Raw genomic sequence first — 55,397 nt, forward strand, 5'->3', positions numbered from 1 at the left:
ACCGCTTGGATGGTCACAGCAGTGATTTCTCCACCGAACATCTCAAGGCGCATGCTGCGGCAAGCCAAGCGGCGCTGGGCTCGGGACTGTCGGCCGCTGCACTGCCGGAAATGTTGGCTGCTTGGGAAGCGGACGGCGCACATTTTGGTGAACGCTTCGCGTCACACGCGGAGGGACATCGCGGGGCTGCGGGCGCATATGAACGCACCGATAGTAGTGGCGCGGCGCGAATCACCGACACAGGGTTGTGATCTGAACTCGTGTCGCTGCAGGTGCTGCGGGAGTGGGTTCCTGAGATCGCAGGGCTGGCCAAAGCTACGCGTGACGCGTCCGTCAACCACGCGAACTCTGCGGAGCTCTACCAACAGTTGGTGAAAACCTCCACGTGGCAAGGTCAGGCTGCGCAGGAGGCGATGATGTCGATGTTGATGAGCGCCGCGGCTCACAACGTCAGGTCAGAGGACTTGTCATCGGCGGCGGCCGCGATGGACCACGCAGAAGAAGATGCCACCGCCCTCGCTACCACTGTGAAAGCGATTCTCGACGATGCGGCCGCAGCACCGGCGGTGGAAGTTGATCAAATAACCAACAAGGTGAGCGTTCCAGCGAACTACGACTATCTCGATGATGAGACCAAACTGAAAGTATCGAAGAAGATCGCCGATTTGGAGGCACGGATCGCTGACGCGCAGGCCGAAGGCGACCGAATCGACGCTGATCTGGCCAAAGCGATTGCGAAGGCGACAGGGTTGCCGGAACCGACGAAGACGCCGACGACACTGGCAGAGCTGCTGGGACTGACCGGTGAGGGGCCGCTCGCACCCGGTGAGGTCCGAAACATGGGGCCGATCGCCGGGACCGACAGCCCCGACGCTATCCCCGGGATTCGCGCAGCGGACTTGGGCGAGGTCATCACGCTGCCGGACGGCACAAAGGTGGCAATTTTCGGGGACTCCTATGCCAACCCTCAGGTCGGTGGACCTGGGAATGAGCACTATCCCTCAGTTGCGGTGCCTGTGACGTTCGACAAGAACGGCAAGCCTCATTTCGGTGCGCCGCTGACCGGGACCAACCTCAACAGCGGGTTGCCAAATGAATCACCGGGACCGCATACCCTCTTCCCGATACCCGATGCGGCTCGTGCAGCGGGAGCCAACAACGCGCTGCCGGCGGGCAGCGTCAAGATCGGCAACGACACCTACATGATGGTTGTGGGCACGAACACGAGCGAGGGCCTCAGTCCGAAGGGCTCGTGGCTGGTAAAGGTCACGAACGATCCGGCCGCCGGCTGGAAGCCGATCGAGGGCAGTTATAGGTCTGTCGCCGACAACCCCACGTTGCCAACTCAATTCAGCGGCTACCAAGGCAGTGACGGCAAGGTGTACATCGCCGCGGATGCGTTCGACCGCAGCCAAGGCGTCTCCATGTATCGGGTTGATCCCGCGCACATCAGCGACCGCGGGGCGTGGGAACCGTACGACCCGGGCAACAACACCTGGGGCGCGGCGGGACAGCCAGCGACCTCGACAATCACACCTGACGGTCAGAACTGGGGAGAACTGAGCTTCCGGGAGGTTGAAGGTAAACCGGTTCTCGCAGGCACGAACCTCCATAGTGGCGACGGTGATACGAACATGCCTACAGTCGAGGTACACGTTGGCGACAATCAAACTAACGTCGTTAGGCCGGGTGGAGTGTCGTCGGTCACGTAATTCCCCAGGGGTTGCTGTCACGTAATTCCCCAGGTGTGGGCCTCGTGTTGGTCTTACCGGTCGGGGCGGGCGTTGTCTAGGTGGTGGTGCGGCCGGGTCGTTTCCGGGGTCGGTAGCTGGGTCCGTCCATGAGGACTTGGTGGCTGGTGTTGATCAGTCGGTCGAGTAGGGATTCGGCCACGACGGGGTTGGGGAACAGCGGGTACCAGTCTTTGGGGGCGCGGTTGCTGGTCAGGATGAGGGGTTTGCCAGCGATGGCCCGGTCGGAGACCAGATCGTAGAGATCGTCGGATTGGGTGGTGGTGTGCTCACGCATCGCGAAGTCATCGACGATCAGTACCAGGGGCCGGGTGTACTCGCGCATGCGCTGGCCGATGGTGCGGTCGGCGTGTCCGCCGGCAAGGTCGGCGAGCATGCGGGCGCATTTGACGAAGCGGATGTCCCCGCCGCGGCGGGCTACGTGATGTCCGAGTGCTTGTGCCACATGGGTTTTGCCGACGCCGACGGGGCCGTAGAGGATGACTGATTCGCCGGCGTCGAGCCAGCGCAGGGCGGCCAGGTCGCGCAGCATCGCGGCGGGCAGTTTCGGGTTGGCGGTGAAGTCGAAGTCTTCGAAGGTGGCCTGTTCTTCGAACTTGGCGCGGCGCAATCGCCGTGTGAGAGCGGCGGATTCGCGGCGGGCGATCTCGTCTTGACAGAGGGCTTGCAGGAATTCGAGGTGGCCGAGGCCGCCGTCGCGGGTTTGGGCGAGCCGGGCATCGAGGGTGTCGAGCATGCCGGACAGTTTCAGGGTGCGCAGCGCGGTGCGTAGCGCCGGATCACAGATAGACATGGTGGGCTTCCTTTGAAGGTTGATTATGTTGCAGCAGTGTGGAATTGGTGACGATCAGGCGATGATGCCGGTATCGGTGCCGAACTGGTCGGGGCCACGCAGAAACGCCCCCGCCGCGCCGGTGCTGGCGGGCGGTTCGTCGCCGGCGTGTTCGGTGCCGGCGGCCAGGATGCCTTTGATGGTGCGGTAGGACGGGTCACCGACGGCGATGGCGCGGGCGCACGCGGCCTCCAACCGGTCGCAGCCGTGTTTGTCGCGCAGCCCGAGCACTCCTTGCGCGGCGCGCAGATGGTGGATGGCGTTGTCGGCCATGAACGCGGCGATCACCGCGACGCAGGCCGGGCCGACCAGTTCGGCGGTGCGCCGGCACCAGGTCGGGGTTTTCATCGCGAACGCGACCTTCTCCGGCGGGTAATGGGCGAAGTCGGTCGAGCGCCCCGATGGGCGGCGCACGTGGATGGCCACCACCGCATCGGCGTGAAAGACCTGTACCACGTCGCCGGCGGTGCGGGCATGCAGGCGTTGCCCGATCAGCCGCCACGGCACCGAGTACAACGCCTTGCCGACCTTGAGGTGCGCGTCGGTGCCGACGGTGCCGATCGACCAGGTGGACAGTTCAAATACTCTGGGCGGCAACCCGATCAACGCGCTGGCTTCGATCGCTTCAAACACCCGCAACGGCGGCGCGCCCTCCAGTGCCCGACACGACCTCGCCCCGGCCACCTCGATGCTCCAGCGCTGGGCGTCGGTTTGCATCGCGGGCAGCCCGTCGAACTGGCGGCCGCGCCAGAACGAATCCCGGATGTATTGCATGGGCCGTTCGACGCGGGGTTTGTCTTTGGGTTTGAACGCCCGCGCCGGGTCGATCAGGGTGCCGTAGTGGGTGGCCAGCTCGGCATAGGCGCGGTTGATCTTCGGGTCATACAGGTCGGGTTTGTCCACCCCGGTCTTGAGGTTGTCACACACCAACCGGGCCGGGACCCCGCCGAAGAACTCGAACGCCGCGACATGGCAAGCGCACCAGGTGGTTTGGTCCATCCGGATCACCGGGCGCACGAACAGGTGCCGCGAACACGCCAACACCATCACGAACGCCCACACCGCCACCCGGCGGCCCACCGCGGGATCGAACCACATGCCCAGGCGACCGTAGTCGATCTGCGCTTCACTGCCCGGCTCGACCGGCCCGCGCGGCACGGTCACCTTCGCTCGTGCCACCTCTTCCGCGAAATGTGTTGCGATCCAACGCCGAACCGAGGACTCCGACACCGCTACCGCATGCTCGTCCCGCAACCGCTGAGCGATCGTGGCGATCGTGACATCGGCATCGAGCCAGGTCTTGATCTGGTCCCGGTGCGGTTCGATCAGCGGCCAGGTCAGCGCCCGCGCCGCAGGATCGGACAGTTCCGGGAACCACCCGCCGATCAGCTCCGACCACTGTGGCGCGGTCAGCGGCTCCGTACCCGGGCCGATACCCGCCGCGACCGCCGGAGCCAAATATTTGCGGACGGTCTTGCGGTCAATGCCCAGCGACTCCGATAACTGGACCTGCGAACGGCCCGCGTGCCAGTGGGTGAACAACTCGACCAAATCGAGCATCACGATACTTCTCCTCGCCATCAGCGCCCTTCCATCCACCATCAGATGGATGCAGAGCGAACCGGTAAACGAGGCCCACACCAGGCAGACACACCGCCCAGGGTGGGGAATTACGTGACAGCCAGGGTGGGGAATTACGTGACGGACAACCCCTCAAACCTGGGGAAATACGTGACCGCTGACAGGTGGAGCCCCGATTGTGGTGATGGACAATACCTCGGGAGCACCGAACCACGTGCCAGCGCCGTACGGCGGCTACATTCTGCCCGGATCGACACTGGATAATCTCGGTTTGTTTGGCAGCCAGTGGTTTCAGCCGGTAGATGCGGACAAGCATCCTATCGGTCCGGTGCATTACGACGTGCAGGATATTCATGTCAATGTCAAGCCCCGCTAGGGGTATCCGCAGCTACCACCATCGAGAGGAACGATCAAGATGATTCGGTTCGCACTTACTCTGGTGCTTCTTGCGTCGATCGTCTTGACTTCCGCTTGCACCGCTTCTGCGGAACCACATGAATCTGGTGGACCAGTGGCATTCCCCGATATGAGCGGCTACACACCCGCAAACCCTGATGACTATGCGCAAGCGCTCGACAACCCGGGCCGCCCCGAAAAACTCATCAAATACGCGTTCGATACTCCTGATGGGGTTCGATGCAGTTTTGGGAAACCTGCCTCAGCGTCCTGCGGAGGTAACAACCTTCCCGCAGTTTCTCCCGCAACATGCGATTCCGCGCAAGGTATCTACCGCTACAACGTAATGAGTACGAGTCGAGGTCTGCAGCAATGGCCTAGAGGTAGCTCGAATTGCTCGGAGGATTCGCCGCCGCACAAAGTTCTTCCTCCATTCCACACACTGACGGTCAACGGTGTGGTTTGCGGTGTGGATGACAAAGGCATGACGGCTTGCAAGGACCCGCAAGATCAAGGTTTCGTATTGTCTCCGTCCTGGTCGGGCTGGATACCAAAGGTGTGAATGAACCGCCCCAGGTTTGATGCCGCTGCTGTTTGAGTCCGGAAGGATGAGCAGCATGCCCAAGAAGATCGATCCTGCGTTGCGTGACCGTGCGGTGCGGTTGGTGACCGAACATCAGCAGGAGTACTCGTCGTTGACCGCGGCCTCCGAGGCGGTCGCGCGCCAACTCGGCGTGGGCAAGGAATCGGTGCGTCGCTGGGTGGTCCAAGCCCAGATTGATGGCGGACAACGCCCGGGTGTAACGAGTGAAGAAAACGACGAAATCAAACGACTGAAAGATGAAAACCGAAGGCTGCGTGAGGATGTCGCGATTCTGAAAGCGGCAACGACTTTCTTCGCGGGGGAGCTGTGCGCCACGAGGCGCTGGGTATATCGAGAGGCGGTGAGAGACCGTCTCCTTCGGGTCGTCGCAGCGGCCTGAGGAAGCATCGGGGCAGCCGATCGCCGGGAACGACGGTGATCGGTGGCAAGCGGTCCCGAGAAGGCAAGCCGTGCCGGCACTGCCAGACGGTGCGGGCTTGTCGAGCAAGGTCAGAAGGTGCAGCGTAAGCGAACCAGTGTCAGACGCTCCGTAACCGCGAAGCCGGCTCCAATCTGGTGGATATGGGCCGGTGTGCAGTGCACGAACCCGAGCGGGTGGGGTTTGACTCCGAAGCCGTTTAGTTCCAGCGGTGGGGAGGCCACGGTGAAGGCCTGCGGCGTAGCCGTGGCGATGCTGCCGGAGTAGAGCTGGGCGCCTCCCTGACCAATCGATGACCTGGTGAACGTGGGAACCACCCTGCGGGACCGCTCATTTCGTTTCCGGCAGCCAGTCGGGGCGGGTGTGACGACTCGGGTTCGGAGTCAAGGAACCGCATTTCAGGGTGGGGCGGAGGCCTCGTAGTAGTCGCGGGCGGTGACGTGCCCGTCGTGGAGACCGAGAAAGGCGGTCACAGGGCGAAGGGGGCCAGCAAGACATGCAGTGCGGAAACTGGAAGGTCAGGAGAGGAAGTTATGTCGCCGGTGAATACCGACGAGCTGGAGTTGGCGCTGATGCTGGCGCGGCAACGGGTACTGAAGATCCAGACCAAGCTGCACCGTTGGGCACGCGATGATCTTGATCGCCGGTTCGACGATCTGTTCAACCTCGTCGCCGATCCCGCGTTCGTGTTGGTGGCGTGGGATCGGGTCAGCGGGAATAAGGGTGCCGCCACGGCCGGGGTGGATCGGCGCACCGCGTCGTCCATCACTGCCGGGCAGGGCATCGAGGTGTTCCTCGATGAACTGCGGTCGCAGTTGAAGGACCGCAGTTTCCGCCCGTTGCCGGTGCGCGAGCGGATGATCCCCAAGACCGGTGGTGCGTTGCGCCGCTTGGGGATTCCCACCGTGGCCGATCGGGTGGTCCAGGCATCGTTGAAGTTGGTGTTGGAGCCGATCTTTGAGGCGGATTTCCTGCCGTGTTCCTACGGTTTCCGTCCGAAGCGCCGCGCTCATGATGCGGTGGCCGAAGTGCGTTATCTCGCAACACGTCCCCGGTGTTATGACTGGGTTGTTGAGGGAGACATCAAGGCCTGTTTCGATGAGATCGACCACACCGCTCTGATGGGGCGGGTGCGTCGACGCGTCGGTGACAACCGTGTCTTGGGGTTGGTGAAGGCGTTCCTCAAGGCGGGCATCCTCACCGAGGACGGCCTGCTGGCGGACAGCACCGCCGGAACTCCGCAGGGTGGGATTCTTTCGCCGCTGTTGGCCAATGTGGCGTTGTCGGTGCTCGATGAACACATTGCCGGGTTGCCGGGTGGTCCGGCTACCGGCTCGGTTGAGCGCGCTCGACGACTTCGTCACGGGCAGCCGAACTTTCGGCTGGTCCGCTATGCCGACGACTGGTGTCTGATGGTGCGGGGCACCAGAGCCCACGCCGAAGCACTACAGGAGGACATCGCCGCCGTGTTGGCGACGATGGGGTTGCGTCTGGCACCGGACAAGACCCTGATCACCCATATCGACGAGGGGCTGGACTTCCTCGGGTGGCGCATCCAGCGTCGCCGCAAGCGGGGCACCAGCTGCAGCTACGTCTATGTTCATCCGTCCACGAAGGCCGTGTTGGCGGTCAAACGGAAGATCAAGACGCTGCGCCGAACAGTTGAACTCAACCAGCCGCTCGATGACCTGCTGCGCCGCATCAACGCGACGCTGCAGGGATGGGCGGGCTATTTCCGGGCCGGGGTGTCCTCGGCGACCTTCTCCTACCTCAGTCACTACACGTGGCAGACGGTGTGGCGCTGGCTCCGACGAAAACACCGCAAGTCGACCTGGAAAGACCTGCGCCGCCAATATTGCGGCGGCGGCTGGTGGCCAGCCACCGAGGACCGTGTGCTGATCGATCTGGAGAAGATCGGCACGACCCGCTACCGCTACCGCGGTGCGGTCATTCCCTCGCCCTGGCCGACCGACGAGGAGGACACCACAGCAGCCTGACCGGGTCTTGTGGAGAGCCCGGTGCATTGAAAGGTGCACGCCGGGTTCGGGAAGCGGCCCGGGAAAACGGAACAGCCCCAACGGTTGTCACCGCGTCCCGGGCCGACTTTCACCGACCCCCGCAACCGTTGATCGCCGCGTTCATCGACGATCAACGCGCCGCCGGGCACGCGGTCGAGTCGATCTGCCGGGTCCTGCACGAGCAGGGCTGTCAGATCGCCGCGCGCACCTACCGGTCCTGGAAGCAACCAGGCCGGGCCGTAGCGGCCCGCACCATCACCGACGCCCAGGTCATCGACGCTGTCCACGAGGTCGCCTGGTCGACTAACGCTGCCGGGCAGAAGGTGCTGGCGCCGGAGGCGTCGACATGGCCGCAGACGCAAAGTGGCTCTTCATGATTGAGGGTGTAGAACGGTCAGCTGCTGTCGGCCTGTGATTGGGGTGTCTGGTTGGCTGGGTGTGTGCCGGAGGAGAAGCGGAAGAGTAAGAGGAAGAGCGCGGTGTCCGGGGGTGGTGTGGACCTGTCGATGCTGCAACAGCTGATGGCCGATGCTGGCCGGGATTTGTTCGCGGGAGTGTTCGATGAACCGACACCCGAGGTGGGAGCTGTTGTTGCTCGTCGCTGAGGGTGCAAAGGATGGCGTCATTCTCGTTGCCGGTGATGTCGAAGTGATGAAGGCCCTGCCCGCGTGAGCGGGCAGGGCCTTGGTCGGATCGGTGACGGCGTCGTCGGGTCGGTGACGTCGCGTGGTTAGTGATTCAGTCGTGGCCGGTTTCGGTGACGGCGATGCGAGCTGATTTCTCGTCGACGATCGCTGTCTTGGCGGCGAAGGCGGCGGTCAGGGCGTGTAGGGCGAGGTTGTTGACTGCGCGTGGGTATCCGCGTGCGGCGTTGTGGATCACGGTGATCGCGTCGTCGGAGAACAGCGGGTCGGTGCGGCCGGCGACCTTGGCGTGATGGCCGATGTAGTCGGCGGTATCGGCAGGTGTCATCCCGGCCAGGGCATAGCGCACGGCGATGCGTTGATCGAGTGCGGCCAGCACGCCCAGGCGTAGTCGTTGACGCAGGGTGGGTTGTCCGACCAGCAACGCGGCGAACGGTGACCCGCTGTCCATGTCGTGGTTGGTGAGCATGCGGATGGCTTCCATTTGCGCGTTGTCGAGCAGGTGAGCTTCATCGATGACCACGACCGGGGTTCGGCCGCGTTCGGCGTGCTCGGCGGCCAGCGCGTCGGCGGCTTGCGGGGCCAGGGTAGCGGTGTAGAAACTGGGCACCCGCCCCAGTGCTGTGACGATGTGGTGCAGCATGCCGCGTACTCCGACTGAGGGGTTGGGTAGGTAGATGATGACGTGGCGCGCCGGATCCAGGGCGGCGGTCGCGGCGCGGATCGCCACAGTCTTGCCGGCGCCGACTTCTCCGGTGATGACTCCGATAGCGTGCTGATCCACACACCAGGAGATCCGGGCGACGGCTTCGGCGTGGCCGGGGTGGCGGTGCAGCATCGCCGGGGCCAAACCCCGCCCGAACGGCATCCGGGTGAAGCCGTAATAGGATTGCAGCCGTTCGATACTCATGCTGATGCCTCGTCCTGGTCGTCGATGCCGGTGATGCTCGGTAGTTCGCAGGCTTTGGGGGTGTGGGCGCCGAAGAGAGCGTCGTAGCCGATGCGCCGATCGGCGCGGATCTGCTCATGATGAATAGCCGCGGTCAACTGCAGATAGTCGATCCCTGTCGCCGGCGGCGCAGCATTCTCGGGAGTTTCGGGCCGGGCCTTGGGATGGACGTGTCGAGTGATGTTGTGGGGCAGGGCTTTGCCGTAACTGGTGTCGTGGTAGCGCACTTCGACGGTTTCTAGGTCAAACGGGGAGAACACCAACTCCACTTTGCGTCCCACCAACCCTTGATCGACCTGGAAGGTGTTGCCGTGCAACGACACTGTCGCGGTCTTGGTCACCACCCGGTATTCCGACCACAGAAACGCCTCGGTCAGATCAGCTGCGGTCGGCATCGCCGGGGTCCGTCCCAGCCGGGACCATCCCTGCTGCCAGCGATCGGCTGGGGACTGCCCGGTCTCGGTATGAATCCGCTGGTGGTACTCGGTTTCTACCCACGCGGTCAGCAACCGGTTGAGCTCGATGAGCGCGGTGCGGGCCTCGAGGCCGGCCGCGGCCAGGTCCTCGGCGCTACTGTCGGTGATTTCGACGAGGAACTGCTCACGCACGGTGCGGAAGAACCGCTCGATCTTGCCCCGTCCTTGGGGCCGGTGCGGGGTGGAATGCACCAGCCGAATCCCCAGTTTCGCGCACGCCCGCAGCAGCCAGGTATCCACGAACGCCGAGCCGTTGTCGACATAGACACTGCCCGGGACTCCGCGGCTGGCCAGCGCCGGCTCGAGTGCAGCGCCGAGCCGCACAGCGTCTTCGGCGAACCCGAACCGATACCCACACAGCAGTCGGGAATGATCGTCGATGAAAGCGAACAGATACGTCTTGCGCCCGCCGATACGGGGGCCGTGCAGGGCGTCCCCGGTCCAGCGGTCATTGGGGTTTTCGGCTTCGAACCGGCCGAACACCGCCGGCTGTTCATCGAGGTTCGGGCCGATCAGCTCGCAGCGGCGGAAATGGCGTAGCAGCGTCGATTCCGAGGGCGCCCAACCCGCGCTGATCCGCAGGATCCGCGCGACTTGGGCGGCGGTGCGGGACGGGTTCTCCCGCTTGAGTGCAGCCGCCAACTCCAGGGTCGCGGCATCGGTACGCGGGGCCACCGACCGGGGCGAGGGAATCAACTCATCGAATCCGCCGGCCCGGTAGCGGCGAATCCAACGGTCCAGAGTGTCACGCGAGTAGCGCACCCGGGCCCCGAACGGATCGGTGTGCGCCCGCGCGGCGATCTGGCGGACCAGCCGACCCCGAGCCTTGGTCGATAGTCCGGGATCGAGCGCCGGGCAGATCAACTGATACCGGAACAACCCCACTGCCTGGGCACGTTCACGTCGCTTGGCCTCTTCGCTTGTCAATCCAACATCTCCTCAACAAGTGATGCCGCCCAAACCCGTTGCCGGGCAGCCATCCCCGCGACGATGAACCATTCCCACCGCGCGCGGCAGAGGCAGCTGGTGTTGCATCACCACGCCACCGACGCCGGTGGCCACCCCCGACAGAGCAGCCGAGCACCGCTACCAGCCACAGCCACCGCAGCAGCCGTCACCGCGCCGAGCAGCATCCCCGGCCCGAACCGTGTAGTGATCGCCTCGGTCGCCGTGCTGATCGCGGCCAACACATCCCCGCACCCTGAGCCGGTCGACTTCGGGATCGACACATCCACCCCCGCAGTGAGCGCGATCGTCACGAACCAGTGCCGCACCGCCTCGGCCCGAGCCGCGATGACCCGCAGCCACCCCCGCACCGTGCACGCCGGGACACCGAGTTTTGCCGCGATCCCGCGGTGCCCCACACCGGCAGCCTTGGCAGCCAACGCCTCCCAGATCACCTCCGCGGCATAAGCCCTACGCAGCAACAACGTCACCGGCAACAACACATGAGTCACCGCACACGTACGGCATCGAGACCGCCGCGGCCGCACCGACCCGGCCGTCCCGACCACCCGACGAGAACGGGCATAGCCCCACCCGGCCAGAACCCCGCCCACACACGACGGACACCGCAACTCCCCAGCGGCCAACCGTGACTCGACGCGCGCAGAATCGACCTCTACCGTGACCATCAGTGCCTTTCGCACTACGCACGGCGCCGCCGGAGAGATCTGCCAAGAATTCAGCGGTGGCGCCGTGCACCCATCAGTTCCTCGTCACACTGACGGTGCAGACCACCAAGATCAAACCCACCCCAAAGCCCGTCCCCGCATCGGCAGAATCAACGACGACTCCAAGCCTCATGGTCGTCACGCCCAGAGACGCTCAACAGCTGTGCCGGAGCGTGTGCGGGGTTTCCGGGTGCGGGTCGACCTGATGTACGCCAAGCCGCCGATCTGGCGTCGTCTGGTCCTGCCGGGTGACCTCGTGCTCGATGAGCTGCATGACGTGCTGCAGGTTGCGATGGGCTGGCAGGACGGTCATCTGCATAAGTTCGGTGTCGGGGCGGACCGGCGTACCCGTGCCTACTTCGTCACCAGATTTGATCTCAGCGAAGGCGACGACGGTCTCGTCGAGGACGGTGTGCGCCTGGATCAGGTGGTCTCCGGTAAGGGCGACCGGTTGTTCTATGACTACGACTTCGGCGACGGATGGGAGCACGTGCTGGTGGTCGAAGACGTTCTCGATGATCCACCTTCGGCTCCGGTGTGCCTGGCGGGCAAGATGGCCTGCCCGCCGGAGGATTGTGGTGGCTTGGGCGGCTATGAGGAATTGGCTGCGTGGGTTCGTGGCGGGTACGACCCGCGGGCAACACCGATGGGGCTGGGTGCGCAGGAGATGCGCGACTGGCTGCCCCGAGGCTGGCACCCCGATCGTTTCTCGGTGACCGAGACCAATGACGCTCTGGCCGCGTCGAATATGCGTTGAGGACTCTTCACTGCCGAGGTGCAAGGAGCTGAGTTCGGAAGCCTCCGGTCTCGAGCAGTGACCGGGCGATGTAGTTGGTGAGGTTGCGGAAGCCCAGCGCGGATCCGCGCAGGTGTTCGAGGCGGCCGTTGATCGCTTCGGTGGGCCCGTTGGAGGTGCCGGGGCGGTCGAAGTAGGCCAGCACGTCGGCGGCACGCTTCTTCAGGGTCCGTCCCAGGGTGATCAGTTCGGTCAGCGGCTTGGGAACGCCGGTGCTCAGCGTGGTGATCAGCGCCGCCATCATCGTGCGGCCTTTCGTGCGGTCGGGTTCACGATACGCGGCCACGGTGCGCTGATACATCTGCCAGGTGGCCTCGACTTCTGCGTGGGCGTCGGCGGCGAACAAGGCGGCCAGCCGGGTGCGCTGGCGGTCGGTGAGCAGATCGGCACCGGTGTGCAGGGTGCGTCGGCAGGTGTAGAGCGGGTCGGACTTGCGGCCGCGGTGCCCACATGTCGCCAGCTGCACCCGGCGGCGGCACTCATCGAGGGCGTTGCCAGCCAGGCGCACCACGTGGAAAGGGTCCATCACCGTCGCCGCCTCGGGCAGTTCCTCGGCGGTAGCGGTCTTGAACCCGGAGAAGCCATCCATAGCAACAACGTCCACGCCGTCACGCCAGTCCTGCGGCCGCTCGGCCAACCAGTCCTGAAACGCCTTTTTTGAGCGACCCTCGACCATGTCGAGCAGCCGAGCCGGACCGGTCCCGTCACGCACAGGGGTGAGATCGATGATGACGGTGACGTACCTGTCACCGCGACGGGTGTGCCGCCAGACGTGCTCATCGACGCCGATCACCGCCACGCCGTCGAAACGGGCCGGATCGGCGATCAGCACCCGTCGGCCTTCTGCCAGCACCGCGTTGTTGGCGGTGTTCCACGACACCGCGAGCGCTTCGGCGATGCGAGCCACGGATAGATGCTGGCAGACAATGGCTTCCAGCGCCCACCGCAGAGCACGCCGCGACAGCTTGGCACGTGGTTCGGCCATCCTGGTGGTGTCTTGTCGCCACACGTGGGCGCAGCCGGCGCACCGGTAGCGACGGATGGTCACCAGCAGTGTGGTGGGGCGCCACCCGAACGGCTCATGGGCCAGAGTACGGGTGAGGCTGTCGCGTGGGATGCCTTCTTCGCCGCAGCGACGACACCACCGGTCCTCGTCGGTCACCCGGCACGCCAGCACAGCACGGCCGGGCTCAAGGCGTTGTCCGGTCACCTGCAGCCCAAGTTCGTCGAGGCGGCAGAAAGTCGTCAGGTCAGCGCAGGCGAAGCCCGCCCGACCGGTAGCGTCAGGCACGTCGAGGTCTTTCGGATGAGGAGTGTAGGAACCCTCATTTTCGAGAGACCTCGACCTCTATCCCGGCAACGACGCGCCAACCACCTCTACACCCTCATCTGTGAAGAGCCCCCAAACCCGCTGTGTCGCGTGCACTTTGGGGCCGCTCGCGGCGGTCGCGGTAACGCATTCGACCGAGACTGACCGCGCGGCCGTTATTGGCTCGATTTTCCGCCACCAGGTCAGGCTCGCGGTCGACGTGCGCCTAGGCGACGCCGCCCTGGGGCGCGGCATTGGCCCGGACAGTGTTGAGGATCGACACGATGTTGTCGACGTCGGCCTCTGGGAACACCTCTTCGGGGCCGGTCGGCGCCTTGTCGGTATAGGGGGAGTCATAGAGTCGCGCGACGGCGACGACGCCCGTCGCCGTCAGTTCGGTGACGATGAGATTGATGAACCTGATCTGGTCCGCAGTGAATCGCGATCCGTCGAGGTAGGCCCCGAACGCCTCTGTCGCTGCGGCACGATCCAGACCCACGAGCGACCGGACGAAGAGCCCGAGCCCATCGACCTTCGCCAAGTCGATGTCGGCGGGTTCACCCACGCCGCTGTCGATCAGCATCCGCTCCAGTGCGACCAGGTCGTCGGGCGTCAGCGGCTTGTTGCGGTACAGACGTTGCAGCGTGATGTGGTCCAGGTGGGACCTGAGGTACGCCCTGGCTTTCGCCTTGAACCGGTCCCAGTTGGTCCCCGGAGTGACGTTGGGTAGATCGACCAAGGTTGCTTCACCGAGTTCGTCCTGAAAGTCGGTGTATACAACGGTCTTCTGGGCGGGGTCCAGGAAGCGGACCAGTGCACGCACCCGCAGCCGGACGAGTTCGAGCATGGGCAGGGTGACGTCGACCCACCACTCGTCGGCGCAGATGTCGTCAAGGAGGGCCTGTTGCGCCGCGACCGACGGAATCGAGGTCTTGGTGAGCAGTCCTTCGGCGATTCCCTGAATTTTCGTCCGGATCCGTTCAGCCGCTACGGCATCGCCCTCGAGCTGTGCCAGTTGGCGGCGCAGGATCAACAGGTCGAACCGCTTGGCCTGTTCGTCGGTGTCCAGCTCCGAGGAAGGCAGGCCGGCGAGTTGGAGGGCGACGTCGCTCGCGGCCTCGTGCGTCAACGACGACCATGCCGGCCACTGCGCGTACTGTTCGACGAGTCGGCGGTGGGGCCGGACCAGCACGTTGTCGAGGTTCATGCCGACGACGATCTTGTGCAGGCTCCATGCGGTGTCGACGCGGAGCCCACGTTCGGATTCGGTGCCATGACGGGACTTGACCCCGTGTGTTGGACACGCTGAATCCCGCAAGGTTGGCGGGGGAAGCGAGATGATCCACCACGATGGCAAGGAAAAATTACCCTGACGAGTTCAAACGGGACGCGGTAGCGCTGTACCGAGACACCGAGGGCGCCACGATCACGCAGATCGCCGACGAACTCGGCATCTCCGGTGTGACGCTCTCAGCGTGGTGCAAAGCCGCCGGGGTGCCGATCAGGCACCGCAACCCCACCGCAGCAGCACAGCCGAGCCCCGGCGTTGAGACCCCAGAGCAGGAGCTGGCCCGGCTACGGGCCGAGAACAAGGCGTTACGCGCCACGGAGGCTCGGTTGTCTACCGAGCGTGACATTCTGCGGTCGGCGGCCAAGTATTTCGCCGGGGAGACGAACTGGTGAGCCGCTTCCAGTTCGTCGCCGACCACCTGCACACCTTCGAGGTGAAGTGGCTGTGCGCAGTCGTCGAGGTTGCGCGTTCATCGTTCTACGCCTGGTTGGCCGCTGCCGACGGACGCGCCGCCCGCCAGGCCGCTGACAAGGCGCTGGCCGCGCGTATCCGCACCGTGCACGATGAGGACAACACCTACGGGGCGCCGCGGATCACCGCTGAACTCAACGACGGTGCACCCGACGGTGAGCGGGTCAACCACAAGCGGGTGGCCCGGGTCATGCGCAGTGCCGGGATCGCCGGCTACCGCCGCCGGCGACGGGTGAAGACCACCACGCCGGATCCGGCCAAACAGAAAGTCCCGGACCTGCTCAACCGGGACTTCACCGCCGCGGCACCCAACGTCAAGTACGTCGGCGACATCACCTACCTGCCATTGGCAAGCGGTTCGAATCTGTATCTGGCGACCGTGATCGACTGCTTCTCCGGACGGGTGGCGGGGTGGGCGATCGCCGAGCACATGCGCACCGAACTGGTCGAAGATGCCCTCAAAGCCGCTGCGGCGCTGCGCGGCTCCCTGACCGGTGCAGTGTTCCACACAGATCACGGAAGTCAGTACACCTCAAGGGATTTCGCGAACCTCTGCCGTGACTTGGAGGTCACCCAGTCTATGGGTGGCGTCGGGTCAAGTGCCGATAACGCGCTGGCCGAATCGTTCAACGCCGCCCTCAAACGCGAGATCCTGCAGGACCGCAGCCACTGGCCCGACGCTGCTACCTGCCGCCGCGAAGTGTTCCGCTGGCTGGCTCGCTACAACACCAAACGACGGCACTCCCGGTGCCGCTATTCCAGCCCTGCGACCTACGAAAGGACCCTAACACCGGCTACGCTGCCAGTAGCCGCGTAACCACAAATCCCGTGTCCACTACATGGGGGCAAGGCCCGACCTTCCGGCGGATTGGTTCCTGGCACAGCGGAATCCAGCGCGGTGACCAGCCCGACGCGAGTTTCGAACAGGCGCTGATTCAAGGACTTTTGCAGTGAGCCCTGCGTACCCGGCAGATCCTGGCTGAAGAATTCCAGGTTTCCACAGCAATCGAAGACGTAGAAGTTCTCTTTGTCCTGTCCGAGTCCGAACAGGTTGGGGCGCAACCGGGTACCTCGGCCGATCATCTGCCAGAACTTGCTCTTGGACCGAACTTCTTTGAAAAAGACCAGGTTCACTACATCCGGCACATCGACACCGGTGTCCAGCATGTCGACGGAAATGGCGATGTGCGGTGCCTTGTCGGTGACGGAGAAGTCGTCGATGAGGCTCTGAGCGCGCTCGGTGCTGTGGGTGATGACGCGCGCGAATGTACCGGCGTACTCGGGGTATTGGATGTTGAACCGCTCGGCGATGAACTGTGCATGGGCTTGGTTCTTGGCGAAGATGATCGTCTTGCCGAGTCGGTCGCCGCCGGCGACCTTGTGCCCCTGCGACATCAGCTGCGCCAAGATCTTGTCGACGGTGTCGGCGTTGAACCAGAAGCGTCCCAGCTCTTCTGCCGACATGGCGTCGGGGGTGTCATCATCACCCCAGTCCAGGGAGTCCCATTCGTCCTTCTGGGCCTCGGTCAACTCGTCGTAGCGAATACCTTGGCGCAGGAACTTGGTGCCAACCGAAATTCCCACGGCGGGAACAAGAAAGCCTTCCTTGACAGCGTCGTCCAAACCGTAGGCGTCGGTTGGCATGCCGTCTTCGAGGTTGAACAGCCGGTAGGTGTTGTGGTCAACCTCGTCTTTGGGCGTCGCGGTGAGCCCTACGAGCAGTGAGTCGAACCAGTCGAAGATGGTGCGGTACTTGTGATACACCGAACGGTGTGCCTCGTCGATCACGACGAGGTCGAAATAGCCTGGACCGAAAGGCCGTAGCCCGTCGTCGACGGAGTTGATGAGGTTCATCATCGTGGGGTAGGTGCTCACGTAGACCCGGCCATCGGTGATCTTCTCGGTCACCAGGTTTACCGTTGTGGCGTTGGGCAGGTGCTGCTTGAATGCGCCGACGGCCTGATTGACCAGGGCGGTCCGGTCGGCCAGGAACAGCACTCGCTTGACCCAGCCGGCTTCCATAAGCTGCTTGACCAGTGCGATGACGGTGCGAGTTTTGCCTGATCCCGTCGCCATCACCAGAAGCGCCTCGCGCTTGTGCGCGGTGAATTCCTCACCAACTCGGCGGATTGCGTGAATCTGGTAGTGCCGCTCGACTATCGCCGAGTCGATCTCTGCGTCCGCCAACGACCTGCGGGTTGTGCGCCGCGAAATCGCCAGGGCCAGTTCGTCGGCGGTGAAGAAACCTTGGACCTGGCGGGGCGGATACCCGCCGGCGTCGTCCCACATCCAGTGGTCGTAGCCGTTGGTGTAGAAGATGATTGGCCGTCGGCCGGTCATCTGCTCCAGGCAGTCGGCGTATTGCTTGGCCTGTTCCTGGCCGACGTGCGGGCTCTTGCTGGTTCGTTTGGCTTCGACGACCGCGAGTGGCAGGCCGTCTGCGCCCCACAGCACATAGTCGACGTAACCCTTGCCTCCGTCGGGCATCCCGGTGACTTCGAACTCGCGGTCCCGCGGTTGGTCGAGGGCCCAACCGGCCTCGGCGAGATCGAGGTCGATGTACTCGGTACGAGTTTGTGCTTCGTTGTAGTCGCGGTCGTCGGGCTGCTGCTTCGCGGCCTGGGCTGCTTTGATCTGCTCACGCAGCGCGGCGATCTCGGCGTCTTTGGCCGCGGCAAGCTCGTCTTTCTGCGCCAGCGCCTTGGCGTGTGCTTCGTCCTGCGCCTTGAACTTCGTGGCCAGCTGGGCGACCTCGTCACGGCTCAGGGGCGCGGCCTTCGCCGCCAGCTTGGGATCGAACGGCAGCTTGAGTGGCGCGGCCTTGGGATAGGCCGAGTGGTGGTAGACGGCCCACACCGTGACGTGGTGAAGTTCCCGCAGGACCGCGAGCGCGATGTTCGGCGCGATGGCGCGCCGTTCGTGCACCGCCGCGTTGCCGGCTTTGCGAATCAGGTTGAGCTTGTGAACGATTGCCGGCGGCACTTGGGTACTGAACGGACGTTCGTTGATCCGGGCGGCCAGGTCGTCTTTGTATGGCAGCGGGAGATCCATCACGTCGTAAAGCAGGCCGACGAGTTGTTCGATGGCGCGCCGGCCGTAGATGCAGGCCGAGCGCGGATCGGAGGCCAGGTAGCTCTCGGCGCGGGCACAGTCGGATTGGATGTCGGGCCATTCAGCGGCACCGATGAATGCGAAATTGCTCATCCGCGCTCAGCCGGAATGTTCATTCACGAACGAGGAATTGTCAATACCTGTGGATCGGCTTGTTTCAGGCGACCTCCGTTCCAGTTGATTCGGTCGGTGCCGAGTCCGCCGACGGGGTGATGTCGGTGGGTCGCTCGAGCAGTTTGCCTTTGTGGAAGATCGCGCCGGCCCGGACCAGAGCGACCAGGTGCGGTGCGTTGACGGCTCGCCAGCGGGCTTGCGCGGCGTCGATCAGCTTGTAAGCCATGGCCATTCCGGCGACGCGTGAACCCGGCCCCTTGGTCACCTTGGTCCTCAAACGTACCGTGGCAAACGTTGATTCGATCGGGTTGGTAGTGCGCAGATGGACCCAGTGCTCGGCCGGGTACTTATAGAACTCCAGCAGCACATCGGCGTCATCGACGATCTTGGCGACCGCCTTGGGGTACTTGGCGCCGTAGTCCACCTCGAACGCCTTGATCGCCACCTGCGCGTGGTCGATATCCTCGGCGTTGTAGATCTCCCGCATCGCCGCGATCGCCCCCGGATGAGCCGACTTTGGCAGGCAGGCAAGAACATTGGCCTGCTTGTGAAACCAGCACCGCTGCTCGCCGGTGGCCGGGAACACCTCACGCACGGCCTTCCAGAACCCCAGGGCCCCATCGCCGACGGCCAGCACCGGTGCGGTCATCCCGCGACGTCGGCACGACCGCAACAGATCAGCCCACGACTCGGCCGACTCCCGGTACCCGTCGGTGAGCGCGACCAGCTCCTTGCGGCCGTCAGCGCGCACACCGATCATCACCAGCAAACAGAGCTTCTCCTGCTCCAGGCGCACCTTGAGATGGATGCCGTCGACCCACAGGTAGACGTAGTCGGTGCCCGACAGATCACGGGCCTCGAAGGCCTTGGCCTCGTCCTGCCACTGCGTGGTGAGTCGGGTGATCGTCGTGGCCGACAAGCCGGCACCCGAGCCCAGGAACTGCTCCAACGCCGGACCGAAATCACTGGTCGACAAGCCATGCAGATACAGCAACGGCAACACCTCGGTCATCTGCGGCGACTTGCGCACCCACGCCGGCAGGATCGCCGAGGAAAACCGTTGCCGCTCACCAGTGTCCGGGTCAACACGTTTGTCATTGACCCGCGGCGCGGTCACACTCACCGCGCCCGCCGCGGTGAGCACCTCGCGCTCGCGGTGATAGCCATTGCGCACCACCAGCCGGTGCCCGTTCTCATCAAGCTCACCGGCATGAGCCTCGATGTAGGCGGCGACCTCAGCCCGCAACGCTGCGGCCAGCATCTGGCGGGCACCGTCGCGGACAATCTCATCGAGCAACGACCGCGACGAGCCAGCATCCTCGTTGGATGAATCCGCATCGTGAACTACCGTGAGCATGGGCGTACCTTCCCGAACCAGCGCGCCAACGCCGGCTCTTGATCAGACCTTCGACATTCAGATCATCCTCGGGAAGGTGCGCCCTTTCCTACGCCGCCTCGCCGAGGCTCATCCACAGGTTCTGATCATTGCTCTTCACGAACATAGTCGGACTCACAGGGTCACTGTACTGGTAGTGAGCAACATGATCGTCAATTTCTGTCGGCCAATGGTCGAGGTGTTGTCACGAGTTGTCACGATGCGAATTCCTTTGCTGACGGGCGAACCGAGCAGTGTTGCATGTCGAGCCGACAAGTTGTGACTGATTGGTTGCTCGGTTCAAAAACTAGGACGGCCCGCCTATTCGTCGGCTTCGCGCAGGGTGCCGCGGAAGGTCCGTTCGGGCTTGCCTGCTTCAGTCCACTCGCGATAGCTGCGCACGGCGTGTCCGAAGACCTTCGTCAGGTGTTTCCCGTCGCGTCGGTTGACTGCTCCCTCTACGAGGTCTGTTGGCTTAGTCATGGTTTCGCGCATCGGAAAGTCAATCGCAGGTAGGTATGCGTCGGCCACGGGGAGGGCCACCCATGTCCCTTCACAGGCACGGCGAAATGTTTCGCCAACGTAGTAGACGTACCTCATGGTCGTGTGGACGTTCTCGAGCGAGAAGGCGCTTCGATGGTTGTCGTACAGGTCGAGGAGCTTCTGTTCGACTATCGCCAAGCTCGCTTCGGTGTACATCTGCTCGCGTATCTCGGGGACGTCGTAGTACGGGAATTCGATCTCCATGACGGCTTCCTGCATCTTCAGCCAGCCCAGGAACTGTTCGTTGGACTGTGCATCGCGGAACGCTCGAGTGAGTTGCGTCGGGACGTAGTCGAAGGACTCACCCATGACGATTCTTCAACGTCAGCCACTCATTCCTCGCGCAAGGTGCCGCCAAACTCCCTTGGTGGACGACCCTTTTCAGCCCATTCGTCATAGAGACGCAGAATGTTGTTGTACACGCGCGTGATCTCCAGGCCTGTTCGGCGGGTGAGTGCGAATCGGATCAACAGCAAGGGTTGAACCAACATCTCGTCGAAGAGCACGTCGATGGCCGGGAGCAACGCTCCCGGTTGGCCTTTCTGGCTGGGCGGCGGCAGTGCTACCCAGGTTGCTTCAATGGCGCGTCGGACTGTTTCGCCAACGTAGTACGCGTAGCGCATCGTTCGGTGAACAGCTTCCTCATTTGCATAGGCGCTGGGATCGTCGGGGTACAGCTCCATCAGCTTCTGTTCGACTACCGCAAGACTGTCTTTGGTGAACATGATGTCGCGCACGTCCGGTAGGTCTTCATAGGGAAATTCGATTTCCATCGAGGCTTCCTGCATCTTCAGCCAACCCAAGAACTGTTCGTTGGTTTGCGCTTCGCGGAACGCCTTGGTGAGTTGCACGGGGACGTAGTCGAACGACTTACCCATCCTGATTCTCCCTGTTGGTCACAGTCGATTCACCGTGAACTGGTCTGGATATCTGTCTTGCAGACTCTGGAGCGCAGCGATCTCCGCTGGGCTGTACGGATAGTTTGCGTTGAGGTTGTAGGTGAGCTGATGACCGAGGGCTAGAACGCGTTCGTCTTTGGCCAGCTGGTCCATGTCGAGGCGTCCACTCTTGTTCTCGATGAACTCGTTGAGATCGGGACTCACCCAGTCCCAGCGACGACCGGGGACGATCGTCTGGTCTGAGTATTGCGAATGCCATCCGTCGTCCTTGCTGTAGCCCATCACTTCGGCCGCGTATTTGTCGAACCACCAGCCGTTTGCAGAGTTCTCTTGAAGCTGGTCGTAGTTGGAGCTCCAGCGATTCCAGTCCCACTCCTGGCCGCCGCGGTGCAGATAGTTCTGCCAGGCCAGCCACTTGGACAGAGGAATGCGATGGTGATGGGTCTTGGTGCCGTCGGGATCGTAGATCTCGATGTCAACGAACTTTTGGTTGTCAAGCAGACCTTTTTTGGCCGGGTCGAGTGCAACTGTGAGTGAGTCAATGGCTGTCGCAGCGGTTTCTACCGCGGCGATGTAGCTCCGGATGTTGGTGCCGGCCTGGTTGAGCCTCCAGCGCATGGCCGCGGGCACGGCCCGGAATGACGCGCCGCCAGTGACTTCCGACGACAGCACCACGACTGACGCGGCCCCGCCCATCCACATCGCGGTGCTGTTGACCTCACTGGCGATGTTCGCGCGCATCGCGCTGGTGGCTGCAGAGAAGCTGTGCGTTAGGGCACTCAGTGTGCGGCCGTCGGCGGCGACGGCATCCGCGGGAGCGCTCAGATTGGCGATTGTCTCGTAGAACGCGGTGGCGTCGGGCATGTCGTGGTCCGGTCGTCTGACCTGATTCACCACGTCACTGACAGCTTCAGCGACCGTCGTTGCGAACCGTTGCCACATGTCCGAAGCGGCGTCGAGGCCCTTCGTGTCTGCGTTCGGAGTTTCCTTGCCGACCGCCTCGACCAAGCCGGGAATGATGTCGGTCAGACCGACGCCATTGGCGCCCACGGAACTGGAGATCGTCGACGACGGTTCAGAGATCGCCGGTCGCGGTGGCAGATTGGCCGGGACGGGAATCTTGCGACGGCCGGCGTGGAATTCAGCCCACGCATGGTTGACTCCGGCTTGGTAGACGCGTCCAGCCAGCGAAGACCAGGCTTGTGCCAGCGAATCGGCGCCACCGACAGCATCGCGCGCGGCGCTGTCATACCGCGATCCCCATTTCGTGCCGACCGGGTCGTTGCCGGCCATGTGGCCGGACCCGTGCGATGCGCCTGAGACCACGCCGGCAGCACCAGCCACCTTCGATCCCGCACGGCCGAGTATCGCCGCGGTCAGGAAATACCAGTCTGAATCGACAACCCAAGTACCCATGGATGCTCGCTACTTGCCGGCCATGCGCAGATTCATCGCCATGACGGTCCGGTAGGCGTCTTCGGCCTGGGTGGACCACGCGGTGAAGTCCGCGAGCGCGGTGCGCATGTCGTGCGCTGACCGCACCCAGTTCCGGTGGCGAGCCTCGTATGCTTCGGCGGCTGCACCGTCCCACGACTGTGACACCTGACCGATAAGCGATTCCACCCGGCTCAACGATGTCTCGCAGTGCGCTAGGTAGGCCTGCATTTTCGACCGCAGTTCATTGAGCGCGTCGACGTCGACGGTGTACCCAGTCATTGCGACCTACCGCTCATCCCACGCGCTGCGAACGATCGATCCACCGCGCTCATCCTGTGCTGCGTAGGCCGCCACGCTTTGGACGACCCGGATCGCGATTTCGTCGGCGTCGTCGACGATGTTCGTCGCGGCGGCGCGAAACTCATCCCAGTCGCGGCCGAACATCCGAGCGGCCTCACCGCGCCACGAACCTTCGACGACGTCATCGACCGACGCGACGAGCTGGCGCAGTTCTTCACGCAACTCATCGGCGATGGTCCGAAACTCGTCCGCAGCTGCTTTGACCGGCTCGGTCTCGATGCGCAGCCGTGCGCCCCCCACGTCCGCCATGCGACCCCCTTCGCCGACTTCAAGCGCCAGTCTAGCGAGGCCGACGATCAATGCCGGATGTCCCACAGGTGCACATGCCCGGGCATCTGTTGGTCCGTGAACCATTCCCAGTCTTCGTATCGGTCGGCCGCGGACCGCCAATGGTCGGCCTCGGTGTCGCGGCCGACCGCCCGCAACACCGCGGCGACCCATCGCTGGAGCTCCTGGCTTTTGTCGTGGAAGCAGACACCGTCGAGCATCTCGATTGCCTCCCGCGTGCTGCCGTCGATCGCGGAATCCATATGCTGTGGCGCGATTTCGGCGAAATCCAGCTCTGCCAGCGCGAGCCGGTACGCCGCATCAGCTGCCCGCATCGGGTGGTACATCTCACGGCGTTCGATCAGATTGGACGCCATTTCCTTGGCCAGCGCCACCGATTCCTCGGAAGGCGGCAGGAAGTCGATCAACGCCCAAAAGGTGTGCAGCAACAACTCGGGATCGCGAGCGTCGACCTGCCGGGCGAGCACCACGGCGGATCGATATGCCGACTCGGCCTCGTCCAGGTCGCCAAATTCCTCATACGCCGCGCCGAGTTGGGTGCTGAGGTGGGAGGCGAGATTGAGCCGACCCGATATCAGATGCTCGTCCATCTCGACCCGCAGGTCCGCGATCCGCTCGCTCAGCGTCTTTGGCGGATTCAACTCGTCCACGATCGTGCGGATCTTCTGATTCAACCGGGTGCTATCGGTGCCGTAAGTAGACATCGACTGCGAGTCGAGATCGTTGCCCGCCAACGCCATCGTCAGTGCATCGCAACGCAATCGCCGCGCTTGACTGTAGTGATCCAGAGCCTTCTCGAATTGTCCTGCCCCGGCCGCCTCATCGCCGAGGAATTCGCATTCCTCAGCGGTCGGTTGCTCGCTCATCTCCCGACCTCGGTTCCGTCCACGCCCGCCGCGAGCAGGATGACGTCGTCGAGGGCCTCCGATAGCAGCGCTCGGTCCTCGGGGCCGTCGCATTGGGCGGCCATCCGCGCCTGCACGTAGAGCAACTGGATGAGGCGGTCGAATACCAGATCATCGTTCGTGCGGGTCAGTGCACGGATGACCCGATTGCCCCAATTCACCACCAGATTCACGAGGTTGCCGTACCCGGGCGATGCCGCATCGATCTGCCCGTGTCCGATGAACACCGCGGGCAGGTCCGTGGTGGGAAACTGGCGCACCACAACGCGAGCACCAGATGCTTTGAGCGCCCGGGTCGCTCGCTGTTCGAAAGTCAGAATGTCGCCGACCGCGTCTGTGGGCGGTACGGCGAGTGCGGCGACTTCGGAAGCGGGGTAGGCGCGGGTGACCGTCACTCCGGAAAGGACCTGCGGCAGCATCAGCAGCACCTCCTGGTCCAGTGTGTGGCCAGCGTTGACGACGAGTCGTCCGTCGGGGTTGAAGCTGGCGATGGTGTGAAATTCCTTGACGGACACGGCATAGAGAACGTTCGGACTGTGGGCGACCACGTCGGTCAGGCGCATCTGCCCTGCTGTCGTTTGGACCGTCAGCATCGGTAGGACGACTTCGGCAAGCTCCAGATTCTCGCCGTCTGCGTCACGTGTGGCCGCCGAGCGCAGCTCCAGTTCGTTGTCGGCGACGAAGTCGGAGAACCGCTGCGGGTCGGTATCTGCCAAGGTGCGCAACCACTTCAGCGCTGCCTGCCCGAGCTTGCGTCGGGTCGCGACCAGCGCCGCGTTGTCGACGATGGCCTCACGGCTGGCTGTGGGCTCCAGTGTGGTCGAGTTGGCTACCGCCCAGGCAAAGAACGCCCATGACGGAAGCAGCGTCGCGTCCACGTCGTCAATCAGCATGTCGTTGACGTACACCCGGTTTCGGGCGCTGGACTTCGATTTGCCTACCGCCGTACCGATGTAGGCGACGGCATCCAAACCGAGGCCGGCGTCGTTGATCGCAACGACGTCGAACTGGCGCCCCACTCCGACCCCGCCGTACACGGGTGGAACACCCTGCTGCACGCTGGAGCGGTGGGATCCGAAGTCGTCAGCCCAGGGGTACCGGCGTGAAACTTCCCTGTTTCCTTGACTTCTCAGCACAGTGATGTCGATCGGCAGAAACTCGGCGTAGCGCTGGACCAGGGGAGTCACCTGCTCCGCACGGGCCCACCCGATCATGTCTGGACGGGGCCGAAGCTGGACGGTGGTGCCGACGGCGACGTCGTCGGAGATGGGTCGGACGGTGTAGGTCCCATCGCTGTTGCCGATCCACTCGATCGGCGCGGAGCCGTCGGCGCTGCGCGAGATCACGGTGATCTCGTCGGCGATCAGAAAACAGCTCAGCAGGCCGATGCCGAACTGCCCGATGTAGGTGCGCCTGCTGCGGGCCAACTCGTCACGCTTGGAACTCGCGCCGACGGTGGCCAGGAACTGCTCGACTTGATCGGCGGTGACGCCGATGCCGGCGTCGGTGATCGCGAATTCATTGGCCGGGGAGTCCGGAGAGGTGACGCCGAATGGCGAGATGGTGATGGTCCGCGGGGTCGGCGTGTCGCTGAGTGCGTCGCGGGCGAGGGTGGCGTCGTAGGCGTTCTGAATCAATTCGCGGACGTACACGCCCGGGCTGGAATAGAGGTTCTTGCTGAGCAGCGAGATGACGCCGCCGAGATCCACTCGGAAGTTCTGCTGCTGAGGTGCGGACATGTGCGGTATCTCCTGCATCGGTTCGGTCGAAAGCCGCATAGCGTCGCACGAGCCACCGACAAGTCGGGCTCGATAGCCCGTCGCCTGTCTGAATGACGGAGTCGGCGTGTATGACTGAGTGACGAATTGGGGAGGAGTCGATGATGCGCGTCAAACTGTGGGGTGGCGGACCGACACTGGCACTTGCTGATTACTGGCAACAGAGCGCGCTGCTGCCCGACGATCCGCCCGGAACTCAGGCGTTCGGCTACCTGTTCAGTGACGACGCAACGGGAACCGTGACGACGCGGCCCTACCCGGCCAAGTACGCGATGCCGCTGAACAAGGACCAGATGATCGACGGCATCCTCGAAGCCGACGCCGTCGTTGCCGGACAGGCCGGGCTGATCGAGGTCGACGTCGAGCGGACGTCAAGCGGGGTGCCGTTCGTGTACAGCCTCATGAAGATCAAGCAGGAGTCTGGCGGTGTGCAGTACAACCTGACATTGCACCTACACGCCGAGCATGTGCAACAGGTCCAGGGTTTCTTCATCGAAGGCCACACCACCGGCATGCGCGACGCTGCGGTGTATGAGATTGCGCGGCAGAATGATTGGCTCCAGCAGCCCACTGCCGACGACCCGATGGGCGGCTGGGCCCGCGACCCCTACACCGGACTGAAGACGGGCTTCGTGATGAACATGAGCGAGCTGCCCGATTTCGACGACCAGTTTCCGGCCCATCCGTTGTCGATGGCGCGCGAGGTTGTCACCGCTGTCCGAGAGAGTTGAGGGTCGATCGTGACACCAGCGGACGCCTAGCGCGATTGGCCTGTGCAGGAACCGAACCATGTAGTGGAGTACGTATGAGCGGCAAGAAATACAAGACAGCAACCCGCCGTCAACCGCTGGTCTTCGGGGAAATCGAAGAGCTGAGGCGAAAGGGTTTCAACCAGACCGAGATTGCGGATATTCACGGTGTGTCGCGACAGGCTGTCTCGTGGCACAAAACGACATACGGGGGACAGAAGTCGACCCGTCAGATCGTCAACCAGGCGTGGCCGTGGGAGACCAAAGGCCCACACGGCAAGTCTGCGGCGTATCAACGCCTGCGTGACCACGGCGAGTTTATCGCCACGGGCGGTCGAGACATGTCCGACTTCAAGCGGGGACGCCATGCTGCTTGGTTAAAGATGATGCGCCGGAACGACTATGTACTCGAGTTCGACCCGAACATCCCGCCTACACCTGGTGTGGCACCAACAGGAGGATTCGCCTACCGCAAGCGCAATCCAAGGATCGACGGGTTTGAACTGCTGATCCGGGTGAACGAGTTCACCAATCTGACTCCTGAGGGGCGCCGCCTCTGGAGCTACGCGCCGGGTACGTCTCCACACGCAATTGGGCCCTACGCTGCCCCGTAGTTGTTCCCTAGACGACACATACCGATCGCCCCCGTATCGCCGCCGTCCAGCCAGCTAGGTCGACGGGGACGAAACGGTACCGGTGCCCACTGATCACCATGAACTGGTCGAGATGATTCTCAATGCCATACGACGGGATTGCCTGTGGCTGCCGATGCCGCGAAGAGGCGATGGAGGCGCTTGAGCGTCCACCATGCTTCCGTGAGCATGACCCTGCGCTCACCGACGATCAGAGTCTCGGGATACACCAGAGCAGGTTCAGGCTCATCCCTATCGGCGTTCGCCAGTACTCTGCCGAGTCGGGGTAGCCGTGTCGATACTCCGAACGACCGCACCGTCACCGATTCCTTGGTTTGCAGGTTTGTGAATGTGATGCGCGACGTCGGGCGGCCGTCCGGCGCCGGGCCGAACTCAACAGATTCGGGGTCCCACTTCTGTTCCAAGATTCGGGTGCGCAGCAGTTCATCGGCAGGCTCTTCGCGGCTGCGTACAACGAATTCGTAACCGATAACTCCTAACTCGACAAGGTCGGGCCACGGGGACTCGTAGTATGGCGACGGACCGAGCGAGTGAAATTCGTCCAACATGATTGGCCCCCAGTCCAATTTGTCCTCAACAACGAACCCGTTCAGGGCGCTGATTGTGCGGGTTGACCCCAGATGATCTTCCTGCAGAAGCAATTCCAGTTCGGGGAGGGCTCGGCGTATCTCGCTGGCTGGTGTGTAACTATCCATCAGTCCACTGAGTCGAGACAGGATCCTGGCTAGCTTGCCGAAGCGCTCAGGGTGGAGGCCAGCGGCCACACTTCGCAGCCACGCCACACCAGAAATGTTTCCGACCCACTCGCTGACGAGCACCATGTCCTCGTGCGCGCACGCGTGAATCGTCCAGTCGTAGACGTCGTTTGCCACATCTACGTCGCAGTTCTGCTCGTCGATCAGTTCAACATCGCCGCATTCGTTGATCGTGAGCATGGTTCGGGGAACTGGCGGTTCGGTGCACAGTCCGTCGCGAAAACAGTTGCACGCCACGTGCGCATCGAGTCCCATGTGGGTGACGCTAGACGGCGGGTGATTGCCGGGTGCCGAAAGTCAACGCCAGGTCCCACGGCGCGAGGCCCCACGTCTCGATGGCATCCAGCATGATCAGGGGAGCGACTTCGATGGTGTCTGCATTGGCTGGTGCGGACAACGTGGTGCTCTCATGTCCGGCCACAATGTGCGGTGCCCAAATTTCTGAACCCGATGGCGCAGGGGCGGTTTCGATGATGCTGACGAAGCCATCGCCGTCGGGAATGACAATGAAAAGGCAAAATGGCTCCGGCGGCGCGTCCCATCCGCCGTGCTCGACCAGCAGATATTCGTTGTTGTTCAGCGCATGGCCGATCGCTTGGGTGAGAAGTTCGCGTACATCGTCGTAGGTGGATTCCGACGGTTCATGGGCGGGCTGCAGTTCGATAATGCTGCCCTGGACTTGCAACGTGCCATCGTCGGTTGGTGACGGGAATCGGGATTGGAGCCACAGGGTGAGCAATGATCAATACCTGTGGATGAGGCCCGAGGAGGCGGCCTGAAAGTGGGCGCACCTTCCCGAGGATGATCATCACGGAATCAGGTATTCGATCAAGACCGGCGTTGGCGCGCTGGTTGGGAAGGTACGCCCATGCTCACCGTAGTTCACGATGCCGAGGAGGCCAACGGCGGCGAGGCCGGCCGGTCGTTGTTGGACGAGATCGTCCGCGACGGAGCCCGGCAGATGTTGGCCGCTGCACTGCAGGCCGAGGTCGCCGCGTACGTGGCCGCATTCGCTGATCAGCTCGACGAGAACGGTCACCGACTGGTGGTCCGCAACGGCTATCACCAGCCGCGTGAGGTGCTGACCGCGGCCGGTGCCGTGCAGGTGAAGGCGCCGCGGGTCAACGATCGCCGTGTCGACCCCGATTCTGGTGAGCGGCAGCGGTTTTCCTCGGCGATTTTGCCGGCCTGGGCACGCAAGTCCCCGCAGATGAGTGAGGTGCTGCCGCTGCTGTATCTGCACGGCCTATCGACCAGCGACTTCGGGCCCGCACTCGAGCAGTTCCTCGGCTCGGGTGCCGGGTTGTCGGCCACCACGATCACCCGTCTGACCGCGCAGTGGCAAGACGAAGCCCGTACGTTCGCTGCCCGGGACCTGTCCGGCAGCGACTACGTCTACCTGTGGGTCGACGGCATTCACCTCAAGGTCCGCCTGGACCAGGAGAAGCTGTGCCTGCTGGTGATGCTCGGCGTGCGCGCTGACGGCCGCAAAGAGCTCGTGGCGATCACCGACGGCTATCGGGAGTCATGCGAGTCGTGGGCGGATCTGCTGCGCGACTGCAAACGACGCGGCATGACCGCCCCAGTGCTGGCCGTCGGCGATGGCGCGCTCGGGTTCTGGAAGGCGGTGCGGGAGGTATTCCCGAAGACCCGAGAGCAGCGCTGCTGGTTCCACAAGCAGGCCAACGTCCTTTCCGCACTGCCGAAGTCAGCGCATCCGGCCGCGCTGGCGGCCATCAAGGACATCTACAACGCCGAAGACATCGACAAAGCTCAGGTCGCGGTCAAGGCCTTCGCGGTTGCCTTCGGCGCGAAGTACCCGAAAGTGGTCGCCAAGATCGTCGACGACCTCGATGTCCTGCTGGAGTTCTACCACTACCCCGCCGAGCACTGGATCCATCTGCGTACCACGAATCCGATCGAATCCACCTTCGCCACAGTGCGTTTGAGAACGAAGGTCACCAAGGGTCCGGGATCGCGGGCCGCTGGATTGGCCATGGCCTACAAGCTGATCGACGCAGCCCAAGCCCGTTGGCGGGCCGTCAACGCCCCACATCTGGTCGCCCTCGTCCGCGCCGGAGCGGTCTTCCACAAAGGCAAACTGCTCGAACGGCCCACCGACATCACCCCACCGACACCACCGTCAGACGGCGATCAACACACCGAAACGGAGGTCGCCTGAAACACCCCGATCCACAGGTATTGACAATTGCTCCCACAGGGTGCCGGTGTCCTCGGAGAGGATCGCCACTTCGCGGAAGCGGTGCTCTTCACGCGCCGTGCGGGCGATGGTTCCGGATCCCATGACGGAACGCAAGTACTCGTCGTCGGGCACCGACCACAACCGGGACGATTCGGTCCAGGTGCGCACCAGCCCACCGGCGCACAGGCTCAACTGGGCGACAGTTCCGGTGTCGCCGGGTTTCAGAGGAAAGTCGTTCGACATGCTGGCTCCTTCGATGTAGTTAACCGGCATGTATATCGGACGGGACCGACAATGCTAGGGCAGCAAGCTCCACAACACCGGAACATCTTGGCCGAAAAGCAGTTCCAGCCGCTGGCGCAGATGCTTCGTGGGTACGGAGGAGTCAGACAGTCGTACGATCACGTTGGCGGCGCGAATCATCGACTCAGTTTCGTCCGGGAGCATGAGCAACTGTCGCTGTCCCAGCCCTTTAGCCCCCCACCATGTTGCTTCTGCGGTGGGAATCGCCCACGCTTCGGCTAAAGGTTCGACGCCCAAGTCGTCCCACCTAAGTTGTCGGACTCCTGCAAGACCTTCGGCGATGAGCTGCCACAACGCCGCAGGATCGTGGTTGCCCGACTCGGCGTCATCCAGCCAGTCTGCTGGAAGCGATGCCGCCACAATTGGTTTCGCATGGGCGATCGTTTGTAGCAGCAGTGTCAAATCGAGCATTCTCTCTATTGAGGCCGACCCATCTTGCGTGTCGGTGTCCACATCGAGCGAGGGGAGGAGTGTCGCGAGCGCAGCGGTGATGGGACGGATGGCGTCGCGCTGCACTGGCAATTTTTCCAGCGCTCGTGTGACGCCGAACATGATGCGTCGCCGTAGCCAATCGAATGGTGTGTAGTCGACGTCGAAACTCGCGTGCCCGGTAAAAGTCCGCCGCAGCGCGGCCACGCTGTCTGCGTCTGCGATTGGGGCGACGAACTGGAGGTTGTCGTCGGCTGAACTCACCGCGGCGCCGTGCTCGCCGTCACGGTTCGCGGCTTGGGCGGTCCAACCGCACTCATTGACTCCGATCAGGAGAACGCCGTCGGCCTGGTCGATATCAGGGACGGCCGCGAGATCCAAGCCAATGGAGTTGGCTGCGTAGTTCACGGCAACTTGCGAGAGTTGTTGCAGTTGACCGCTATCGGTGCGTGCATACCCGATAAGCATCTGTCCCCGCCTATTCGCGTTGTTCGCAACGACTTCCCGCGTCAGGTGCAACAGGGCCTGAGGATCGTCGGCTTGCCAGCGAGCACGCATGCGCTCTGCCGGAGACACATCGTGGTTGCTAACTGCCCGTTCGAAAGCGCCGAGCATGCTCCACACGTTGCCCTCGGCGATCGGATATTTGACCTTGAGTGCGGACAGACTCTGCTGCGTGGTGGGGAGGTCTACCAGCTCCAGGCACCCGATGCCTTGGGACGTCCACCAACGGGCCGCGTCGTCGGTGTAGCCGAGATCAGTTGCCAGCGTTACGGAATCCAAATCCGACCAGTCGAGCCGGCCGAGAAACGGGGCGAAATCATGGAGCTTGTACCACTCGTCCTGCCCTTCGGTCACCACCGCGATGTGAGGATTCGCTGCTCGCCGTAGCGTCGCGATGCGCTTCGCGATGCCGAGTCGCAGGTTCTCGTCGGCTTGCCAATACGTGGCGCCGCTATCGACAAGGCCACTGCAGGTGACCTCCGTGACGAAATCCTTCAATGCGGCACGCACTATCCAGTTATCCGGTGAATGACCACCTGGCAGCATCGGTGTGTCCCAGGCGATTCTGCTGAGCGCCAGATACGTCATTCGGAAGTTGGATGCGCCGTCGACGACGGACTGGATTGGTCCGCTGTTGTCCCCGATTAGTGCACAGTGCGATCCGTCTGGCCAGAACACGAACGCGAGAAAGTTGACGCCTGATTTTGCCGGTCGGTACCGCGCGTAGACGACGGTGGCCGTCGGGACATACGACAAGCCAATGAGCGGGTCGCGTGCGCCCTGTACCGGAAGGGTGACGGTGTCCCACTTCGGGGTCGAGCCTGGGAGGATTCGGTAGAGGACATGGATGCCCTGCTCGGCGTTGTCCGCGCGCACCCTTTCCAAGAATTGGACCATCCAGTGCTCGTCGAACACGATCTCCCCCTAGAAATTACTGTGCCGCTGTGGGATTCACGATGCCGCCCGATACGTGGCGAGCATTTTCTCGAACGCCGCTTCGCTGACCACCGGAATCCCGTACTGGCGCGCCTTGGCAGCTTTGCCGCTCTGCGAGTCAGGATCGGCCGCGACGAGCAGACGCGTCGATTTGGAAATGCCGCCGGAGGCAAGCCCCGCGGCGCAGATCGTCGAAACCCATTCGTCGCGGCCACGATTCATCTCGCCGGTGAACACGATCCGGTCGCCCGGGCGTAGCGTGAATGCAGTCGCTTCCTCTATGGTTTCGGGCGCCTCTGCAGCTGCCCAGGCTAGCGCTTCATCGACGTAGGGCGGGCCGAAACCCAGGGCAGCGGCGACAGCATTGAGCTCGGACCGCTCCTCGTCGGTGACTACGCCGTCGGCCAGCGCTTCCTTCGCTACAGCACGCAAGTAGTCCTGGTGCAGCCGCGCTACGGTTCCCCGGGATAGGCCAGCCGCTTCGGCGGAGGCCAGCAGCTGTTTGCCCTCGCTGCGTGAGATCTCCCGGTCGAGCAAGGCGCTATCCAGCACAACCATGTAGGACGCTTCATCTTCAGGAGTGGCGGGGACCCAGGCGGCTCCCAGGACGGACCGCAGCCACGAGTACGGGTCGGCAGATGACTGTCCACGATGAGCGACGACAGGTTGCGGCGCATCTCTGCGGGCAGCTGGCCAGCCGAAGGTCGCCGACCGGTCCAGGTCGGAGCGCCACTCGGGGGAGCTGCCGTGGAATGCGAGCAGGTGTGGCAGGAGTTCAGCGGTTGCGTGAGCATCACCAATTGCCGAGTGCGCGTTGATCAGTGAGATTCCGAGTGCTTCGCAGCAGTGGGCGAGCTTGGCGGCCCCCGTCATGCGCCCGCCCCATTTTCGTGTGCAGAGCGCGGCTGGTCGTTCGGGGATCACATACTGGGCCCGCTGGAGCTCCCAATGCAGAAACCGCATGTCGAAACTGGCGTTGTGCGCGACGACCACACGGCCAGTGAGCATTTCGAGCAGGTAATCGCTGATGGCGGCGAAGTCAGGTGCGTCAACGACGTCGCAGGCCTGGATGCCGTGGACGTGAGTAGCCCCGATGTCGCGATGCGGGTTGACCAGGGTGGTCCATTCGTGCTCGATTCGGCCGCAATCATCAGTGAGGGCGACGCCGATCTCCACCACGCGGTCGGTGCGCTCAGGAACCAGACCCGTTGTCTCAAAATCGATTACGGCGAACGGCATCAGAGTTCACCTCGGAAGGCGCGGGACCGGAGGGAGAGCAAGAGATGATCGCACGCGCTGACTGACGCGGCAACGGTGGCACGCTGAGCGTTGATTGACCGGATCAGATCGAGGTAGCGTAACTGGGCTTCGGCAGTTGGTACGTGGACTGGCAGAGCCTTCAGCTGTGTCATATTGATCGATGCGATTCCCGTGGTCTGCTTTGCAGATTTCAGGAAGTACGACCGTGATTGGTTGCTGGAGATGAAGGCCGACAGATAGTCGGGGTGGAGCGACGAACTATCCTGAATGCGGACGCGGAAGATATGGTTTTGATGCAAGCACAGCGGCAACTCGTCGCGCCAGACTGTTCCTCTGCCGAGCTTGTCGGGATCTCCACCTTCGGTGAGGACCAGATCGCCAAACTCTAGTCGGTAGCGCTCAATTTCGGATGACGTTGCATCAATCGTTTTGACTGAACCTAGTTCAAGGCGCCCGGCCTGGACGTTTGCGACCGCCAGGTAGGGTATTGGCGATGTTGCATCATTAGTCCTGCGCCCCTTCGTGATTCCTGACGACACTGTTGCAACGTCATTAAGTAGCGCCGATGGTTCCGGCGCGTGACCGAAACAGTCGATGAATGCAGCGTCGGTCAATTCGGCCAGCGCTCGGATGGAGCGCCTACGCATGACTCGCAGGGCGTCGGCGTGGTCGAGGATCGCGGCGATACGGCGCTGCTCAGATAGCGTGGGGAGGGGGATATCAATCCGCTCTAAGTCCGACTTCCTGAGTGATGGGACTGTGGTGGAAGTTGCATACTGGTAGAGGTCAACAGATTGCAAAAACCGGAACAGATAGGCTGGATCAACATTGGTTCCGGGTATAGCAGCCATCGCATTGTTGTCGATGAGCATTGGCTGTGCGGCGATAACCCGATGGTTTTGTCTAATTGCCTCGCCGATCTTTGCGAAGAGCGTGCTGCCTGGAGCGATTGGTTGCGTGCGCAATTGTTTTAGATCGGAATTGTCGACGTAATGGTCGGCTGTGCGAATGTACTGCTTGCCGCTGCGGCCATGTCTGGAGATGTCGCCCACTTTTGCGAACGGAAGATCGCCACTGACGCGTCCTTGCAGCGCTGGGGGAAATCCAACACCGGCTTGGAATCGAACGACCTCTCCTATTGGAACGGTCGGCCGCTTCACGACAGCATCGCCTTCAATTGTGCCAACCCGCTTGCGATCTCGCCCTCCAACTTCTCGATCTCCGCGATGATCGCCGGCGGTGGCCTGTGCTCGACAATGTCGTGCACGATCTCCTTGTACCGGTTTAGTGACAGGTCGTAGCCCTGGGCCACGATGTCGGCGATGGGCACGCAGAACGATTGCTCTGTCCGCTCCCGCTCCAATTCCGAAGCGTCGCGTAACGCCCACCGCGACAAAGCGTCCGACAGGTCGTTGGCCTCGACAGGGTTCCGCTTGTCATCGAGCGAAAAACCGTCGGCCGTGACGTCGTAGAACCAAACGTGTTCGGTGCCACCAGAATTGGTCTTGGTAAACAGTAGGATCGCCGTCGACACGCCCGCGTAGGGACGGAACACTCCGGACGGCAATTTCACAATGCCATCGAGCTTCTGGTCCTCAACCAACATCCGGCGAAGTTCCTTGTGCGCCTTCGACGATCCGAACAGTACACCGTCAGGCACGATCACCGCAGCCCGGCCGCCGGGCTTCAGCAGCTTCAAAAACAGCGCCACGAAAAGCAGTTCGGTCTTCTTGGTCTTGACCACCCGCTGCAGATTTTTGGACGTGGCCTCGTAATCCAGCGAGCCGGCGAAAGGAGGATTGGCGAGGATCAACGTGTACTTCTCGGCGTCCTCCGACGCGCCCTCGGACAGCGAATCGCGGTACCTGATGTCGGGAGCTTCGATGCCGTGCATCAGCATGTTCATCGAGCCGATACGGAGCATGGTCGAATCAAAGTCGTATCCATGAAACATGCTGTTGTGGAAGTGTTTCCGTTGGGAAGCGTCAGTCAGGACCGACTCATGCGTGTCACGCACATACTCCGATGCAGCCACCAAGAAGCCAGCGGTACCGCACGCCGGGTCGCAAATCTCGTCCGTCGGGCCGGGTGCGGTCATCTTCACCATCAGCTCGATGATGTGGCGTGGCGTGCGGAACTGGCCGTTCACGCCGGCCGATGCGATCTTGGACAGCAGATACTCGTACAGGTCGCCGTTGGTGTCCCGGTCAGCCATCGGGATGTCGTCGAGCATGTCGACGACCTTCGACAGCAGCGCCGGGGTCGGGATGGTGAAGCGGGCGTCACGCATGTGCTCGGAATACGTCGACCCGTCACCGCCGAGTGCCCGTAGAAACGGGAACACCCCGTCGGCGATGAGGCCGTACATGACACCGGGCTCGTCGTTCTTGAACCGCGACCACCGCAGATCCTGCTGGTCGGGCCCGAACCGCAGCCCCTCGGACGACCCGGTACGTCGGGCCTTGTTCTCGGCGAGGGTTTCCAGGTCGTCGAGACGGCGGATGAAGAGCAGATAGGTGATCTGCTCGATCACCTCAATTGGGTTGGAGATACCCCCCGACCAGAACGCGTCCCAGACGCGGTCGACCTTGCTCTTCAACTCACCGGTGATCACGGCGCTCCTTACCTCTCATGCGAATCTGAACAGGACTGTATATAGGAGGCCACCGACAACGGCCGATCTGTCAGCGCTGCGAGTGTCGGCGTCAGTCCCTCGCCACCCGCTGAACAGTTGCAACGCCCTACCTCTCGTGGGATCACGACGGTGGCGTTGGATGGCGAAAGCCGGCTCATTGAGCATCGCCCGGACGGCAACGCGTACGCAGTCGATTCCAATCGCTGATTGTCCAGTATCGTACGTCAACGTACAATTTGCTAATGCCCACGATCAGCGCCAGCACCGCGCGCGAGACCCTTCCCGCCCAGCTCGACCGCGTTGAGAGGGGAGAAGAGGTCGCGATCACCAGGCACGGGCGCGTTGTCGCCGTGCTGGTGAGTCCTGATGTGCTCAGGGCGCGCCGCGCTTCGCCGGTCTGGAATGAAGCCGATCGCATCGATGACCTACTTCAAAGGGCACGATCGGAGCCACTTCGCGGACCGTCACTCGAAGCTGACCGTGCGGACGAACTCGTCAAGGCGGTGCGCCGCAGTCGTAGCGGCCGATGAGCCCAAAGACCGCCTTCGACGCCGATGTCTTGATCTACGCGGCGGCCAAAGACCATCCGCTTGGTATTAGGGTTGCCGCGCTGTTCGCGGATGCCGCTGCGGGCGAAGCGGTAGGTGTCGGTTCCGTTCTGCTGCTCACTGAGGTCCTGGCGAAGCCGATGCGGGATGACCCCGAATCTGGTGAATGCGCAGCACTTGTGAGCCTGCTGAGTCGACTGGAGCTTCAGCCATTTGACGCGCCCACCGCACGCGTGTCCCTCGCGTTCGCGGTGTCCTATGGTCTGCGAGCCGCGGACGCGGCACACCTGGCAACCGCAGTCGCAGCGGGTGCTGATCGCTTTCTGACCAACAACCGCAGGGACTTTCCGCAGTCCATCGCGGAGATCGACATCGTGTATCCCGAAGAGTTGCCGTCCGCAGAGTCGAGTGCTTCCCAGGTCGAGCCGTCTGACCTGCCGAAGTAGCGGCCCACTGCGTCAGCCGCCGCCCGCTCGACCTCTGATCTCCTGATATGCAGCAGCAAGACCAGTGATCTTGTCGACCGACGACGACGGGGTCTGAGCCGGTGCCGCCTCGACCCCGTACAACCTCGCGGCCATGCGGCTGCGGATGTCGTCGCGCTTTTCCGCGAGCTGTGCCCGGGCGCGGTCGTCGCGCAGCGACTGGTCGATCTCCTCGGCCTTCTCGGCGCAGCCCTGCAGGGCATACACCCGCGCCCACGACCGTGACCCCAGCTCCCGAACTTTCGTCCGGGCGTCCTCCAGCATCGCCAGATCGTCGGAATCGGGCTCGGCGATCCCGCGGAGCTCTGTGATCAAGCCCTTGAGTTCTTGTGTGGCACGGCAGTTTTCACGGATTGCCGTCAGGTCGGCGGTGAAGTCGAGGTCGTTACCGAGCCAGCCGTCGACCGCGGCTTCCGAGCGCTCGATCCGCTCGATGGCGGCCTGTGCGCCGTCGAGCAGCTCGACACCATCGTCTCCGAACTCCTCAACGAGCCGGGCACGTTCGGTCTCCTGTGGTGACCGTTCGCGCGCAGTCCCGGCCCGACTGTCGATCACGATGTGCATGATCAACAACCCGATGGCGGCGATGCCCATGGCGGGCAGAAGCAGGATGCCCTCCGTCGCGACACCGACCAGGAGCACCATGGCGATGCACAGCAGCCAGGCCCGTGTCATGGCCGGCAGGGGGCGGCGTGCCTTGCGATCGGAGGTGAAGACTGCCCCGAGCGCGGCGCCGCCGAGAATCATGACGACAGCGAGGATGACCGCGACGACGCCGAGCACTAGCAGGAGCCGAATCATCCCGATGTCCTTCTCTGTTCCGTGCTCCCAATGGTAATTCGGCGTGCCAACATGCCTGGCTGACGCGGTGCGGCGACGTCAGACTGTCCGCGGCCTACGCTCAACCCATGCACGACGAACTCGAAGCCTGGAAGTCCGCCGGCCAGTATTTCGACTACCTCGGATTCGACATCTTCTACCGCCAGGACGGGCTGAAATTGGGCACCGGACCGGTGCTGCTGCTCATCCACGGCTACCCGTTCAATTCCTGGGACTGGTCACTGATCTGGCCGACGCTCACCGAGAAGTTCACCGTGATTGCGCCGGACATGATGGGCATGGGTTTCTCGGCCAAACCGTCCGCGTACCAGTACTCGGTGCACGACCACGCCGATATGCACGAGGCGCTGCTGGACCACCTCGGCGTACAGACCGCGCACATCCTGGCTCACGACATCGGCGACTCGGTGTGCCAGGAACTGCTGGCGCGCAACCGGTTCGGCGATCAGTCGTACGGCAAGCTGAACATCGAGTCGATCACCTGGCTCAACGGCGGGCTGTTCGTCGAGTCGTACACCCCGCGGCTGCTGCAGAAGGCGCTGTCGAGTACGCCATTGGGCGACATCATCAGTCCGCTGCAGGGCACGCCGTTGTCGCGGCGACTGGCCGACCCGACCATCAACGAGATGTTCGGCGTCAACACCAAACCGTCGAAGGAACTGATGGACAAGTTCCACGAGATCCTCGACTACAACGACGGCAAGAAGGTCATGCACCAGGTCGGTCGCTTCATCAACGACCGCTACGTTCACCGCAACCGCTGGGTGCGTGCGATGCGTGAGACGACGATCCCCATGCGATTGATCGACGGCCCGTCCGACCCGAATTCGGGCGCCCACATGGCCGCGAGGTACCGCGAGGTCATCCCGAACCCGGATGTCGTGATGCTCGCCGACGACATCGCGCACTGGCCGCAGATCGAAGCGCCCGAGGCCGTGCTCGAGCACTTCCTGGAGTTCGTCACGCCGCTGTTGTGGCGGCCGTTCGGCGCCCGCTGACCCTGCGCGCTTTTGCGCGCACAACGCGGCGCCAACTGGTTCACTTGCGGCATGCGCGTCCACCGCCCGGATCTGGTGGCGGTGCTGGCTGTCCTGTTGATCAGTGCGTGCGAATCCGGGACGCCGACCGTCACCTCGATCGTCTTCGACGGGGAACCACACACCATCAACACCGGCACGGTCGTCTGCACCCGGCAACTCGCCGGCGGCGGCTTGGTCATCCTGGCCCAGGGCAAGACGGGTCAGCTGGTTCGGATCCAGCTCACCCAGGTCGGCCGTGTCGTCGTGCAGAAGGTGGGCTTGCGCGACGGCGACGTGACGGGTTTCATCGCCGACCCACAAGAGGTCACCGGAATCAAAGTCGACGACACCTACACCGTCAGCGGGCGCATGCCGCCGAATCCGGGTGAGTCCCAATGGCATACGTTCAAAATCCAGACCACCTGCCCCGGCTACCAGGACGCGCATCCGCATGACACCGTCCCGGCGATCGGTGCCCCGTGATTGGTTGAGCCTGCGCCAGGGGTGCGACCTTCTTGAACTCTTGCGCCCTAGGTACAGGGTGAACGCGCACCTAACCCAACGCAGTAGCCAAGACCGGGCCACAGAGCTCGCGCTGCCACGGGCGGGCGCCGGCTGCAGCCAGGAACTCCTCGACCGCAGCAGGGACGTCAGTCACGGGCTGCCAATCCCAGCACAGCCGCCGCACGGTCTCCGGCGTCACCAAGTTCTCGGAAGGAACCGAAACCTTTTCGGACAGTTCGGAGAGCCCGCCGCGGCAGGCTTCCAGCCGCTCGAACGCCTCGGGTTTGCGACGCGACCACCGGGCCGGTGGCGGCAGCCCGTTGTTCGGTTCGGAAGCCGGCGGATCGGCTTCGCGGGCCCGGGCCAGCGCGTCGAGCCACACCTGGGCGCTGCGCTTCTGCCGCGAGCCGCCGAAAATCGGTAGTGCCGTGAGCTTTTCGATCGTGTCGGGATTGGCGACGGCCGCCGAGATGATCGCCGCGTCGGGCAGGATGCGGCCGGGCGCGATGTCCCGCCGCTGCGCGATCACGTCGCGCGTCTGCCACAGCTCGCGCACGGCCGCGAGCGCCTGTCCGTTGCGGACCTTGTGGATGCCCGACGTCCGACGCCAGCGGTCGCGCCGCGTCGGGGCGGGCTCGACGGTCCGCATGTACTCGAATTCCTGTGCGGCCCATTCGGTTTTGCCCTGGGACTCCAACTCGGCGGCCACCGCGGCGCGCAATTCCAGCAGCACCTCGACGTCGAGCGCCGCGTAGTTCAGCCAGTCTGCGGGCAGCGGGCGCTTGGACCAGTCGGCCGCGCCGTGCCCCTTCTTCAGGCCGAGGCCCAGCAGCCGCTGCACCATGGCCGCCAGGTTCACCCGGTCGTATCCGGCGAGCCGGCCGCCCAGTTCGGTGTCGTACAGCGACGGCGGCTTCATACCCAGTTCGGCAAGGCACGGCAGATCCTGGTCGGCCGCGTGCAGAATCCACTCGTCGGAATTCACGACCTCGGCCACCGGCGCCAGCGCCTTCAGCGGGTCGATGCCGTGGCTGACGGGGTCGATCAACACCGTGCCGGCGCGCGCGCGCCGAATCTGGATCAGGTAGGCCCGGTTGGAGTAGCGGAAGCCCGACGCCCGCTCGGCGTCGATCGCGAAGGCGCCGTGTCCGGATGCCAGAAGCTCACCGGCGCGGGCGATGTCGCTCGCGTAGATGGCAACGGGAGGCACGCCGTCGGCGGGTGCCAGCAGGGGAGTGACGTCGGGATCGTCGTCAGACGTCTCGACCGGATCAGCGTCAGTCATGCGGTCACGCGCGCGTGCGCGAACCCAGATCGGTCACACCGGCAGGCGGTAGTCCGGCAGCGTGCTCGAGCACCTCGCAGAACGCCTGCACGTGTGGTCCCAGCTCCAGCGATGTCGCGGTCCACGACGCCCGCAGCTCCAGCTGGTGGGCGCGCGGCGGGCCGGAGATGTCGCCGTAGCGCACCGACGTCGTCGCGGTGACGGTGCCGCCCAGCGCGGTGACGCCGTCGGCGTGCGACTCGAGCGCATCGACCAGCCAGCTCCACGCCACCTCGGGCAGCAGTGGGTCGACGGCCTCGGTGGAGTCCAGATCGGCCTGGATGTAGGCGACGAGACGCATGGTGCCGTCCCAGGCTTCAGCGCCTTCGGGATCGTGCAGCAGGATCAGACGTCCGAAGGCATCGCCCTCAGAGCTCTCCGGAACGACGGAGGCGTCGGGATGACGCACCTCTGCGCCCAGCGCGTAGCTGAAGGGAGCCAGCCGCTGCGGCGGACGGATCGGGCCGAGTTCGATCTCCTGGCGCACGGTGGCGGCGTTCATTGCCGCAACAGCAGTGCGGAACTGGGCCGGCTCGGCGGAGGTCACATTCTGGGACGCTAGCCCGATCCGGCCGGTCGCGTAAGCAGGCGCGCCGATAGCCCGATATTTGGCCGCGCGACAGGGTATAAGCGACCGAACCGGGCATGGCAGCATTAGCAGTGATGAGCACCCGTCGTGAACTGCCGCAATCGCCCTATCTGGCTGCCGCCACCGGCCGCACCCCGGACCGGACCCCGGTGTGGATGATGCGGCAGGCGGGCCGGTCCCTGCCCGAATACCGCGCCATCCGCGCCACCCACACCATGCTCTCGGCGTGCTTCAACCCCGAGCTGGTCTGCGAGATCACCATGCAGCCGGTGCGCCGTCACGGCGTCGACGCCGCCATTTTGTTCTCGGACATCGTGGTGCCGCTCAAGGCGGCGGGCATCGACCTGGACATCGTCCCGGACGTCGGGCCGGTGATCGCCCACCCGATCCGGACGGCGGACGACGTGGAGGGCATCAAGCCGCTCGAGCCCCACCAGGTGGCGCCGGTGGCCGAAGCCATCGGCCTGCTTACCAACGAACTGGGTGAGGTTCCGCTGATCGGTTTCGCCGGCGCACCGTTCACGCTGGCCTCGTACCTGGTGGAGGGCGGCCCGAGCCGCAACCACGAGAAGACCAAGGCCATGATGCTCGGCGAATCCGCGACCTGGCATGACCTGATGGCGAAGCTGACGGATCTCACCATCGAGTTCCTGCGCGCCCAGCTGGGCGCCGGCGTCGACGCCATCCAGCTGTTCGACTCGTGGGCCGGCACCCTGTCGCTCGCCGACTACCGGGACTACGTGCTGCCGCACAGCTCCCGCATCTTCGCCTCCCTGAAGGACCACGGCGTCCCGATGACGCACTTCGGCGTCGGCACCGCCGAGCTGCTGGGTGCCATGGGCGAGGCCGGCGCGACAGTCGTCGGGGTCGACTGGCGCACCAACCTCGTCGACGCCGCACGTCGGGTCGGCCCCGGCAAGGCGCTACAGGGCAACCTCGATCCCGTGGTGCTGCTGGCCGGCTGGCGCGTGGTCGACGACGCCGTCCGCCAGGTTGTCGCGGACGGTCGCCGGGCCGTCGAGGCCGGTGCCGCCGGGCACATCTTCAACCTCGGCCACGGTGTATTGCCGTCGACCGATCCCGGTGTGGTCACCGAAGCGGTGGCGCTGGCCCACTCGCTGTGAGTCTGTAGATGAGCAAGACGTATTGCGTTGTCGGCGGCGGCATTTCGGGTCTGGTCGCGGCCTACCGGTTGCGCCAGGCCGACCCTGCGGCACGCATCACGATCTTCGATCCGGCCGACCGGCTGGGTGGTGTCCTGCGCACCGAACGGCTCGCCGGTCAGACCCTGGACGTCGGCGCCGAGGCCTTCGTGGCCCGTCGGCCCGAGGTCACTTCGCTGCTGAAAGAGCTGGGCCTGCGGCAGATCGGCACCACCGGCGTCCGCCCGCTGATCTACAGCGGCGGCCGGTTGCACCCGATGCCCGAGGGCACCATGCAGGGCATCCCCGGGCCGGGCGCGAACCTGCGCGGCCTGGTCGACGACGCGACACTGGCGCAGATCGCGAGCGAGCCGAACCGACCCCTCAACTGGCAGCTGGATGCCGACCCGACCGTCGCACAGTTGGTGGGTGACCGGTTCGGCGCTCAGGTGGTGACCCGGTCGGTCGACCCGCTGCTGGCCGGCGTCTATGCCGGCTCGGCCAAGACCATCGGCATCCGCAGCGCCGTCCCGGCACTGGCCGCCGCGCTGGACCGCGGCGCGCCGAGCCTGACGGCCGCGGTCGCCTCGGTGCTTGCCGCGGCGCCACAGACAGGCGCGCCGAGCGCATCGGTGTTCGGCGCGGTCGACGGCGGGTACGCCGTGCTGCTCGACGAACTTGTCCGCCGGACCGGCGCCCAGTGGGCACAGGTCGGTATCGAGGGAGTCGCGTCAGCGGGCCGCGCCTGGCAACTGCGTGACGACGAGGGCAAGTACTGGTCGGCCGACGCCGTGGTGCTGGCGCTTCCGGCGCCGCGCGTGGCCAAGCTGCTCGAGAACGTCGCACCGGGCAGCGCGGCCATGGCACGGTTGATCCCGGTCGCCTCGGCCGCGGTGGTCGCGCTCGCGCTGCCGGGTGGGACGCCGCTGCCGCAGCAGTCCGGAGTCCTGATGGCCGCGGGAGAAGCGTTGCACTCCAAGGCGATCACCCTCACGTCACGCAAGTGGGGGCGCGGCGGCAACGTCGAGCTGCTGCGGTTGTCATACGGCCGGTTCGGTGACGATCTGGCCCACAACGTCGGCGACGACCGGCTGCTGGCATGGTCGCTGGAGGACCTGCGGTCGCTGTTCGGCATCACCGCCGAGCCGGTGGACTACCTGGTGCAGCGCTGGATCGATGCCATGCCGCAGTACGGTCCGGGACACCTCGAACTGGTCGACGAGCTTCGTGCCGGGCTGCCTACGGGACTGGCCGTCGCGGGCGGTTATCTGGACGGTATCGGGGTGCCGGCGTGTGTGGCGTCGGGAACCCGGGCGGCCCAAGAGGTGGTCGGAAGCCGCGTGGCACGATAGGGGCATGGCCAAGCTCGACTACGACGCCCTCAACTCGATGACCAGGTACATGATGATCTCGGTCTTCGCCGTGCAGCCCGATGAGCTGCCGGCGGACGAGAAGTCGCGGGCCGCCATCGCCGCCGATACCGCCGCCTACCTCAAGAAGCGCGAGGACGCGGGCGTCGTGGTCCGCGGGCTGTACGACGTCGCGGGCTTCCGGGCCGACGCCGACTTCATGATGTGGACCCACGCCGAGCGCGTCGAGGACCTGCAGGCCACCTACACCGGCTTCCGTCGCACCGCGCTCGGCGCCGCCACCGAGCCGGTGTGGAGCGTCGTCGCGCTGCACCGCCCGGCGGAGTTCAACAAGAGCCACCTGCCGGCGTTCATCGCGGGCGAGGACCCGGGCGACTACATCTGCGTCTACCCGTTCGTGCGGTCGCTCGACTGGTACCTGCTGCCCGACGACGACCGCCGGCGCATGCTCGTCGAGCACGGCATGGGTGGCCGCGAATACCCCGATGTGCGTGCCAACACCGTGCCGGCCTTCGCGCTGGGCGACTACGAGTGGATTCTCGCGTTCGAGGGTCCGGACCTGGCCCGCATCGTCGAGCTGATGTGGAAGTTGCGCTACACCGACGCCCGCCGTCACGTCCGCGAGGAGACGCCGTTCTTCACCGGCCCCCGGGTCGGTATCGAGCAGTTGGTCGCCAACCTGCCCTGACGGGTTACAGGTCGGACTCTGCGGTGATCCGTCCTGCGTCGACGGCTTCGCGCAACGCCGCGTAGTCACGCTCGTTCTGGTCGGCGTAGGCCTCCGCGAAGCGGGCCAGTGCCGTGTCGGCGGCGTCGCTGCTGCCGAGGTAGGCGGCGATCGCGATGCGATCGCCGGTGCGGGCGTGGGCCCGGGCCAACGCGTGGGCGCAGGCCTGTCCGTAGTCGGCCAGCAGCTTCGGGCTCGACCTCTGCACCGACACCGCACCCTTCCAGTCGTGTAGCTGGCGGACGTAGTAGTCCGCCTCGTAGCCGTCCGGCCCGACGGCGTGCAGCCACCCCAGCAGGATGTCGCTACTGGCCTGCATCAGCCGCTGTCCGACCGAAACCCGTTGGGCGGCATTCGGATACGGACTGGCACCGAGAAAGCGTTCCAGGACGGAGGGCTGGGCCTCCTTCATCTGCAGCAACAACGGATCGTCGCCGTCGCGCCCGGTCAGCAACACGATCCACGCCCGCAGACCGACACTGCCGACCCCGACCACCTTGCGCGCCATCGTCACGTAGTGGAAGCGGTCGATGAGGACGCGCCGACTGTCTTCCAGACTGTCGCGGTAGCGCTGCATGAACGGCGTCATCTGCTGCTCGTACTGGCGGGCCCGCTCGGCGCCGACCAGTTCCTCGATGGGAACCACTAGTGGGGGACGGCTGATCAGCCTGCTCTGGCCGTCGACGGTTTCGGTCAGTTTCGCGACCGCCTGGAGACTGTCGTGCGCGCGGGCCTTGGCCGCGGTCTGCTGGATCTCGCGGGCGAACTTGGTGTCGACGCTGTTCTGCAGCTCGGCGTCCACGGTCGTCTGGGTGTACCACGCCGCCAGCTCGCCCATGCCGGCCAGCTCCTGCATGCGGGTGCGGTAGCCGCTGACGCAGCGGCGGATCACGTCCGCGCGATCGTCGGCCTGAAAACCGTTGTCCCGACCGGCGATTGCCAGACTCGCCACCAACCGCTTCACGTCCCACTCCCACGGCCCCGGCAGGGTTTCGTCGAAGTCGTTGACGTCGAACACCAGATTGCGTTCCGGCGAGCCGAACAGTCCGAAGTTGCACAGATGAGCGTCGCCGCACAGTTGCGCCGTCAGTCCGGTGTGCGGGCCGGCCGCCAGATCAGACGCCATGATCAGGGCCGCGCCCCGGTAGAAAGCCAGGGCCGAGGTCAGCATCCGGCCGTATCTGATCGGGACGAGTTCGGCGATCCGGGACGTCGCCTGCGACTCCAGCAGGGCCACCGGGTCGGGACGGTCGGCGGTGAGGTGGACGTCGGCCAGCGCGGCTCGGGGCAGCCTGGCGCGGGCGGCGCGTCCGGCGTCGCGGCGTTCCGGCACGGACTGGTTCATCAGCCGACCGCAGTGCCGAACAACAGGCCCAGTCCATAGGTCACCGCGGCGGCCCCGTAGCCGATCATCAACTGGCGCAACGCCCGTCGTAGCGGCGGCCCGCCGGAGAGCAGGCCGACGATCATGCCCGTCGTCAGCAGGGCCAGCCCGACCAGGACCGCCGAGACGACGACGGCGACGACACCGGTGAGCCCGAACAGGTAGGGCAGCACCGGGATCAGTGCGCCGGACGCGAAGAACATGAAGCTCGACGCGGCCGCCTGCAGCCCGGTGCCCACGGCTTCGTGCTTCTCGGTCGAGACCTCGCCCAGTGGTGAGTCGGCCAGGGCGCCGGCCCGCAGGCTGGCGAACACCTCGGCGGCGCGGTCGGCGGCGTCCTCCGGGCTCATCCCGCGGGCGCGATAGACGAGTTCCAGTTCGTTGGCGTCGACGTCGAGCGCCTGCACCGCGGTGCCGGCGGTGGCGCTGGGCGTCGACGCCTCGAGCAGTTCGAGTTGGGAGTTGACCGAGACGTACTCGCCGGCGCCCATCGACAAGGCTCCGGCGATCAACCCGGCCAGTCCGGTGGCCAGGATCGTCGCGCTCGAAACCCCGGTGGCGCCGATGCCCAGGACCAGCGCCAGATTGCTCACGAGCCCGTCGTTGGCGCCGAAGACCGCCGCCCGGAAGCTACCGGACAGCTGGTCGCGGCCCCGGCTGGCCAGGGCGCGGACGACCTCGCCGTGGATCCGTTCGTCGGCCGCCATGGTCGGCGTGGCGTCGACGTCGGTGTCGTACTCCGAGCGCGCTTCGGCCCGTTGCGCCAGGGCGAGGGTGAACACCGAGCCGAGGTGACGGGCGAGAAAGCCGAGCAGTCGGGTCCGGACGTCGGGACGGTGTGGCTTCCCGACCTGATCGCCCAGCAGCGTCAGCCAGTGCTTCTCGTGCCGGCCTTCGGCGGTGGCGAGTTCGAGCAGGATGTCGCGTTCGGCGCCCTGACGGCGCTGGGCCAGATCGCGGTAGACGGCAGCTTCGGCACGTTCATTGGCCAGGTGCTGTCGCCACCGCCGCAATTGCGCGTCGGTGGGCTGCGCGACCACGTCTCAGCTCTCGGCCGGAACCAGGCGAAGCGAGATCGAGTTGATGCAGTAGCGCTGGTCGGTCGGGGTCGGGTAACCCTCGCCCTCGAAGACGTGGCCGAGGTGGCTGTGGCAGTTGGCGCACAGCACCTCGACGCGGCGCATGCCGAGGCTGTTGTCGGTCCGCAGGATCACCGCGTCCGAGTCTGCCGGATCGAAGAACGACGGCCAGCCGCAATGGGATTCGAACTTCTCGGTGCTGCGGAACAGCTCGGCACCGCAGGCCCGGCACTGGTAGACGCCCTCGGTCTTGGTGTCGGTGTATTCGCCGACGAACGGACGCTCCGTCCCGGCTTCACGCAGTACGTGGAACTCGGCGGGGGACAGTTTCTCGCGCCACTGAGCGTCGGAGAGTTCGACCTTGGGAGGCGGGATGCTCATGCGCCCACGCTACCCGCGGCGGCCCCTTGTGGCTTGGAGTCGGACAACCACAACGGGTCGATGCCCTGGTCCAGCCGGCCGTCCTTCTTGGCGTCGAGGTAGCGGAAGTACAGCACGCAGAACACCACGACGAGCATCAACGACCAGCCGTAGGTGATCTTGATGTACTCGAGGAACCGGCCGGTCGTCGGCCACCGCCACATGAGCCAGCGGTCCATGGTGAGGAAGCCGTACACCGCGAGCCACGCCGGCCAGCTGCGGATCGTCGACCGCGGCAGTACCACCGTCATCAGGAACGGGAACAGCATCATCGAGTAGTAGCCCTGCGCCAGCGACAGCACCAGCCACGAGGTGATCAGCAGGACACCCGACGACGTCAGCATCCAGAACAGCTGGTCGCGCTCGCGGTAGTAGCGGTACAACAGCCACAGGCTGGCCGCGGCGAGCACCACGAAGGCGATGCGCAGCAGCATGATCAGCCACATCGGCAGGCCGTAGTAGATGCCGTTGCCCAGCACCGAGCTGTTGAAGTAGTCGCGGGTCTGGAAGATGTACGGCACGGTGTTGCGCACGAAGCCCATCGGGTCGGCCGACAGCGGCCAGGCCACGGCGTTGAAGACCAGGGGTACCGCGAACGCGGCGACCAGGGCCCGCCACTGCCGGTTCAGCAGGGGCAGCAGCAGCAGGACGCCCAGCAGTGGCTTGAGCACCAGCGTCAGGCCGATGGCGGCTCCGGCCAGCCATTCGTGGTTCTTCTTGCCGTCCAGCAGCCAGGTGAAGAACAGCACCTCGGCCAGCAGGATGCAGCCGTTGACGTTGGTGAAAACCAGTGTGTTGGTGACCGATTCGGTGCAGTACATGGCCAGCAGGAGGGCCGGCAACGCCACCGACGTCAACGAGAACTTGAACAGCCGTACCAGAAGGCAGGCGGCGATGATGATCGCGATCGAGTTGATGGCGACGAACCAGAACCGCGACGCGAACTCCGGCAGGAACCCGAACGGCGACAGCAGCAGGGTGCCGCCGGGCGGGTACAGGTAGTGCGGGTCGACGTAGTTGAAGTGCTCGTTGTAGATGGCCCAGTGCCGCCGGAAGTTCGACACCGCGCGGTACACCGGACCGAAGTCATCGGTGATGTAACCGTTGGTCGTCAGCACGTAACTGCGGTGGATGATCGACACGATCGCGATGGGCCACAGCGCATTGCGAACGATATTCGCGGTGCTCTGTGGGCCGGTGCGGGGACCGAAGACGCTCAGGAGCGATAGAGGGCGCGTCACCACCGAACCCTATAACGGGGTGTCGGACCGGCTTGCTAGGCCGGGCAGAACGTGTCGGTGTCCGGCAGCTTGCCGGTGGTCAGGTAGCCCTGCACCGGGGGTAGGGCACACGCCGTCGTGTAGACGAGGGTGCCGTGGCCGGTGCCCTGCCACATGACACGGCGGCTGTTGTTGCCCGCGTTGATCGCCATGGCCGCCACCGCGGCGACGCCGTCGCCGCCGACGATCGCGTCGTTGAGGGTGCCCAGCAACAGGATCGGCACCTTCAGTTCCTTGGGGGCCGCGGGCGCGGGGCTGCTGGGCCAGCTCAGGCACGGCGCCAGGCTGAGCGCACCGACGGCGCCGAACTGCGGGTACTTCTTGGGCCAGGCCACCAGCAGTTCACGGACGCGGTCCGGGGTGGGGCGGTTGACGGAGTCGTCGCACCGGTTGACGAACTGTCCGTCTGTCTGACGCGTGTCCTCGGCCGTCTTGCTCAGCGCGTTGAGCGCCGTCGCGTCGCCGCCGCGGGCGGCGGCCAGCGCGCCGGCGAGAGACAGGGTGTTGGCCAGCCCGTCGCCGCGCGGGTAGCCCAGTGCTGTGGTGATCGACTCGACCAGACCGGCCGTCGACGCGCCGCCGGCACCGCGCCCGGCGCGGGCCTCGGCCAGCATGCCGTCGATGGCGCCCTTGGGATCCGGGCCCAGTGGGCAGTTGTTGGCCACGCATTGCGCGGCGAACGCGTCGAGCGCCGCCTGCTGGCCCTTGACCCGCTGCTCGGCCGTCGCTTCGGCGGAGATGCCCAGCGGCAAGGGGGAGTCCAGCACCAGCCGGGCGACCTTGGTGGGGTGCGACGCCGCGTAGGCCAGGGCGATCTGGGCGCCGTTGCCGATGCCGAGAACGGCCAGTGCGGGCACGTCCCAGGTGCTGCGCAGCCGCTCGAGATCCTCGGCCGAGTGCGCGTTGTCGTAGGCCGACTCTCCCGGCGCGATGCTGTCGGTGCAGTCGGTGGTGGCCGAGGTCGCGACCTTCGCCAGGTTGGCCACCTGGTCGTCGCCCGACAGGAACTGGGCCTGGTCCAGCAGGTCCTGGCGATCATTGCTCGACACACAGCTCAGCGGGCCCGACATGCCCATGCCGCGGCGGTCGACGGCCACGACGGGGCGCGTCTTCAACAGGTCGACGCCGCCGCGCTGCAGCCACACCGGCAGTTGGTGCGACGTCGGGATGTCCGATCCGGTGGTCATGACGATCGGTCCGGCATCGGCCGGGGTCGTCGCCAGCCGGGCCCGCACCACACCGATGCTGACGGTCCCGGCGGAGCCGCCCAGGGAATCGAGATCGGCGTCGTAGTCGGAGCAGTCCAGGATGACGCCGGGCACGGCGGGCACCGTCGCGTCGCCGAACACCCGGGACGTGCATTCATGCCACGTCATGTCCTTCTTGGGCACAGCGATCGGCGGCGGCCCCTCGGGAGTCTTGGAGGTGGTCGCCGCGCCCTGCGGGCGGGCGCCGGAGTCGGTGACGTAGCGAGGGTTGGCGGCCAGCAACGGAGCGCATCCCGCGACGACCGTAGACAGCACCACGGTCGACAGGCTCAGGGCCGGGAGCAGCAGGCGGCGACGCATGGCCACCACAGTAGCGATGCCGGTGGGTGAGACCGGTCAGCGGACGTAGCGCGTGTACAGGTAGCCCGCGGTATCGGTGAGGACGTGGCTGCGGCGTAGCCGGGTGTGTGCCTCGCCGGGGCCCGAGGCGATCCGCCGGGCGAATCCACCGACCAGGATCGGCGCGATGGTCACGCACATCTCGTCGATCAGGTCTTCCTCGATCAGCATGTTCAGTACGGACGGTCCGCCTTCGGTCAGCACCCGCTTGAGCCCGCGCTCGCCGAGGATGCGCAGCACGACGTGCGGGTCGACGCGGTCGGGGGCGGTGCCGGAGGCGTCGATGACCTCGGCGAGCCCGGTGAACCGGCGGCAGGTGTCGTCGATGCTGTCGCGGCTGGTGAGGATCAGCGGCGGTACTTCGGTGCGGGTGAAGAACTTGGCGTCGTGCGGGATGTCGGCGCTGTGCGTGATGACCGCGATGGGCGGCACCTCGGCCTGGCCGCGGAGCTGGCGGGCCTGGCGTTGCGGCGCGGACATCTGAGCGCCGGAGTAATTCTCGATGCGCACGGTCGCCGCACCGACCAGGATGACGTCGGCCTGCTGGCGCATATAGCCGAACAGTGCCCGGTCTCCGGGGCCGGCCAGGCCGCCGGCGCGGCCGTCGTCGGTGGCGCCGCCGTCCAGGCTGGAGATCATGTTGGCCCGCACCCACGGCCGGTCCAGCTCCGCGGGGTAGCTGTAGAACGGCGCCAGCAGCGTGTCGTCGCCGGTCTCCGGGTCGGCCGGGAAGGCAGCGCCTACCGCGCTGAGCTCTGTGAGCTGCGTCGCAGCGTCGGGATCGGACACGTGAATCATTGCAACACGCCGCTATGGTGCGTTAATGCCTGGGGCCAGCGAAGTCGCGCACCTGACCGATCGTCATCCGACCGTCACGCCGGAAAGACTGATCGCCGAACTGGTCCCGCCGCCCACGTTCGCCGACGTCAGCTACGACTCCTACCGGCCCGATCCGAACGAGCCGTCGCAGGCCGCCGCGGTGGTCTCGGCGCGCAAGTTCTGCGAGGACGCGGTCCGCCAGCGGGCCGGCAAGAAGAAGCTGTTCGGCAAGCGTGAAGCACTGCCCGGGGTCGGCATGTACCTCGACGGCGGCTTCGGTGTCGGCAAGACCCACCTCCTGGCCTCGACGTACTACACGCTGGCCGGCGCGAACGCGGGCCCCGCCGCGTTCGCCACGTTCGGTGAGCTGACGCAGCTGGCCGGCGTCTTCGGCTTCACCGAGTGCATCGACCTGCTGTCCGACTATGTGGTGGTCTGCATCGATGAGTTCGAGCTCGACGATCCCGGCAACACCACGCTGATCTCCCGGCTGCTCTCGGCGCTCGTCGAGCGCGGCGTGTCGATTGCGGCGACGTCGAACACGCTGCCCGAACAGCTCGGTGAGGGGCGCTTCGCCGCGCAGGACTTCCTGCGCGAGATCAACACGCTGTCAAGCATTTTCACCACCGTCCGCGTCGAAGGACCCGACTACCGGCAGCGGGCGCTGCCGTCGGCCCCGGTGCCGCCGTCGGAAGAGGACGTGCGGACCTGGGCGGTCGGCGTCGACGGCGCCACGCTCGACGAGTTCGATGCCCTGTGCGCACACCTGGCCACCATGCACCCGTCGCGCTATCACGCGTTGATCGAGGACGTGCACCAGGTTTTCATCACGGGCGTGCACATGGTGTACGACCAGTCCGTCGCGCTGCGCCTGGTGTCGCTGATCGACCGGCTGTACGACGCGGGCATTCCCGTCGTGGCGTCGGGGGAGAAGATGAACACCGTCTTCAGCGAAGAGATGCTGGCCGGCGGCTTCCGCAAGAAGTACCTGCGCGCCACGTCCCGCCTGCTCGCGCTGACCCACGAGGGCACGCAGCTGCACGCCTGAGGTCTACAGCGGCCGCACCAGCACGTAGTCGCTCTCGGTCCGGGCGCAGAGCTGAAACGTCTTGGTGCCGGTGACCTCGAAGCCGTGCTTGCGGTAAAAGCGTTGGGCGCGTTCGTTTTCCTGATTGACGCCCAGCCAGACGCAGCGGGCGCCGAGCTCCCGCGCGCAGGCGACCGACGCGTCCATGAGCGTTGCCGCGACGTCTCCGCCGTGGACGTCGGGCAGCACGTAGCACTTGGACAGTTCGACGGCCGGTCGCTCCGGCACCGCGCGTTGCACGTCGGCGTCATCGGCCACACCGCGAATCAGCATGGTGTAGCCCAGGATTCGCGCGTCGTCGTGCGCGACGAACACGGCACGGTCGGGATCGCGCAGGTACTCGCCGAACCTCTCGGCGGACAGCTGCGCGGCGATGAAGGCTGCGATGTTCTCCGGCGTCGACGAGGGCGGGCAGGCCAACGGGAACGTCGCGGCGGCCACCTCGGCGAGTTCGGCCAGATCGTCGGCCTGCGCCTGCCGCACCTGCACCGTCATCGGGGTCTCCTTGTCCACGAACAGAAACTGCCCCTGTCCTCGAGGGGCAGGGGCAGTTTATGTCCGATTGTCGGAGCCTCAGGGCAGCTGGTCACCCGGCTGCCAGATGTTCCACTGCGCGAGGTGCGTACCGGTGGCCGGGTTGAGCATGACCACGTTGGTCACCAGACCGCGGTAGACGTCCCAGTAGACGACGTCGTCGACGGTGGCGCCCGCGGGCGCGCTCAGCAGCTTGAGCTCCAGCGCGTTGGGATCGTCGGTGTGCTTGGAGGCGTAGGCGTCGGCGTAGGGGGTGACACCGCTGAAGGTGACCCCGGTGGCCATCCAGTGCGGGTTGGGTGTCGAGATGACGTGCACGGTGACGTCGGCCTTCCAGGGGCCACCCTGGTTGCGCCAGCGCGGCGAGCCGTTCCAGGTCCAGCCCGGCGGCTCGTCCGACGGCAACACGTTGTGGACGGTGACGTCCGCGACGAGGCCCTTGTAGTCGACGCGGAGGGTCTGGCCGAGGTTGCCGATACTGGTCTCGGCTGCCGCCGAGGGCGCCAGCGTGGCCGCCAGCAGGGTCAACGCACCGAGCAAACCCGCCAGCCAGCGGTAGGTCCTGTTGCCGTTCACGCCCGTGCTCATCGCGTCCTCTCTCGTTACAACTGCATCGCATGATGGCACACCGCCATCACGGCCTCGCAGGAATGGAGCAGATCTCGCCGGTTCGTCCCTGTCAGTGGACACTCACGCCGGCCCGGACTCTTCCGCTACCGACTGCTGCGCGGCGACGAAGTCGGTGAGCATCTTGTCGAGCTCGGCTTCGAGGCGGCTCTTGTCGACGCCGAGGCGGTGCAACGGGCCGTCGGCGTCCTCGGATTCGAGCAGCGCCAGGAGGATGTGTTCGGTCCCGATGTAGTTGTGCCCCAGGCGAAGTGCCTCGCGGAAGGTCAGTTCGAGCACCTTCTTGGCGGCGCCGTCGAATGGGATCAGGGCCTTGGGTTCGGCGGTGCCGACGGGTACGGCGGCGGCCGTGCGGATCTGGTCGGCGGTGATGCCCTGATTGCTCAGCAGGACCATGGCCAGTGACCCGGGGTCGGTCAGCAGTCCCAGCAACAGATGGTCGGGGGTGATCTCGGTGCTGCGCGAGGTGTGCGCGGCTTGCTGGGCTTCGACGACAGCGGTGCGGGCGCGCGGGGTGAACCGGCTGAATCCGTCCTTGGGATCCATGGTGTCGAGTCGGGGTTCCTTGGGGACGAAGCGTTTCTGCGCGGCCTGCTTGGTGACGCCCATGCTGCTGCCGATGTCGGTCCACGACGCCCCCGAACGGCGTGCCTGGTCGACGAAGTGGCCGATGAGATGGTCGGCGATGTCGCCGAGATGCTCGGCCGCGAGCATCGCGTCGGTGAGTTGGTCGAGCGGTTCGGTGTGCACCTTCTTGATCGCCTCGATGAGGTCGTCGAGACGGATGGTGCCGGCAATCGGATTGGGAGTGGAGGTGTGTGCGGATTCAGCAGATGTAGCCATGCGTCAACCGTAGGTTGACGAGGAGAAATCGTCAACCACAAGTTGACGAAGTTACGAGTGTCGCAGGGTGTCCCAGTCGTGCTCGGTTTCCAGCTGCTCGATCGCCTTGGCGGTGCGCTCTTTGAGCACGATGGTCACCGTCAGGGCCAGCAGGCCGCCCACCAGCAACGCAACCCAGGAGAACCGGGCCAGCCACTTCTCGGCGGCCACACCGAGGTAATAGACGACGGCCGTGGTGCCGCAGGCCCACACGATGCCGCCGGCGGCGTTGGCGGCCAGGAAGCGCGAGTAATGCATCTTGAGCGCGCCGGCCAGCGGGCCGGCGAAGATGCGCAGCAGCGCGACGAAGCGGCCGAAGAACACGGCCCAGACGCCCCAGCGGCTGAAGAGCCGGCGGGCGAGTGCGACGTGGCCGGGGCCGAAGTGTTTGGGGAACCGGCGGCCCAGGCGTTCGAACAGCGACATGCCGAAGCGGCGGCCGATGCTGTATCCGATCGAGTCGCCGATGATGGCGCCGGCGGCGGCGGACAGTCCGACGCCCACCGGGTCGATGTCCAGCGTGTGCCGGGACGACATGACGGCGGCCGTGACCAGAATGATCTCGCCCGGCAGGGGAATGCCCAGGCTTTCGAGCCCGATCACGAGCCCGACCACGAGATACACCGCCAGCGGCGGGATCGATTGCAGCAGCGCGTCGACGTCCATGCCGCTAAGGATGCACTA

Annotated in this window: 54 protein-coding genes and 1 pseudogene (1 of these 55 only partly in view); 19 read left to right on the plus strand and 36 right to left on the minus strand. The window is 64.8% G+C overall.

Annotated features, from left to right (window positions below; all coding sequences use genetic code 11):
* Together ACZ5IQ_RS13120 and ACZ5IQ_RS13125 are read left to right on the plus strand one after the other, a co-directional pair.
* Window positions 1-251 carry the 3' portion of an ESX-1 secretion-associated protein gene (locus ACZ5IQ_RS13120; RefSeq protein WP_406804793.1) on the plus strand. The gene continues 58 nt to the left of window position 1, outside the view, so the window shows 251 of its 309 coding nt (coding positions 59-309); its start codon lies off the left edge, out of view; the stop codon is at window positions 249-251.
* A gap of 9 nt (window positions 252-260) precedes the next feature.
* The gene (locus tag ACZ5IQ_RS13125) at window positions 261-1,712 is read left to right on the plus strand and encodes a DUF4185 domain-containing protein (protein WP_464481341.1); all 1,452 of its coding nucleotides are present in this window, start codon (window positions 261-263) and stop codon (window positions 1,710-1,712) included.
* A gap of 76 nt (window positions 1,713-1,788) precedes the next feature.
* Here the strand turns inward: ACZ5IQ_RS13125 and istB are convergent, their stop codons facing one another.
* Together istB and istA are read right to left on the minus strand one after the other, a co-directional pair.
* Window positions 1,789-2,544: an IS21-like element helper ATPase IstB gene (gene istB, locus ACZ5IQ_RS13130; RefSeq protein WP_074360265.1), complete on the minus strand. Its 756-nt coding sequence runs from the start codon at window positions 2,542-2,544 to the stop codon at window positions 1,789-1,791.
* Between the two features lie 54 nt (window positions 2,545-2,598).
* Complete coding sequence (istA, locus tag ACZ5IQ_RS13135; RefSeq protein ID WP_109558051.1) at window positions 2,599-4,143, minus strand: IS21 family transposase; 1,545 nt, start codon at window positions 4,141-4,143, stop codon at window positions 2,599-2,601.
* A gap of 205 nt (window positions 4,144-4,348) precedes the next feature.
* Between istA and ACZ5IQ_RS13140 the strand changes: the two genes are divergently transcribed.
* The 4 genes and pseudogenes from ACZ5IQ_RS13140 to ACZ5IQ_RS13155 all read left to right on the plus strand — a co-directional run bounded on the left by ACZ5IQ_RS13140 (window position 4,349) and on the right by ACZ5IQ_RS13155 (window position 7,977).
* The gene (locus tag ACZ5IQ_RS13140; protein ID WP_464481342.1) at window positions 4,349-4,540 is read left to right on the plus strand and encodes a hypothetical protein; all 192 of its coding nucleotides are present in this window, start codon (window positions 4,349-4,351) and stop codon (window positions 4,538-4,540) included.
* A 637-nt stretch (window positions 4,541-5,177) separates the two neighbouring features.
* Window positions 5,178-5,465, plus strand: a pseudogene (locus tag ACZ5IQ_RS13145) (transposase); the annotation flags it as partial.
* A gap of 566 nt (window positions 5,466-6,031) precedes the next feature.
* Window positions 6,032-7,579, plus strand: a complete 1,548-nt coding sequence (ltrA, locus tag ACZ5IQ_RS13150) for a group II intron reverse transcriptase/maturase (protein ID WP_459543598.1) — start codon at window positions 6,032-6,034, stop codon at window positions 7,577-7,579.
* Window positions 7,580-7,707: 128 nt separating this feature from the next.
* Entirely contained in the window at window positions 7,708-7,977 is a 270-nt protein-coding gene (locus ACZ5IQ_RS13155) for a hypothetical protein (protein ID WP_464481343.1), read from the plus strand.
* A gap of 361 nt (window positions 7,978-8,338) precedes the next feature.
* Here ACZ5IQ_RS13155 and ACZ5IQ_RS13160 read toward each other — a convergent pair whose 3' ends face one another.
* From ACZ5IQ_RS13160 to ACZ5IQ_RS13170, 3 genes are all read right to left on the minus strand, one after another.
* Window positions 8,339-9,154, minus strand: coding sequence for an ExeA family protein (locus ACZ5IQ_RS13160; protein WP_073694342.1), 816 nt, complete (start codon window positions 9,152-9,154; stop codon window positions 8,339-8,341).
* Window positions 9,151-10,596, minus strand: a complete 1,446-nt coding sequence (locus ACZ5IQ_RS13165; RefSeq protein ID WP_409429946.1) for a DDE-type integrase/transposase/recombinase — start codon at window positions 10,594-10,596, stop codon at window positions 9,151-9,153. The genes ACZ5IQ_RS13160 and ACZ5IQ_RS13165 overlap by 4 nt, the downstream gene beginning before the upstream one ends.
* 107 nt (window positions 10,597-10,703) lie before the next feature.
* Window positions 10,704-11,303 carry a hypothetical protein gene (locus ACZ5IQ_RS13170; protein WP_073694344.1) on the minus strand — a complete coding sequence of 200 codons (600 nt, stop codon included), beginning with the start codon at window positions 11,301-11,303 and terminating at the stop codon, window positions 10,704-10,706.
* A 202-nt stretch (window positions 11,304-11,505) separates the two neighbouring features.
* Between ACZ5IQ_RS13170 and ACZ5IQ_RS13175 the strand changes: the two genes are divergently transcribed.
* Window positions 11,506-12,099: a plasmid pRiA4b ORF-3 family protein gene (locus tag ACZ5IQ_RS13175; RefSeq protein ID WP_464481344.1), complete on the plus strand. Its 594-nt coding sequence runs from the start codon at window positions 11,506-11,508 to the stop codon at window positions 12,097-12,099.
* A 7-nt stretch (window positions 12,100-12,106) separates the two neighbouring features.
* Here the strand turns inward: ACZ5IQ_RS13175 and ACZ5IQ_RS13180 are convergent, their stop codons facing one another.
* Window positions 12,107-13,429 carry an ISL3 family transposase gene (locus ACZ5IQ_RS13180; RefSeq protein WP_052545499.1) on the minus strand — a complete coding sequence of 441 codons (1,323 nt, stop codon included), beginning with the start codon at window positions 13,427-13,429 and terminating at the stop codon, window positions 12,107-12,109.
* 244 nt (window positions 13,430-13,673) lie between these two features.
* Entirely contained in the window at window positions 13,674-14,654 is a 981-nt protein-coding gene (locus ACZ5IQ_RS13185; protein WP_464481345.1) for a type I restriction-modification enzyme R subunit C-terminal domain-containing protein, read from the minus strand.
* Between the two features lie 143 nt (window positions 14,655-14,797).
* Here ACZ5IQ_RS13185 and ACZ5IQ_RS13190 point away from each other — a divergent pair.
* A protein-coding gene (locus tag ACZ5IQ_RS13190; RefSeq protein WP_109557065.1) for an IS3 family transposase occupies window positions 14,798-16,026 on the plus strand; the annotation gives its coding sequence in 2 pieces (ribosomal slippage) (window positions 14,798-15,110 and window positions 15,110-16,026; 1,230 coding nt in all).
* On the opposite strand, the gene ACZ5IQ_RS13195 is transcribed toward ACZ5IQ_RS13190, so the two are convergent.
* From ACZ5IQ_RS13195 to ACZ5IQ_RS13235, 9 genes are all read right to left on the minus strand, one after another.
* Window positions 15,981-18,413, minus strand: a complete 2,433-nt coding sequence (locus ACZ5IQ_RS13195) for a DEAD/DEAH box helicase family protein (RefSeq protein WP_464481346.1) — start codon at window positions 18,411-18,413, stop codon at window positions 15,981-15,983. The two genes, ACZ5IQ_RS13190 and ACZ5IQ_RS13195, sit on opposite strands and share 46 nt — an antisense overlap.
* A 64-nt stretch (window positions 18,414-18,477) precedes the next feature.
* Entirely contained in the window at window positions 18,478-19,791 is a 1,314-nt protein-coding gene (locus ACZ5IQ_RS13200) for an IS256 family transposase (RefSeq protein WP_052536990.1), read from the minus strand.
* Between the two features lie 339 nt (window positions 19,792-20,130).
* Window positions 20,131-20,661, minus strand: a complete 531-nt coding sequence (locus ACZ5IQ_RS13205; RefSeq protein ID WP_064859602.1) for a hypothetical protein — start codon at window positions 20,659-20,661, stop codon at window positions 20,131-20,133.
* 23 nt (window positions 20,662-20,684) lie between these two features.
* A complete protein-coding gene (locus ACZ5IQ_RS13210; protein ID WP_061002862.1) occupies window positions 20,685-21,230 on the minus strand; it encodes a hypothetical protein in 546 nt (181 codons plus the stop codon).
* An 18-nt stretch (window positions 21,231-21,248) separates the two neighbouring features.
* Entirely contained in the window at window positions 21,249-22,667 is a 1,419-nt protein-coding gene (locus tag ACZ5IQ_RS13215) for a hypothetical protein (protein ID WP_061002863.1), read from the minus strand.
* A 9-nt stretch (window positions 22,668-22,676) separates the two neighbouring features.
* Window positions 22,677-22,967: a WXG100 family type VII secretion target gene (locus ACZ5IQ_RS13220; protein ID WP_133426801.1), complete on the minus strand. Its 291-nt coding sequence runs from the start codon at window positions 22,965-22,967 to the stop codon at window positions 22,677-22,679.
* Between the two features lie 6 nt (window positions 22,968-22,973).
* Complete coding sequence (locus tag ACZ5IQ_RS13225) at window positions 22,974-23,363, minus strand: WXG100 family type VII secretion target (protein WP_234785293.1); 390 nt, start codon at window positions 23,361-23,363, stop codon at window positions 22,974-22,976.
* A complete protein-coding gene (locus ACZ5IQ_RS13230) occupies window positions 23,345-24,076 on the minus strand; it encodes a hypothetical protein (RefSeq protein ID WP_464481347.1) in 732 nt (243 codons plus the stop codon). The genes ACZ5IQ_RS13225 and ACZ5IQ_RS13230 overlap by 19 nt, the downstream gene beginning before the upstream one ends.
* A gap of 122 nt (window positions 24,077-24,198) precedes the next feature.
* Window positions 24,199-25,980: an ATP-binding protein gene (locus ACZ5IQ_RS13235; protein ID WP_464481348.1), complete on the minus strand. Its 1,782-nt coding sequence runs from the start codon at window positions 25,978-25,980 to the stop codon at window positions 24,199-24,201.
* Window positions 25,981-26,120: 140 nt separating this feature from the next.
* Between ACZ5IQ_RS13235 and ACZ5IQ_RS13240 the strand changes: the two genes are divergently transcribed.
* Window positions 26,121-26,750: a hypothetical protein gene (locus ACZ5IQ_RS13240; RefSeq protein ID WP_406804972.1), complete on the plus strand. Its 630-nt coding sequence runs from the start codon at window positions 26,121-26,123 to the stop codon at window positions 26,748-26,750.
* Window positions 26,751-26,824: 74 nt separating this feature from the next.
* Window positions 26,825-27,382, plus strand: coding sequence for an XRE family transcriptional regulator (locus ACZ5IQ_RS13245; RefSeq protein ID WP_406804971.1), 558 nt, complete (start codon window positions 26,825-26,827; stop codon window positions 27,380-27,382).
* A 119-nt stretch (window positions 27,383-27,501) separates the two neighbouring features.
* Here ACZ5IQ_RS13245 and ACZ5IQ_RS13250 read toward each other — a convergent pair whose 3' ends face one another.
* Entirely contained in the window at window positions 27,502-28,431 is a 930-nt protein-coding gene (locus ACZ5IQ_RS13250) for a hypothetical protein (protein ID WP_131808787.1), read from the minus strand.
* Between the two features lie 10 nt (window positions 28,432-28,441).
* Window positions 28,442-28,915 (minus strand): hypothetical protein, encoded by a 474-nt coding sequence (locus ACZ5IQ_RS13255; protein ID WP_464481349.1) that lies wholly within the window; start codon window positions 28,913-28,915, stop codon window positions 28,442-28,444.
* Window positions 28,916-29,044: 129 nt separating this feature from the next.
* Between ACZ5IQ_RS13255 and ACZ5IQ_RS13260 the strand changes: the two genes are divergently transcribed.
* The gene (locus tag ACZ5IQ_RS13260; RefSeq protein WP_067990476.1) at window positions 29,045-30,358 is read left to right on the plus strand and encodes an IS256 family transposase; all 1,314 of its coding nucleotides are present in this window, start codon (window positions 29,045-29,047) and stop codon (window positions 30,356-30,358) included.
* Here the strand turns inward: ACZ5IQ_RS13260 and ACZ5IQ_RS13265 are convergent.
* From ACZ5IQ_RS13265 to ACZ5IQ_RS13285, 5 genes are read right to left on the minus strand one after another with little or no spacing between them, the layout of a single operon-like run.
* The gene (locus ACZ5IQ_RS13265) at window positions 30,320-30,622 is read right to left on the minus strand and encodes a hypothetical protein (protein ID WP_464481350.1); all 303 of its coding nucleotides are present in this window, start codon (window positions 30,620-30,622) and stop codon (window positions 30,320-30,322) included. The genes ACZ5IQ_RS13260 and ACZ5IQ_RS13265 overlap by 39 nt on opposite strands.
* A gap of 54 nt (window positions 30,623-30,676) precedes the next feature.
* Complete coding sequence (locus ACZ5IQ_RS13270) at window positions 30,677-32,530, minus strand: hypothetical protein (RefSeq protein ID WP_064859596.1); 1,854 nt, start codon at window positions 32,528-32,530, stop codon at window positions 30,677-30,679.
* A gap of 36 nt (window positions 32,531-32,566) precedes the next feature.
* Complete coding sequence (locus ACZ5IQ_RS13275; RefSeq protein ID WP_064859595.1) at window positions 32,567-33,790, minus strand: exonuclease domain-containing protein; 1,224 nt, start codon at window positions 33,788-33,790, stop codon at window positions 32,567-32,569.
* Window positions 33,790-34,971, minus strand: a complete 1,182-nt coding sequence (locus tag ACZ5IQ_RS13280; RefSeq protein ID WP_167838140.1) for a restriction endonuclease subunit S — start codon at window positions 34,969-34,971, stop codon at window positions 33,790-33,792. Before ACZ5IQ_RS13280 ends, ACZ5IQ_RS13275 begins: the two co-directional genes overlap by 1 nt.
* Window positions 34,968-36,425 carry a type I restriction-modification system subunit M gene (locus tag ACZ5IQ_RS13285; RefSeq protein WP_064859594.1) on the minus strand — a complete coding sequence of 486 codons (1,458 nt, stop codon included), beginning with the start codon at window positions 36,423-36,425 and terminating at the stop codon, window positions 34,968-34,970. The genes ACZ5IQ_RS13280 and ACZ5IQ_RS13285 overlap by 4 nt, the downstream gene beginning before the upstream one ends.
* A 263-nt stretch (window positions 36,426-36,688) precedes the next feature.
* Between ACZ5IQ_RS13285 and ACZ5IQ_RS13290 the strand changes: the two genes are divergently transcribed.
* Window positions 36,689-36,976 carry a type II toxin-antitoxin system Phd/YefM family antitoxin gene (locus tag ACZ5IQ_RS13290; protein WP_082934757.1) on the plus strand — a complete coding sequence of 96 codons (288 nt, stop codon included), beginning with the start codon at window positions 36,689-36,691 and terminating at the stop codon, window positions 36,974-36,976.
* On the plus strand, window positions 36,973-37,440 hold the full coding sequence (locus tag ACZ5IQ_RS13295) for a type II toxin-antitoxin system VapC family toxin (RefSeq protein ID WP_064859593.1): 468 nt from the start codon (window positions 36,973-36,975) through the stop codon (window positions 37,438-37,440). Before ACZ5IQ_RS13290 ends, ACZ5IQ_RS13295 begins: the two co-directional genes overlap by 4 nt.
* 12 nt (window positions 37,441-37,452) lie before the next feature.
* Here ACZ5IQ_RS13295 and ACZ5IQ_RS13300 read toward each other — a convergent pair whose 3' ends face one another.
* Entirely contained in the window at window positions 37,453-38,280 is an 828-nt protein-coding gene (locus ACZ5IQ_RS13300) for a hypothetical protein (RefSeq protein ID WP_131808785.1), read from the minus strand.
* 107 nt (window positions 38,281-38,387) lie between these two features.
* On the opposite strand from ACZ5IQ_RS13300, the gene ACZ5IQ_RS13305 reads away from it, so the two are divergent.
* Complete coding sequence (locus tag ACZ5IQ_RS13305; RefSeq protein WP_064859591.1) at window positions 38,388-39,317, plus strand: alpha/beta fold hydrolase; 930 nt, start codon at window positions 38,388-38,390, stop codon at window positions 39,315-39,317.
* Between the two features lie 51 nt (window positions 39,318-39,368).
* Window positions 39,369-39,821 (plus strand): lipoprotein LpqH, encoded by a 453-nt coding sequence (locus tag ACZ5IQ_RS13310; RefSeq protein WP_064859590.1) that lies wholly within the window; start codon window positions 39,369-39,371, stop codon window positions 39,819-39,821.
* 70 nt (window positions 39,822-39,891) lie between these two features.
* Here ACZ5IQ_RS13310 and ACZ5IQ_RS13315 read toward each other — a convergent pair whose 3' ends face one another.
* On the minus strand, window positions 39,892-41,127 hold the full coding sequence (locus tag ACZ5IQ_RS13315) for an HRDC domain-containing protein (RefSeq protein ID WP_064859589.1): 1,236 nt from the start codon (window positions 41,125-41,127) through the stop codon (window positions 39,892-39,894).
* Window positions 41,128-41,131: 4 nt separating this feature from the next.
* Window positions 41,132-41,668 (minus strand): DUF3000 domain-containing protein, encoded by a 537-nt coding sequence (locus ACZ5IQ_RS13320; RefSeq protein ID WP_231575647.1) that lies wholly within the window; start codon window positions 41,666-41,668, stop codon window positions 41,132-41,134.
* Between the two features lie 161 nt (window positions 41,669-41,829).
* Here ACZ5IQ_RS13320 and hemE point away from each other — a divergent pair, with 161 nt between their 5' ends.
* Genes hemE through hemQ form a run of 3 tightly spaced genes read left to right on the plus strand, consistent with a single transcriptional unit; the run spans window position 41,830 to window position 44,955 of the window.
* Entirely contained in the window at window positions 41,830-42,879 is a 1,050-nt protein-coding gene (gene hemE / locus ACZ5IQ_RS13325) for a uroporphyrinogen decarboxylase (protein WP_064859588.1), read from the plus strand.
* Between the two features lie 8 nt (window positions 42,880-42,887).
* Complete coding sequence (locus tag ACZ5IQ_RS13330; RefSeq protein WP_061001709.1) at window positions 42,888-44,249, plus strand: protoporphyrinogen oxidase; 1,362 nt, start codon at window positions 42,888-42,890, stop codon at window positions 44,247-44,249.
* Between the two features lie 4 nt (window positions 44,250-44,253).
* A complete protein-coding gene (gene hemQ, locus ACZ5IQ_RS13335; protein WP_061001710.1) occupies window positions 44,254-44,955 on the plus strand; it encodes a hydrogen peroxide-dependent heme synthase in 702 nt (233 codons plus the stop codon).
* 4 nt (window positions 44,956-44,959) lie between these two features.
* On the opposite strand, the gene ACZ5IQ_RS13340 is transcribed toward hemQ, so the two are convergent.
* Genes ACZ5IQ_RS13340 through ACZ5IQ_RS13365 form a run of 6 tightly spaced genes read right to left on the minus strand, consistent with a single transcriptional unit; the run spans window position 44,960 to window position 51,562 of the window.
* Window positions 44,960-46,339: a DUF2252 domain-containing protein gene (locus ACZ5IQ_RS13340; RefSeq protein WP_064859586.1), complete on the minus strand. Its 1,380-nt coding sequence runs from the start codon at window positions 46,337-46,339 to the stop codon at window positions 44,960-44,962.
* Complete coding sequence (locus tag ACZ5IQ_RS13345) at window positions 46,339-47,418, minus strand: VIT1/CCC1 transporter family protein (protein ID WP_135356906.1); 1,080 nt, start codon at window positions 47,416-47,418, stop codon at window positions 46,339-46,341. Before ACZ5IQ_RS13345 ends, ACZ5IQ_RS13340 begins: the two co-directional genes overlap by 1 nt.
* A gap of 3 nt (window positions 47,419-47,421) precedes the next feature.
* The gene (gene msrB / locus ACZ5IQ_RS13350; protein ID WP_064859584.1) at window positions 47,422-47,838 is read right to left on the minus strand and encodes a peptide-methionine (R)-S-oxide reductase MsrB; all 417 of its coding nucleotides are present in this window, start codon (window positions 47,836-47,838) and stop codon (window positions 47,422-47,424) included.
* On the minus strand, window positions 47,835-49,118 hold the full coding sequence (aftC, locus tag ACZ5IQ_RS13355) for an arabinofuranan 3-O-arabinosyltransferase (protein WP_061001713.1): 1,284 nt from the start codon (window positions 49,116-49,118) through the stop codon (window positions 47,835-47,837). The genes msrB and aftC overlap by 4 nt, the downstream gene beginning before the upstream one ends.
* A 35-nt stretch (window positions 49,119-49,153) precedes the next feature.
* Window positions 49,154-50,725, minus strand: a complete 1,572-nt coding sequence (locus ACZ5IQ_RS13360; protein WP_207546834.1) for an alpha/beta fold hydrolase — start codon at window positions 50,723-50,725, stop codon at window positions 49,154-49,156.
* Window positions 50,726-50,761: 36 nt separating this feature from the next.
* Window positions 50,762-51,562, minus strand: a complete 801-nt coding sequence (locus ACZ5IQ_RS13365) for a pyrimidine reductase family protein (RefSeq protein WP_064859582.1) — start codon at window positions 51,560-51,562, stop codon at window positions 50,762-50,764.
* 25 nt (window positions 51,563-51,587) lie between these two features.
* Between ACZ5IQ_RS13365 and zapE the strand changes: the two genes are divergently transcribed.
* Entirely contained in the window at window positions 51,588-52,631 is a 1,044-nt protein-coding gene (gene zapE, locus ACZ5IQ_RS13370) for a cell division protein ZapE (protein WP_061001716.1), read from the plus strand.
* Window positions 52,632-52,634: 3 nt separating this feature from the next.
* On the opposite strand, the gene ACZ5IQ_RS13375 is transcribed toward zapE, so the two are convergent.
* The 4 genes from ACZ5IQ_RS13375 to ACZ5IQ_RS13390 form a co-directional block, all read right to left on the minus strand.
* Window positions 52,635-53,165, minus strand: coding sequence for a GNAT family N-acetyltransferase (locus ACZ5IQ_RS13375; protein ID WP_061001725.1), 531 nt, complete (start codon window positions 53,163-53,165; stop codon window positions 52,635-52,637).
* Between the two features lie 78 nt (window positions 53,166-53,243).
* Window positions 53,244-53,792, minus strand: coding sequence for a hypothetical protein (locus ACZ5IQ_RS13380; protein WP_464481351.1), 549 nt, complete (start codon window positions 53,790-53,792; stop codon window positions 53,244-53,246).
* Between the two features lie 102 nt (window positions 53,793-53,894).
* Window positions 53,895-54,674, minus strand: coding sequence for a Clp protease N-terminal domain-containing protein (locus ACZ5IQ_RS13385; protein WP_061001718.1), 780 nt, complete (start codon window positions 54,672-54,674; stop codon window positions 53,895-53,897).
* A 51-nt stretch (window positions 54,675-54,725) separates the two neighbouring features.
* Entirely contained in the window at window positions 54,726-55,379 is a 654-nt protein-coding gene (locus ACZ5IQ_RS13390) for a DedA family protein (protein ID WP_061001719.1), read from the minus strand.
* Between the last annotated feature and the right edge of the window lie 18 nt (window positions 55,380-55,397).

The organism is Mycobacterium toneyamaense (assembly GCF_055384815.1).

Coding starts and splice junctions, on each gene's coding strand:
- istB (WP_074360265.1), bottom strand. CDS start 2,544: ATGTCTATCTGTGATCCGGCGCTACGCACCGCGCTGCGCACCCTGAAA.
- istA (WP_109558051.1), bottom strand. CDS start 4,143: ATGCTCGATTTGGTCGAGTTGTTCACCCACTGGCACGCGGGCCGTTCG.
- ACZ5IQ_RS13140 (WP_464481342.1), top strand. CDS start 4,349: ATGGACAATACCTCGGGAGCACCGAACCACGTGCCAGCGCCGTACGGC.
- ACZ5IQ_RS13160 (WP_073694342.1), bottom strand. CDS start 9,154: ATGAGTATCGAACGGCTGCAATCCTATTACGGCTTCACCCGGATGCCG.
- ACZ5IQ_RS13170 (WP_073694344.1), bottom strand. CDS start 11,303: ATGGTCACGGTAGAGGTCGATTCTGCGCGCGTCGAGTCACGGTTGGCC.
- ACZ5IQ_RS13185 (WP_464481345.1), bottom strand. CDS start 14,654: ATGAACCTCGACAACGTGCTGGTCCGGCCCCACCGCCGACTCGTCGAA.
- ACZ5IQ_RS13195 (WP_464481346.1), bottom strand. CDS start 18,413: ATGAGCAATTTCGCATTCATCGGTGCCGCTGAATGGCCCGACATCCAA.
- ACZ5IQ_RS13200 (WP_052536990.1), bottom strand. CDS start 19,791: ATGCTCACGGTAGTTCACGATGCGGATTCATCCAACGAGGATGCTGGC.
- ACZ5IQ_RS13205 (WP_064859602.1), bottom strand. CDS start 20,661: ATGGGTGAGTCCTTCGACTACGTCCCGACGCAACTCACTCGAGCGTTC.
- ACZ5IQ_RS13210 (WP_061002862.1), bottom strand. CDS start 21,230: ATGGGTAAGTCGTTCGACTACGTCCCCGTGCAACTCACCAAGGCGTTC.
- ACZ5IQ_RS13215 (WP_061002863.1), bottom strand. CDS start 22,667: ATGGGTACTTGGGTTGTCGATTCAGACTGGTATTTCCTGACCGCGGCG.
- ACZ5IQ_RS13220 (WP_133426801.1), bottom strand. CDS start 22,967: ATGACTGGGTACACCGTCGACGTCGACGCGCTCAATGAACTGCGGTCG.
- ACZ5IQ_RS13230 (WP_464481347.1), bottom strand. CDS start 24,076: ATGGCGTTGGCGGGCAACGATCTCGACTCGCAGTCGATGTCTACTTAC.
- ACZ5IQ_RS13235 (WP_464481348.1), bottom strand. CDS start 25,980: ATGTCCGCACCTCAGCAGCAGAACTTCCGAGTGGATCTCGGCGGCGTC.
- ACZ5IQ_RS13240 (WP_406804972.1), top strand. CDS start 26,121: ATGATGCGCGTCAAACTGTGGGGTGGCGGACCGACACTGGCACTTGCT.
- ACZ5IQ_RS13245 (WP_406804971.1), top strand. CDS start 26,825: ATGAGCGGCAAGAAATACAAGACAGCAACCCGCCGTCAACCGCTGGTC.
- ACZ5IQ_RS13250 (WP_131808787.1), bottom strand. CDS start 28,431: ATGGGACTCGATGCGCACGTGGCGTGCAACTGTTTTCGCGACGGACTG.
- ACZ5IQ_RS13260 (WP_067990476.1), top strand. CDS start 29,045: ATGCTCACCGTAGTTCACGATGCCGAGGAGGCCAACGGCGGCGAGGCC.
- ACZ5IQ_RS13265 (WP_464481350.1), bottom strand. CDS start 30,622: ATGTCGAACGACTTTCCTCTGAAACCCGGCGACACCGGAACTGTCGCC.
- ACZ5IQ_RS13275 (WP_064859595.1), bottom strand. CDS start 33,790: ATGCCGTTCGCCGTAATCGATTTTGAGACAACGGGTCTGGTTCCTGAG.
- ACZ5IQ_RS13290 (WP_082934757.1), top strand. CDS start 36,689: ATGCCCACGATCAGCGCCAGCACCGCGCGCGAGACCCTTCCCGCCCAG.
- ACZ5IQ_RS13295 (WP_064859593.1), top strand. CDS start 36,973: ATGAGCCCAAAGACCGCCTTCGACGCCGATGTCTTGATCTACGCGGCG.
- ACZ5IQ_RS13300 (WP_131808785.1), bottom strand. CDS start 38,280: ATGATTCGGCTCCTGCTAGTGCTCGGCGTCGTCGCGGTCATCCTCGCT.
- ACZ5IQ_RS13305 (WP_064859591.1), top strand. CDS start 38,388: ATGCACGACGAACTCGAAGCCTGGAAGTCCGCCGGCCAGTATTTCGAC.
- ACZ5IQ_RS13310 (WP_064859590.1), top strand. CDS start 39,369: ATGCGCGTCCACCGCCCGGATCTGGTGGCGGTGCTGGCTGTCCTGTTG.
- ACZ5IQ_RS13315 (WP_064859589.1), bottom strand. CDS start 41,127: ATGACTGACGCTGATCCGGTCGAGACGTCTGACGACGATCCCGACGTC.
- ACZ5IQ_RS13320 (WP_231575647.1), bottom strand. CDS start 41,668: ATGAACGCCGCCACCGTGCGCCAGGAGATCGAACTCGGCCCGATCCGT.
- hemE (WP_064859588.1), top strand. CDS start 41,830: ATGAGCACCCGTCGTGAACTGCCGCAATCGCCCTATCTGGCTGCCGCC.
- ACZ5IQ_RS13330 (WP_061001709.1), top strand. CDS start 42,888: ATGAGCAAGACGTATTGCGTTGTCGGCGGCGGCATTTCGGGTCTGGTC.
- hemQ (WP_061001710.1), top strand. CDS start 44,254: ATGGCCAAGCTCGACTACGACGCCCTCAACTCGATGACCAGGTACATG.
- ACZ5IQ_RS13340 (WP_064859586.1), bottom strand. CDS start 46,339: ATGAACCAGTCCGTGCCGGAACGCCGCGACGCCGGACGCGCCGCCCGC.
- msrB (WP_064859584.1), bottom strand. CDS start 47,838: ATGAGCATCCCGCCTCCCAAGGTCGAACTCTCCGACGCTCAGTGGCGC.
- ACZ5IQ_RS13360 (WP_207546834.1), bottom strand. CDS start 50,725: ATGCGTCGCCGCCTGCTGCTCCCGGCCCTGAGCCTGTCGACCGTGGTG.
- ACZ5IQ_RS13365 (WP_064859582.1), bottom strand. CDS start 51,562: ATGATTCACGTGTCCGATCCCGACGCTGCGACGCAGCTCACAGAGCTC.
- zapE (WP_061001716.1), top strand. CDS start 51,588: ATGCCTGGGGCCAGCGAAGTCGCGCACCTGACCGATCGTCATCCGACC.
- ACZ5IQ_RS13375 (WP_061001725.1), bottom strand. CDS start 53,165: ATGACGGTGCAGGTGCGGCAGGCGCAGGCCGACGATCTGGCCGAACTC.
- ACZ5IQ_RS13380 (WP_464481351.1), bottom strand. CDS start 53,792: ATGAGCACGGGCGTGAACGGCAACAGGACCTACCGCTGGCTGGCGGGT.
- ACZ5IQ_RS13385 (WP_061001718.1), bottom strand. CDS start 54,674: ATGGCTACATCTGCTGAATCCGCACACACCTCCACTCCCAATCCGATT.
- ACZ5IQ_RS13390 (WP_061001719.1), bottom strand. CDS start 55,379: ATGGACGTCGACGCGCTGCTGCAATCGATCCCGCCGCTGGCGGTGTAT.